Genomic DNA, 57,671 nt, shown 5'->3' with positions numbered 1-57,671 from the left:
GGCGGCTCAAAAAAGCATGGCGGCGCAGATCTCGGACCCACTCGGGCAAAGCTAGCATGGGCAGATATGGGGATAGATGCCTACGGGCTACACGATGATGACAAACCATACTCACCAAACGACAGATCGATCACCGATATAGGACCCAAACTTACCCCTGAAATGGTCGCACGCATTCAAGGATGGAATGATGGCGAATTCAGCTGGAGTTTCACAGGAAAGAAGACCGCCAAGTACAGGCAGATCGGAAACGCATTCCCTCCACCGGTGGCCAAATCATTGGGACTAGCAATCGCCGCAGCGCTGAATCATAATAGGTCACCCGAAGAGGCGTCCGAGAATAGCACGAAAAAGCGGCCTCGAAAGACAGCCTCGGCACCTAACAGGCATTCAACACCTTCGAAGTCGGACCCTGTATACGAGACCCTTCGAAAAAGCCGCACGTATATGACCGCCTCGGAAATTGCACAAGCGGCGGGATTGAGACTCGAAGACTCCGAGATTGAACGCCGAATCAAGTTGATCGACCATGATTTTATCATCCATAGAGAGGAAAGCATGGACGGCACGGTATATAAGCTTGGCAAATTCCGCGCCTTCATCGGTCAAGATGACCATTCTCGACATGAATACTTCAAGTCCAACAAGTCGAAGATTAGTTGAGATTGCACTCAGCAGGTAGTGCGGCGAGAGTTCGCCGCACTCCAGCTTTCTTACCGGGTCAACCCTCCGCGGGCAACACCCGACTGCCCGCAATTGCTATTCTTCCCGGACTCCGCGATCAGGCAGATCCGGTGCAGCGCTGCTGCACAACTCATCCGGCAGAGCCCTCCGCCATCGCCGGCCACTAATCAAGGGATCAGAGCTGCTGCCCGGCACAACCCGAACAGCTATGTAGTGTTTGCGATCAGGTATGGATACTCCGAGCTGCCTGGCAAGGTGAGCATGATATCCGCTCAGAATGATAAAGCCTTCGGACTGCAGAGCGCTCCGGGCTCCTCCGTTCTTCCGGACTCGCTTCTGATCATCCAACTGCATAGCAACGGTACGGACAGCATTGCGGTGAACCAGCTTTCCTTCAGCAGCTCGGAATAGCCTATTGACTCGCTCGGTACCATAGCGGCTGTCGAAGATGTGATCAACAACAGGCGGAGGAAGCTGAAGTAAGATGTTTCCCGGCATTGGCGAATCTTTCCATAGCCACCGAATGGCTGCACGTCCGGAAGAATTTAGAGAACTCTTCTTGTCTCGATTCGTACCTTCGCGGCGATACTCGGGTTTCACCCGGATGAGGCCGAGTGAAAAACTGGCCTCAACGTCACTGCCGGTAGCCACCAGAGCCAGCTCATCGAATACTTCCGGCGGTAACATCCATCCGCCTTCTACCTGACTCCATTTAGCGTCGATCTGATGCCCCGCGATTCGATAATCGGTCGTTTCTCCTCCGGCGAACCCGAATGCTCTTTGAGCATTTATTTCGAAGAGTGTACCGAAATGAGTCTTCTCGGTTTTCATCAATTGCGACCAGCGATATCGGCCGGTCTCCGCACCATTATAGATCATATCGTAAGTATGCCGGACGACATCAGCCCATTTGCTGCCATCGGGGTCCAGTCTCCTCAGTTCTGTCGCGACTTCGTCAAGAGCCGGGTCAGTACCGTCAGGATCGTCAAAGAGGTGAGTCACATAGACAAAGTATCCAACGCGACGCCCGCTGTAGGTGTTATGACCCGCGGCCATCGCGGATGTGTATCGGTACCTCTCTACGGTAAGTGAACGGCCCGCCGCGTGGGTTCACTCGGCGGGCCGTCCTACGAAACCTTACGCGGTCTCGGTGATCGGGCGGTCGACCCAGCTCATCAGGCCGCGCAGTTGCTTGCCGGTGACCTCGATGGGGTGTTCGGCGTTCGCCTTGCGCAGCGACTCGAGTTCCTTGTTGCCGCCTTCGACGTTGGCGACCAGGCGCTTGACGAATGTTCCGTCCTGGATGTCGCGCAGGATGTCCTTCATTCGCTCCTTGGTGCCCGCGTCGATGACCCGGGGGCCGGACAGGTATCCGCCGAACTCCGCCGTGTCGGAAACCGAGTAGTTCATTCGGGCGATGCCGCCCTCGTACATGAGGTCGACGATCAGCTTCAGTTCGTGCAGGACCTCGAAGTACGCCATCTCGGGGGCGTAGCCCGCCTCGACCATGACCTCGAAGCCGGTCTTGACCAACTCTTCGGTGCCGCCGCACAGCACGGCCTGTTCGCCGAACAGGTCGGTTTCGGTTTCTTCCTTGAAGGTGGTCTTGATGACTCCGGCGCGGGTGCCGCCGATGGCCTTGGCGTAGGACAGCGCCAGGGCCTGGCCTTGACCGGTGGGGTCCTGGTCGATGGCGATCAGGCAGGGGACGCCCTTGCCGTCGACGAACTGGCGGCGGACCAGGTGGCCGGGGCCCTTGGGGGCGACCATGCCGATGGTGACGGTCGCGGGGGGCTTGATCAGGCCGAAGTGGATGTTGAGGCCGTGGCCGAAGAACAGGGCGTCGCCGTCCTTCAGGTGCGGCTCGATGTCGCCCGAGAAGATCGACGCCTGCGCGGTGTCGGGGGCGAGCAGCATGATGACGTCGGCCCACTCGGCGACCTCGGCGGGGGTGCCGACGGTGAGACCGGCCTCCTCGGCCTTCTCGCGCGACTTCGAGCCCTCCTTGAGGCCGACGCGGACCTCGGCGCCGGAGTCACGCAGGCTCAGCGAGTGCGCGTGTCCCTGGGAGCCGTAGCCGATGACGGCGACCTTGCGACCCTGGATGATCGACAGGTCGGCATCGTCGTCGTAGAACATCTCGACTGCCACTGTGGTTGTGTCCCTTCTCTATTGGAAATTTCTCGGTTCTCCAGGCGCGGCACGGAGTCTTTGGGGGCAGGTTAGCGCGTAGCAGTTATGGACTTGGGTCCGCGTCCGACCGCCACCACGCCCGACTGCACGATTTCCCGGATCCCGTACGGCTCCATCATTCGCAGCAGCGCGTCGAGCTTGGAGCGGGTGCCGGTGGCCTCGATGGTGAGGGCGTCCGGGGAGACGTCGATCACCTTGGCGCGGAACAGGTTCACCGATTCGATGACCTGGGTGCGCACGCTGGCGTCGGCGCGCACCTTCACCAGGATCAGTTCGCGGGCCACCGAGCTGTCGGAGTCCTGCTCCACGATCTTGATGACATTGACCAGCTTGTTCAGCTGCTTGGTGACCTGCTCGAGCGGCAGGTCGTCGACCGTCACGACGATGGTCATCCGCGAGACGTCCTTGACCTCGGTGCCGCCGACCGCGAGCGACTCGATATTGAACCCGCGGCGGGAGAACAGGCTCGCCACCCGGGCCAGCACGCCCGGCTTGTCCTCGACGAGGACGCTCAGGGTGTGGGTGGTGCTCATCTACTCGGTTCCCTTCCGCTCGTGCTCCGATTTCGCCCGATCGTGCACCATGGCCTCGTGGATGACGGCGGGCTCGGCGGCCGACTCGTCGTCGTCGAACAGCGGGCGGATGCCGCGGGCGGCCATGATCTCGTCGTTGGAGGTGCCGGCGGCGACCATCGGCCACACCTGCGCGTCCTTGCCGACGATGAAGTCGATCACCACGGGACGGTCGTTGATGGACTGCGCCTCGCGGATGGCGGCCTCCACGTCCTCCTCGCGCTCCACCCGAATCCCGTGGCAGCCCAGGGCTTCCGCCAGCTTCACGAAGTCGGGGATGCGCAGGGTGTGGGTGCCCAGATCGGTGTTGGAGTAGCGCTGCTCGTAGAACAGCGTCTGCCACTGCCGGACCATGCCCAGGTTGCCGTTGTTGATCAGCGCGACCTTGATCGGCACGCCCTCCACGGCGCAGGTGGCCAGCTCCTGATTGGTCATCTGGAAGCAGCCGTCGCCGTCGACCGCCCACACCTCCTTGTCGGGTGCGCCCATCTTGGCGCCCATGGCGGCCGGGACGGCGTAGCCCATGGTGCCCAGACCACCGGAATTCAGCCAGGTGCGCGGCTTCTCGTACTTGATGAACTGCGCGGCCCACATCTGATGCTGGCCGACGCCGGCGCAGTAGATGGCGTCCGGCCCGGCGAGCTGCCCCAGCTTCTCGATGACGAACTCCGGCGACAGCGAACCGTCCGACGGCGGGGTCCAGCCCAGCGGGTAGCTCTTGCGGACGCCGTCGAGGTAGCTCCACCACTCCGAAAGATTCAGCAGCGGAGCGCCTTTCGAGGCCGGGTCGGCCTTGAGGGTCTCGATCAGCTCGGCGATCACCTCGCGGCAGTCGCCCACGATCGGGACATCGGCGTGCCGGTTCTTGCCGATCTCCGCCGGATCGATGTCGGCGTGAATCACCTTGGCGCCCGGGGCGAACGAGTCCAGCTGGCCGGTCACCCGGTCGTCGAAGCGCGCGCCCAGGGTGACGAGCAGATCCGAACGCTGCAGTGCCGCAACGGCTCCCACGGTGCCGTGCATGCCGGGCATGCCCATGTTCAGGGTGTGGCTGTCGGGGAACGCGCCGCGGGCCATCAGCGTGGTGACGACCGGGATGCCGGTCAGCTCGGCCAGTTCCAGCAGTTCCTTGGACGCCTCGGCCTTGATCACGCCGCCGCCGACGTAGAGAACCGGGGACTTGGCCTCCAGGATCATCCGGGCGGCCTCGCGGACCTGCTTGCCGTGCGGCTTGGTCACCGGGCGGTAGCCGGGCAGGCGCATCTCCGGCGGCCAGCTGAAGGTGGTCTGCGCCTGCAGCACGTCCTTGGGGATGTCGACCAGCACCGCGCCCGGGCGGCCGGTGGCGGCCAGGTGGAACGCCTCGGCGATCGTGCGCGGGATCTCGAGCGGGTCGTTGACCAGGAAGTTGTGCTTGGTGATCGGCATGGTGATGCCGGAGATGTCGGCCTCCTGGAAGGCGTCGGTGCCGATCAGGCCGCGGCCGACCTGGCCGGTGATGGCCACCAGCGGCACCGAATCCATCTGGGCGTCCGCGATGGGGGTGACCAGATTGGTCGCGCCCGGGCCGGAGGTCGCCATGCACACGCCGACCTTGCCGGTGGCCTGCGCGTACCCGGTGGCCGCGTGGCCCGCGCCCTGCTCGTGCCGGACCAGCACGTGCCGCACCCGCGTGGAATCGAAGAGCGGGTCGTAGACGGGAAGAATCGCGCCGCCCGGAATACCGAAGACCGTGTCGACACCGAGCTCCTCGAGGGTCCGGATGACCGACTGCGCGCCGGTGACCCGCTCGGGCGGGACCTGGCGACGGTTCGGGGTCGCGGCGGACGCCGCGGGTGTCGGCTGATTCGCCGAAGGCGCCGGCCTGCGGGCCGAGGGCCCGGGCCGAGTGGTGGGTGCGCTCACCGTCTGGATCCTTACTGCTTGTCGTTCTCGCTCACGGAACTTGCCTGAACATAAAAAATCCCCCGACAGCCGATGGCTGATCGAGGGTGGCGCGTCGCAGCTGCGAGCTTGACGTAGTCGACTGGTATGTCGTCAGGCTCAGCGCTGGACGCGCCGGCCGATTACGAGAAGCTCGATTCGATTCACGTGCACGACGGTATGTGCGCGAGAGTCGGTCCGTCAAATATTTTGACATTGCAGTCCCATTATGTGAGACGGGGCGGGTAGGTCTGTCTACTTACCGTGATGCGAGGATGGGGGTGTGTCATCGTCGCATCAGTCCGTGCCACCTGCTCGATCGTCCCACACGGCCAAGACGGGAGCGGAAACGGGTCGTGTGATCCGCATCCCCCGGCTCGGTCATATCGGCGTGCTCATCCTGTTGTTCTGCGTGGCGTTCCCGTTCTTCGGGTGGCCGAAGGTGCTGTGGGTGCTGTTCGTGATCCCCGCCGCGGTGGCGCTGTGGATCGAGCGCTCCCGCACCACGGCGTCGGAAACCGGGCTCGACCTGCGGACCGCCTTCGGCTCCCGGCACCTGGACTGGGCGCAGATCAAGGGCCTGCGCATCCCGAAGCGGGGATTCGTGCGCGCCCACCTCGCCGACGAGTCCGAGGTGACGCTGCCCGCGGTGAGTTACGACCGGCTGCGGGATCTGATCGCGGCGTCGAACGGGCGCATTCCGGATCTGTTCGCGGAGCCGGAGGCGGACAAGCCCGACGCCGCGGACTGAGCGGCGGCCTCGGGGAATACAACGCGGAGTGCGTAGGCTGTAAAAAGACGTCGATGACCACGTTGTGCCGACCGCGAGGAACATGAATCGCGATTTCCCACCGGCACGCTGGAGGCTCCGCATCCGGGAGTACCGTGGAATGGCCGCCGAGCACCCTCGGCGCAGGTCGCTACCAGCCCCGCGACGAGATCCTGAGGACCCATAACCCATGCCACCGCTTCGTTCCCGAACCACGACCGCCGGACGCAATGCCGCGGGCGCTCGCGCCCTCTGGCGCGCGACCGGGCTCACCGACTCCGATTTCGGCAAACCGATTGTCGCCATTGCGAACTCCTACACGCAGTTCGTGCCGGGGCACGTGCACCTGAAGAACGTCGGCGAGATCGTGGCCGAGGCCGTCCGGGCGGCGGGCGGCGTGGCGCGCGAGTTCCACACCATCGCGGTCGACGACGGCATCGCCATGGGCCACGGCGGCATGCTGTACTCGCTGCCCAGCCGCGAGATCATCGCCGATTCGGTGGAGTACATGGTCAATGCGCACACCGCCGACGCGCTGGTGTGCATCTCCAACTGCGACAAGATCACCCCGGGCATGCTGAACGCCGCGATGCGGCTCAACATCCCGACGGTGTTTGTCTCCGGTGGCCCGATGGAGGCCGGTAAGGCGGTGGTGGTCGGCGGTGTCGCACAGGCCCCGACCGATCTGATCACCGCCATCTCGGCCAGCGCCTCCAGCCAGGTCAGCGACGAGGGCCTCACCGAGGTCGAGCGCAGCGCGTGCCCGACCTGCGGTTCGTGTTCGGGCATGTTCACCGCCAACTCGATGAACTGCCTGACCGAGGCGCTGGGCCTGGCGCTGCCGGGCAACGGCTCCACCCTCGCCACCCACGCCGCGCGCCGGGCGCTGTTCGAGCGGGCCGGGACCACCGTCGTGGACATCGCCAACCGCTGGTACCGCGACGACGATGCGTCGGTGCTGCCGCGAAACGTGGCCGACGCCAAGGCATTCCGCAATGCGATGGCGCTGGACGTGGCCATGGGCGGCTCCACCAACACCGTGCTGCACACCCTCGCCGCCGCGCAGGAGGGCGAGGTCGACTTCACCCTCGACACCATCGACGAGATCTCACGCCGGGTGCCGTGCCTGGCGAAGGTCTCCCCCAACTCCGACTATCACATGGAGGACGTGCACCGGGCGGGCGGCATCCCCGCCATCCTCGGCGAGCTGCGCCGGGCGGGCCTGCTGGAGACCGACGTCACCACCGTGCACACCCGCACCCTCGACGAATGGCTCGACGCCTGGGACATCCGCTCCGGCAAGGCATCCGACGAGGCGCTGCGGCTGTTCCACGCCGCGCCGGGCGGGGTGCGCACCACGGAGCCGTTCTCCACCGACAACCGGTGGTCGTCGCTGGACACCGATGCCGAGTCCGGGTGCATCCGCGATATCGCGCACGCCTACACCGTCGAGGGCGGGCTGTGCGTGCTGCGGGGCAATATCGCCCCGGACGGCGCGATCCTCAAGACCGCCGGTATCGACGAGGACCTGTTCACCTTCGAGGGCCCGGCCGTGGTGGTCGAGTCGCAGGAGGAGGCGGTGTCGAAGATCCTCGGCAAACAGATCGAGCCCGGCGATGTGGTCGTGGTCCGCTACGAGGGTCCCTCCGGCGGGCCGGGCATGCAGGAGATGTTGCACCCCACCGCCTTCCTGAAGGGCGCGGGCCTGGGCAAGGTGTGCGCGCTGATCACCGACGGGCGCTTCTCCGGCGGCACCTCGGGCCTGTCGATCGGACACATCTCGCCCGAGGCGGCCAGCGGCGGCACCATCGGCCTGATCGAGAACGGCGACCGCATCCGCGTGGACGTGCACACCCGCGCCCTCGAATTGCTGGTCCCCGACGAGGTTCTGGCCGAGCGCCGCGCCAAAATGGAAGCGTCCGAACGCCCTTGGCAGCCCGCCCACCGAGACCGACCGGTGACCACGGCCCTGCGAGCATACGCGGCACTGGCAACCTCGGCGGACAAGGGAGCCGTCCGCCGGGTGCCGTAGTTGTGACGTTGAAAGCCGGGATCCTACAACGGATCCCGGCTTTCTCTATGTGATTCCGGCGTCGCTTACACCACCTGATCCCGGCACTTGCACCGTCGATCCCGGCGTCGCTTACACCACTGATCCCGGCACCGCTCACACCACCGATCCCGGCACCGCTCACACCACCGATCCCCGCATCGCTTACACCACTGATCCCGGCGTGCTTTTGGCCGGGATCTCGCGAGGTCCCGGCCAAAAGCACGCCGGGACCCGGGGGGGAAGTTCCCAGTTTGCGTAACGAATGGTGTTGGGGCTCAGTCGAAGATGCCGGTGAAAGGGTTGCCGCCGTGGAGGTAGATCCAGCTGACCGTGGCCGCTATCAGGGCTAGGACGAGGGCCGTCACCGAGCCCCACATCGGGCGGGTGGCCCAGCCGCGGTTGCGGTCGAAGGCCAGGCGGCCGGGGCCGGTGAGGATGAGGGTGGCGGCCAGGCCCGCGAGGATGGACTCCAATTCCACCGGCTTGTACTGGAATCCGGGCGCCATGCCCTGTTTCCACAGCCACGCGTCGGTGATGGAGGCGAGCACCGCGCCCGCCGCCAGCGGGGTGGCCAGGCCGAGCACGATGAGCGCGCCGCCGCCGACCTCCGCGACGGAGAGCATGGCGGTGGACAGTTCGCCGTGCTTCCAGCCGCCCTGCTCCAGCATCGCCCGGGTCTGGTCCAGGCCCGGACCGTGGAACCAGCCCGCCAGCTTCTGCAGGCCGTGGTAGAGGAAGGTCAGGCCGACCACCAGGCGAAGCGCGAGCAGGCCCAGATCCAGTGTGCCGCGCCGATAGTCGCCGCGGCGACGGAGCCCGCCCTCGCCCGCGGCGGGGGCGGGCGGGATGCTGGCGAACGCGTAGGCGGGGGTGACCGGTTCGGTCGGCTCCTCCGCCGGGCGGTTCGCGATCGGCTCGGTCCGCTCGCCGACGCCCGGAACCTCGGGGTCGAGACCTAATTCGTCCTCGGTGCGCGGAACATTCTCGCCCACCCCGGATTTCACCACGGGGATCTCGCCGGTCGGACTGTCGTAGGGGCTCGGCGCCGCCTGACCGGAGACGACGGGCTGCGTGCGCGGCGGCGTCGGCTCCGATGATTCGTTCGGCTTGTCGGTCACCCGGTCAGAGTAAGGCTGGTGGGCGGTCCGCGCGGGGTGCGTCAACGGCGTGTCCGAGCTACCGGGCGCGCCGCGCCAACCCCGTGCGAGCGCCTGCGACACTATTTCCGTAACGTCTGAGCCATGAGTGTGGTTGTCGCCGGACGTGTCGCGTTGGTCCTGGCCGTCACCGCCGGTCTGGTGGCCGGCTGTGCGCGCTTCGACGATTCCGCGTCCAACCCGTTCACCCCCGCTCCCACCCTCGTCCCGGAGGGGCAGCAACCGAGCAACACCCCGCCGCCGTCGACCTCGGCCGCGCCGCGCCCGTCCGGGCCGTGCATCGATCCCGATCCCGCGGTGGTGGTCTCCTGCCTGGATACGACGGGCGGCATCACGGTGCTGCCGGGCGGTCAGCAGGCGCTGGTCACCGAGCGGGTCGGCGGCCGGATCCTGAAGATCACCGCGGTCGACCCGAGCGAGGCGCCGCCGGAGCCCGTGGAGATCGCGCGGATCGGCGTGGACGCCACGGGCGACGGCGGGCTCACCGATGTCACCCTCTCGCCCTCCTATCCCGAGGACGGGCTGATCTACGCCTACATCACCACCGGGAGCGACAACCGAGTGGTGCGGATCGGCGCGGACGGTGTCCCGAAGCCGATCCTCACCGGAATTCCCAAGGGCGCCACGGGAAATCGCGGCGCGATCGATTTCGTCAACGCGAACCGGATGGTGGTGCTGACCGGCGACACCGGCAGTCCGGCCGCGGCGGCCGACCCGAATTCGCTGGCGGGCAAGCTGCTCACGGTCGACAACCCGTCGGTGAACGAGGCCACGCCGAAGGTCGTCGCCTCCGGCCTCGGCGCGGCCGGTGGTGTCTGCCCGGATCACCAGGACAGCATCTGGTTCACCGACCGCACCGCCGCCGAGGACCGGCTACAGCGGCTGGCCCCCGACGGGACCGTGACCACCGCGTGGACCTGGCCGGACCGGCCGGGCGTGGGCGGCTGCGCGGCCGCGGTCGACGGTGTGGCGGTGGCGATGACCGGGGCGAAGGCGCTCGCCTTCGCCGCACCCGATCCGACCACCCACGCCATCACCGCCGCGCCGACGATGGTGGCGCAGAACAAGTACGGGGCGCTCAATGCCGCCTCGCTCGACCAGAACGGCTTCGTCTGGGTCGACACCGTCAACAAGCAGGGTCAGCCCGGCCCGTTCGACGATCGGGTGGTGCGGATCCCGCCGCTGAAGGGTGGCTCCGGCGGCAGCCCGGACTAGCCGGAGACGCCGCAGGCGGCGAGCACCAGCTCGCGCACGCGGGCGGCGTCGGCCTGGCCGCGGGTGGCCTTCATGACGTCGCCGACGACCTTGCCCGCGGCCTGCACCTTGCCGGAGCGGATCTTGTCGGCGATGTCGGGGTTGGCCGCGAGCGCCTTGTCGACCTCGGCCTGCAGGGCGGAGTCGTCGGAGACCATGCCGAGGCCCTTGGCCTCCACGACCTGCGCCGGGTCGCCCTCACCGGCGAGGACCAGGTCGACGACCTGCTTGGCGACCTTGTTGTTGATGGTCTTGGCCTCGACCAGCGCCACCACCTCGGCCACCTGCGCCGGGGTGATGGGCAGCTCCTCGAGCGTGACCTCGCGCTCCTTGGCCTTCTCGGTCAGGTAGGCGACCCACCAGGAGCGGGCGGCGTCGACCGAGGCGCCGGCGTCGACGGTCGCGATGATCGGATCGAGGGCGCCCGCGTTGATCAGGTCGCGGAACACCTCGTCGGACAGGCTCCACTCGCCCTGGATGCGGGAGCGGCGCAGCCACGGATACTCCGGGATGGTGCCGCGCAGCTCGTCCACCCAGGCGGCGTCCGGGGCGACCGGCTCGAGGTCGGGCTCGGGGAAGTAGCGGTAATCTTCCGCGGTCTCCTTGCGCCGCCCCGCCGAGGTGGTGCCGTCGGCCTCGTGGAAGTGGCGGGTCTCCATGACGATGGTGCCGCCGGAGGCCAGCACCGCGGCCTGGCGGCGCATCTCGTAGCGGACCGCGACCTCGACGCTCTTGAGCGAGTTGACGTTCTTGGTCTCGGTGCGGGTGCCGAATTCGGTTGCGCCCCTGGGCATCAGCGAGACATTCGCGTCGCAGCGCAGCGAGCCCTGCTCCATCTTCACGTCCGAGACGCCGAGCGCCTTCAGCAGGTCGCGCAGCGCGGTGACGTAGGCACGGGCCACCTCCGGCGCGCGCTCACCCGCACCGGTGACGGGCTTGGTGACGATCTCGATGAGCGGCACGCCGGCGCGGTTGTAGTCCAGCAGCGAGTGGCTGGCGCCGTGGATGCGGCCGGTGGCGCCGCCCACGTGCACCGACTTGCCGGTGTCCTCCTCCATGTGGGCGCGCTCGATCTCGACCCGGAACGGGGTGCCGTCGTCGAGCAGCACCTCAAGGTAGCCGTTCTGCGCGATCGGCTCGTCGTACTGGCTGATCTGGTAGTTCTTCGGCTGGTCCGGGTAGAAGTAGTTCTTGCGCGCGAACCGGCCCCACGGGGTGATCGAGCAGTTGAGCGCCAGGCCGATCCGGATCGCCGCCTCGACGGCCTTCTCGTTCACCACCGGCAGCGAACCGGGCAGCCCCAGACACACCGGGCACACCTGGGTGTTCGGCTCCGCGCCGAACGCCGTCGGGCATCCGCAGAACATCTTGGTGGCGGTCCCCAGCTCGACGTGCACTTCCATGCCCAGCACCGGCTCGTACCGGTCGACGACATCGGCATAGTCCATCAGTTCCACCGTGGGTGCAGTCATGCCGACAAGTCTATGTAAACGGGTCCGGCCCTCGCCTATCCGCACCCTTTCCCGCGCTACACGGGGTGCGGATCGATACAAGGGGTGCGGATGCGCGGTAGTCATAGCCTCGAGCCTGGTCGCGGCAGTACGGTTGGTGCATGTCAGAGGCCACATTGAGCTACCACTGGTCGCGGGACGAGTTCGTGCGTGCCTGGAAGGCGAAGGTCTTCGACCACAGGGTGGAATTGATCGAGGGGGAGGTCTGGCCGGTGGTGATCGGCGATTGGCACGGGGAGATGTCGTTCCAGGTTGCCGCCGCGCTGCGGCATCCCACCGTGCGTGTGTCGGGGGCGACGCTGCCGAGCGAGGACTCGCTACCGGATCCGGACTGTTGGGTTCGCCGGATCTCGGCCGAACCTGTCGGAACGGTCGGGTCCGACCTGAGCATCTGGGATCCGGCGGATGTGCTGCTCGTCGTGGAGGTTTCCAACGAGACGGTCCTGCAGGACCTGAGCAAGAAGGCAAAACTCTACAGCCGAGCCGGATATCCCGTGTACTGGGTCGTCACCCATGAGGTGGTTTATGAGCACACCGAACCCGCGTCGACTGGATACCGCGTGCGCACCGAATATCGTCCGGGCGATCGGATTCCACTCCGTTATGCCGACACCGATCTCACCGTGAGCGAGCTGCTGGACATCAGGTAGCTCCGACATGGACGGCCCTCGCCCGCCGCACGGGCGAGGGCCGTTGTCTCCCAATAACTCTCAATCGACCGCGATGGCCTCCACGATGGGCATGCGGGCGGCCCGCAGGGACGGGGGGATCGAGCCGAGCAAGGCCAGGACGAGGGCGGCCACGGCGTAGGCCAGGAGCATCGGGCTGGGTTTGTAGGCGACGTCGATGGTCATGGCGTGGCCCAGGGCGACGGTGGCCAGGTATTGGACCGCGGCGCCGAAGGCCAGGCCGAGAGCAGCGCCGACGAGGCCGATTCCGGCCGCCTCGGTGAGGACGGTGCGCAGCAGGAAGCGGCGGCTGGTGCCCATGGCACGGAGGACGCCGAATTCGCGGCGGCGCTCCAGGACCGACAACATCAGGGTATTGAGGAGGGCGATCGTGGAGACCAGCACGACGATCCAGAGGATCGAATTGCTCAGGGCGGTGCCCTGCCGGACGCCGCCGGAGATCGCGGCCACGGCCTCGCTGCCGGGTGAGACGTGCAGCTGGGGCGGCACCGCCGCGCGGATGGCGGCGGTGACCGCGGACGGGTCCGCGCCGTGCTGGAAGTCCACCGCGAGGATCGTCTCGCCGGGGCGCTGGTACCACTCGCGCATGATGTCGATGTTCATCACCACCACACCGGCGATGGCCGAGAAGTACGGGATCACCCGCAATACCCGCACGGTGCGGGTGCCCGTCGGCGTCGGCAGCGACAGCGTCGAACCCTCGTGCACCCCTTGGGATCTGGCGATGTCGCGGGAGATCACCACGCCGGTCCCGGCCACCAGACCGGCCCGGGCCCGGTCGTCGAGGGGGGTGGGATAGGCATGGTTGTCGTCCTCGTAGCCCTGCAGCATCACCCGGCCGCCGCCCAGCGTCGCGAAGGCCATCTGCGCCGATTCCACGCCCGCCACACCGGGAACCACGCGAATCCTGTCCTTCACCTCGGGTGGCAGCAGCGGACCCGTCGGGAACTCGGTGAACGCCCCCGGGCTCACATACAGATCGGAGTTGCCGAGGCTGCGGAAGCTCGTCCCCGCCGAATCCGCGAGATTCTCCGAGGCGCTGCCCATGGCGACGACCGCGGTCACGCCGATCATCACGGTCATGGCCGTGGCCCAGACCCGGCGCGGGGCCCGCTCCACGGTGGTCGCGCCGAGTGCGCCCGGCGCGCCGAACAGCCGGGCCACCGCCGCCACCGCCCGCACGATGGGCCCGGTCGCGGCGAAGCACAGCACCACGGCCGCGGTGATCGCGAGGGAGATCGACACGATGGAATAGCGGCCGATATCGGCCTCCGCCAACAGGATCGAGGCGCCGACCAGGACCAGGCCCCCCACGATCGCGGCCCGGCGCAGCAGCGGGCTCACCGCGTCCGAGCGCGAGACGCCGACCGGCGCCAGCGCCTCGATCGGCCGCACCTTGTAGATCTGCCGGGCGGCGATCGCGGAGGCGGCGACGCTGGCGAGCACGCAGGCCGCCACGGCGACCGGCACCGCGTAGCCGGGCACGATGTATTCGGTGCGCGCCTCCACCGATTGCACGATCGCCGACGGCAGCCGGTCGATCGCGGTGCGGCCCATGACCGTTCCGAGCAGCGCTCCGGCCAGGCCGCCGATCAGGCCGAGCACGCCCGCCTCGGCGATCAGGTCGCGCACCATGGATCGGCGGCGGCCGCCGAGCGCGCGCAGCAGCGACAGCATCGGGCGGCGTTGCGCCACGGCCATACTCATCGCGTTGTAGACGAGGAACCCCGACACGATGAGCGCGGCGGCCGAGGCGACGGTGGTCGAATACCGCACCAGCATCACCGCGCCCCCGGCCTGGGCGGTGCGCAGGCTCGGGTCGGCGACCACCGCGCGGCCCGCCACCACCTGGGTGAGGGTCGAACGCAGCTGCCCCACATCGGTATTCGCGGCCGGAACGATCTGGATCGAGTCCAGCTGCCCGGTGCGGTCGAGCAGGCGCTGCGCCAGCGGGAGCTGCGTCACCACGATGTGCCCGCCGTTGAGCCGCTTCGAGGTGGCGTCGTCCAGCACGCCCGCGACGGTGACCGTGCCCGAGCCGACCCGGAACGTCTCGCCTGCCCGATGCCCCATCGCCGCGCCGACCAGCACGCCGTTCGGGACGGTCACAAGTTTCACCGCGTCGGCGCGCAGCGGGCCGTCCAGCGCGCTGCCGAGCGCGGTGACGCTCGCATCGGCCCCGACCAGCAGGGCGCGATCGGTATCCGCCCCGATCCGGGCCCGGATCATCGGCACCGCCGCCGAGACACCCGGCGTCGCCCGGATCTGTTGCAGCACCTGCTGATCGAACCCGGCATCGGTGATCCCGGTGACCTCCAGCGCCGCCTTCCCGCCGAGACTCTTCGTCAGCCGGTCCACCGACCCGGTCACCGACCCCGCCAGGCTGAACACCGACACCAGCAGCGCCGCCGACACCGCCATCACGACGAGCGACAGCAGCGTCCGCCCCCGGTGAATCAGCAGCTCCCCGATATTGAACAGCCGCAGCCGATCCCACCCGGCCGCGATCACGCGCCCACCCCGGCTCGCTCGTCACCGGCGGGCACGACATCCGACACACCGGCGCGATCGCGCGCATGCTCCCCCGCGGTGATCGAGCCGATCCGGCCGTCGCGCAGCGTGACCACGCGGTCGCAGTAGTGGGCGGCGGTCATGTCGTGGGTGACCATGACGACCGAGTTGCCGGAGGTGGTGATGTCACCGAGGAGGTCCAGGATGGCGGCGCCGGTCTTGGAGTCGAGATTGCCGGTGGGTTCGTCGGCGAGGATCAGGGGCGGGTCCATGATGAGGGCGCGGGCGACGGCCACGCGTTGCATCTGGCCGCCGGACAGCTCCGCGGGGCGGTGGTCGGCGCGGTCGCCGAGGCCGACGCGGTCCAGCAGTTCCAGCGCGCGGGGCTTGGCCCGGCGTAATCCGGTGCCGTCCAGCAGCTTCGGGACGGCGACGTTCTCCCAGGCCGACAAGGTAGGCAGCAGGTTGAAGAACTGGAACACGAAACCCACCCGGTGCCGCCGGAATTCGGACTGCCGGTCGTCATCGAGGGCGCCGATCTCCTCACCGCGGAAGGCGATCGACCCGGAGTCCGGCGAGTCCAGCGCGCCCAGCAGGTGCAGCAGCGTGCTCTTCCCCGACCCGGACGGGCCGATGATGGCGGTGAACTCACCGGCCTCGATGCGCAGGCTCACCCCATCGAGGGCGCATACCCGTTGCCCGCCCACGCGGTACTCCTTGACGACATCGGTCAGTTCCAGCATGGACTTCACCCCTCGGTCTCGTGATTGTCGTTGCGGCGCATTCGAGTACGGCCCGGTCAGCGGGCCAGCGCCCGGGTGTCCTGCCAGCGCCGCGCGTCCTGGGCGTCGAGCACCGCGCGCAGCACCGGCTGTTCGGCGGCCAACTCCAGGTAGGCGTCGGCGGCCGTGCGGCCGTGCGCGAATGCCTGGTCCACCTTCGCCCGCAGGTGGTTGTTCCATCGGTAGTGCAGGGCAGCCAGCACACCGCCGGGCCCGCCGAACAACCGATCGCACCCCGGGAGGTCGTAGAACAATCCCGGGCTGGCCGGATCCGCGGCGGCGCGGGCGAGCACCTCATGCAGGATGGCGGTCCGGGCGTGCAGATCGGCCCATGTCATGGTGTCTGCCCCTTCCGTCCGATCGCCCGGGATCTCGGTGTGACCGGGCGCTGTGGGACCCACGCTACGGACGTGCAACCGCCGTTACCTCGTGCCGAGGACCCGACTTCTGCTCCTACCCCGGTAGGAGCGCAGCCCCGGCCACGGGCGGGTGCCGGGCGGCCATTCGGGCGGCTAGCCTTGCAGATATGGAGGTGACCAGCACCATCGAGCGGCCGAACCGGTTCGGGCGGATGGTCTCGGTCGTCCATCCGAAGGCCGTGCTCACGCGGCTGCGGGACCGGTCGGTGGAATTCGCCCACGATCCGGCGGGCACGCTGCGCCGTCGCATCGAGCAGCTGTCCTATGACTATCCGCCCGGCGTGGTCTGGATCGCCGATGTCGCGGTGGTCATCACGGCGACCGCGGCGGCGGCGCAGCGACACAGCTATTTTCCGACCGGGCTGCCGTTCGTGGCGGTAGCGCTGCTGGTGATCTGCTATCCGCTGTTCTTCTTTTTCGATGTGCAGCCGCGACCGGCGGTGTTCGGCCTCGCGGCACTGGCCTCGGAGGCGCTGTTCCTCGCCCAGCCGGTCTCCCCCGACGTTTCGGTGCTGGTGCCGACGGTCATGGCGGGCATGATCGCCGCGATCGCGCCCAAGCGGATCAGCATCTTCTGGTCCGCGGCGGTCATCATCGAGTTCCTGATCTTCTATGCGATGGACCATGTGGACCGGCAGTTGCCGATCTATGTGACATCCATCGTGCTGGGTTGGATGGTCGGGCTGATGCTGCAGTTCCAGCGCCGGTTCCTGTATCAGGAGCGGGAGACCCAGGAGATCCGCACCGCCCAGGCCGCCGACGAGGAGCGCCGCCGCATCGCCCGCGAGGTGCACGATGTGATCGCGCATTCGCTGAGCGTGACGCTGCTGCACCTGACCGCCGCCCGGCACGCGCTGCAGACCGACGGCGATGTGGACGAGGCCGTCGACGCGCTCACCGACGCCGAGCGGCTGGGGCGTCAGGCGATGGCCGACATCCGGCACACGGTCGGCCTGCTGGATCAGCGCCCGGCCAGCATCACCCCGGAACCGGGTCTCGACGACATTCACGGCCTGGTCGAGGATTTCGTGCGGGCCGGGCTCGAGGTCCACTACCGGCTCACCGGTGATCCCGATGTGGTCTCGGCCAGTACGGGTTTGGCGCTGTACCGGATCAGCCAGGAGTCGCTGGCCAATGTCGCCAAGCACGCGCCGGGCGCGCGGGTCACCCTCGGCATCGCCGTGACCGCCGCCGATATCACTGTGCGCGTGGCCAATACGCTGCCCGACGGCACACCGGCGCGGCGCGGGCGCGGCATGGGGATCTCCGGGATGCGGCAGCGGGCCGAGTTGCTCGGCGGCACGCTGACCGCCGGGCCCCGCGACGACGGCTGGCAGGTGGACGTCCGTATCCCGCTGGCCGGCAAGTCGACGCTGGTCTGTCCCGCCACCGGCGCGGACGATCCGCTGCGGCTGGTGCGCGACGCCATCACGACGGTGACCCGGAAACTTCAGGAGGGCATGTGATCTCGGAATCTCCCTCGGCCGTCGATCAGGACACGGTCGGTGTGCTGGTCGTCGACGATCAGGAACTGGTGCGCGGCGGCCTGCGCCGAATCCTGCGCCGCCGGGACGGTTTCGCCGTCACCGAATGCGCGGACGGCGACGAGGTGCCCGCCGCGGTGGCCGCCCAGCGCCCGGACGTGGTGCTGATGGATCTGCGGATGAAACGCATCGGCGGCATCGACGCCACCCGCGCGCTGCGGGCCCGCGAGGACGCGCCGCCGGTGCTGGTGCTCACCACCTTCGACGACGACCAGCTGCTGTCGGGGGCGCTGCGGGCGGGGGCGGCCGGGTTCATCCTCAAGGACTCCCCCGCCGAGGATCTGATCCGCGCGGTGCGCACCGTCGCCTCGGGCGGATCCTGGCTGGATCCGTCGGTGACCGGGCGGGTGCTGTCGGCCTACCGATCGGTGCGGCCCGCGCCCATGCCGCAGCGCAACCGGCTCGACGAGCTCACCGCGCGCGAATTCGAGGTGCTGCGGCTGATCGGGCGCGGGCGGGTCAACGCCGAGATCGCGTCCGAGTTGGGTATCTCGGAGGTAACCGTAAAGAGCCACGTAGGACACGTTTTCGGGAAGCTAGGGTTACGAGATCGTGCCGCGGCCATCGTCTTCGCGTTTGACCACGGCGTGGTCGCACCCGGAGAATCGGCTCCATAGAGGGGCAGGCAACCCCGGTGGAACGCCGGGCACGGGTATCGCACCCTGCCCAGGGATGTGGAGGTTTCACCGGTGAACGCACCGCGCTCACGGGCCGGCAGCCGATTCGGCCCGTACGAGCTGCGCTCACTGCTGGGCAGGGGCGGCATGGGCGAGGTCTACGAAGCCTATGACACCAGCAAGGGGCGGGTCGTTGCGCTGAAGTTGCTGCCCGAGGAGCTGGCGCACGATCCGAGCTATCAGGAACGCTTCCGCCGCGAATCGCAGGCGACGGCGCGGCTGGCCGAGCCGCATATCATCCCGATTCACGACTGGGGTGAGATCGACGGGGTTCTCTACATCGATATGCGGCTGGTGCGCGGGCAGAATCTGCGTGCGCTGCTGCGCCGGGAGTGCCCGATGGATCCGGCGCGGGCGGTCGCGATCGTCGACCAGGTGGCGGACGCGCTGGATGCCGCGCACTCCGCCGGGCTGGTGCACCGCGACGTGAAACCGGCCAATGTGCTGGTCACCGAGGCGGATTTCGCGTACCTGGCCGACTTCGGCATCGCCCGCAGCGAGGGCGACAGCGGGATGACGCTGGTGGGCACCGCGATCGGCTCCTACATCTACATGGCGCCCGAGCGGTTCGACGTGGGCCCGGTCGACGGCCGCGCCGACGTCTACTCGCTGGGCTGCGTGCTGCACGAATGCCTCACCGGCGCAACCCCGTTCCCGGTACAGAGCGTGAGCGTGCTCATCCGCTCCCACCTGTCCGAACCCCCGCCGCGCGCCAGCCTGCACCGCCCCGACGTCCCGCCCGCCCTGGACGCGGTCATCGCCCACGCCATGGCGAAGACCCCCGCCGACCGCTACCCCACCGCCGGAGAATTCGCAGGCGCCGCCCGCGCCGCCATCGGCCTGTCCCCGAATTACCGCACCCCCCAACCAACCCCCGACACCCCCCACCCACCACCGCCGGTCAATCCCCCCTCCCGCACCGAGGCCACCACCTACCTCGCCCTGAACGCCCTCAACACGCTACGCAGCAGCAACCCACCCGTCCCGCACACGGCACCAGACGCCGAAAACGATCGCGCCACCTACGCCGAACCGGTCAGCACCAGCGAACAGAGCTACGGCACACCGGACAACGGGAGCGAACAAGAGGCGAACAGCACACCAGTCGGCGACAGCGGACGAGACGCATACGACGCACCAGTCGGCGAGAGCCGACAAGACACGTACGCCACGCCAGCCAGCGAACAGCACGCATACGGCAAGCCAGTCGGCGACAGCCGACGAGACGCATACGACGCACCAGTCGGCGAGAGCCGACAAGACACGTACGCCACGCCAGCCAGCGAGGGCCGACAGCACGCATACGGCGAGCCAGTCGGCGATAGCCGACAAGGCGCGTTCGGCACGCCAGCCAGCGGCAGCCGACAAGACACGTACGACGCACCAGCCAACGACAGCAGCACATACGGCGAGCCAGTCGGCGACAGCGGGCAAGACACCCATGGCGCACCGAGCCCCGGGAGCGGGCAAGGCGGATATGGCGCGTCGGTGAGTGAGGGCGGGCCCGAAAGCCGGAGTGCGCGAGGTGGTTACGAGGCATCCGGTGAGACCAGTGCCGATGTTGTACCCGGCGGTTACGGGGCTGGGGGTGGGCGCGATATGCCCGGGGTGCGGATGCGGGACGAGGCGACCACTTTTCAGCCGTTCGGGCCGGAGGGGCCGACTATTGCGGCGCAGATGCGGCCGCGGGGGGCGGATCCCACTCGGGTGTTTCCGGTCGAGGCGGGGCAGGAGCCTGCGCCGCGGGGGTATCCGCTCGACGAGGGTGGGGAGCCGCCTGTGGCGGGGGCGCCGACCACGGTGATGCCGACGGGGGTGGGCACCGGGCGGCCGTCTACGGCCGATTCCCCGACCACGTTCATGGCGCGCGATCGGGCGCCGTCGGATGCCGAGGATACCGATCCGCAGGCGCACGGGTTCGAGCCTCCGACCACGGGTACGCTGCGGATCATTCCGCCTGCCAAGCAGGGGGACGAGCACGACACCGGCAGCGATCTCCCGGTGATCCACCCGTCGGATCCGACACTGGTGCGGCCGGGCGAGTTTCAGTTCACCCCGCTGCCGCAGCAGTCGCCGCCACGGCCCCCGGCGCCGTGGGAACTGCCGCCGCGCACCGAATTCCTGCCGCGCTCGGATCTGCGGCAGCCCGGTGCCGAAACCGCCTACGAGGGCGACGAGTACGGCTACGAGGAGGGCGAGGGGTACGGCTACGACGAGCACTACGGCGGAAGCGACTACGCCGCCGACGAATACGACGACCGGCGGGCGAACAAGCGCTCCATCGCCGTGCCGATCGTCCTCGGCGTGCTCGGCGTCGCCCTCGCCGCGGTGGTGGCGGCGTTCGGCTGGCACGTGCTGAACAAGCCCCCGGGTACCTCCGTGGCGATATCCACCGGCTCCCCCACCACCCGCGCCGCCACCGCGAGCCCGTCCCCGTCGGCCGCGACCACGACGGGCGCGGCCACCAGCACCTCGGCCGCGGCCACCCCGCCGCCCGGCGCGACCGCGTGCCAGAGCACCGGTGCGGCACAAGGCAAGTACGCGCACGCGGCCACCGGCACCTCGGTCACGTCCTGCGGTTTCGCCGAGGCGGTGCGCGCGGCCTACGCGCAGGCCGCATCCGCCGGGTCGCAGCCCGCCACGGTGGTGGCCCTCAGCCCGGTCACCGGCCGGTCCTACACCATGACCTGCACAACCTCGGGCCGGGTGGTCACCTGTAGCGGCGGTGAGAACGCGGTGGTGTATGTCTACTGAGCGCAAGCGCCTGCGGCGCAGGGGGTTCCGCGGCGCCGCGCTGCTGTCGGCGATGCTGGCGGTGTCGGCGTGCGCCGCGCACGCCGACACCGCCGCGCCCGTCGGGGTCGTCGCCTCGCCCGGTGCCGAAACACCCCACCCCACCGCCGATCCCGTCGACGAGAGCTTCGGCGTCCCCGCCACCCTGGCCGCCGATTTCGCGAACCTGCAGCAGGATCTGCACGGCACCGTGGGACTGGCGGTGATGCGGGTCGGCGGCGACCACGCCCTCACCCTGGGCACCTGGACCACCGGCATCGCCTGGTCCACCATCAAGGTGCCGCTGGCGCTGGCCGCATTGCGCCACGACCCGGTCGGCCTCACCGATACCGCGACCGCCGCCATCACCGCCTCGGACAACGATGCGGCGCAGGCGCTCTGGGAGGCGCTGGGCGGCGGCAACCAGGCCGCCGACGCGGTCGAGGCGGTGCTGCGCGAGGCGGGCGACACCACCACCGATATCGCCCAGCGGCACAACCCCGACGGGCAGGTGTCGGTGGACGATCCGCTGGCCTTCGGCTCCACCGTGTGGACCCTGCTCGACCAGGTCCGCTTCGCCTCCCGGCTGCCCTGCCTGCACCACGCCTCCCGCGTGGTCGACCTGATGGGCCAGATCACCTCCAGCCAGAGCTGGGGCCTGGGCGCGTTCGTGGGCGCGGAATTCAAGGGCGGCTGGGGCCCCGACGACGTGACCGGCAACTACCTGGTGCGCCAGTTCGGGCTGGTCCCCACGTGGTCCGGGCAGCTGGCGGTGGCGCTTGCCGCCCAACCGGATTCGGGCCTGTACGACGACGCGACGGCCATGCTGGACAAGCTGGCCGCGCTGCTGGCCCGGCACGTGCACGAACTCGGCGGCGGCGAATGCCGCGCGTGACAGGGGATTCGGCGCATTAGCGACACTTGCGGTCACAGCATTTGACCGCACGCCCGGAACGGCACAGAATGCCTCGACTACGGGTGGAACGGTTTCCGGCCACCCCTGATGTTGGAGGTAGACGGGTGGACGCACCGCAATCGCGGCCGGACAACCGATTCCCGGCGCGCGAATTGTGCCCACTATCGGGCACTTTCGCAACGGGCGGAGAGCGCGGCGCCGGAACGGCCACGGCCGCAGCCGGTCCCGCGCACGCCGCCGGACGCCGCCGGACGATCCGGCCGGGCAAGCGGATCCGCGTACTGCTCACCGCGCTCTGCTGTGGCGCGCTGCTGCTGGTTCCGGCGTGCTCCTCGCATTCGGATCCGGGCCCGGCCGCCACCATCGCCCGGCCCAGCGCGCCGTCGGGCACCGGCGCGGTGGTGGCGCTGCCGGGCTCGCTGGCCGCCGACTTCGCCGATCTGCTGCCGTCGCTGAACGGGCACGCGGGCATGGCGATCCAGGCCGTCGGCGGCGACCGGCCGGTCACCATGGGCAACTGGACCACCGGACCCGCGTGGTCGACCATGAAGGTGCCGCTCGCCCTGGCCGTGCTCCGCACCAACGGCAATACCGGCACCTACCAGATGTCGGCCGCGATCACCGAGTCCGACAACACCGCCGCCGACGGCCTGTGGCAGTCGCTGGGCACCCCGGACGCGGCGGCGCAGGCGGTGCAGGCGGTGCTGCGCGACGGCGGCGACACCACGACCACGGTGCCCGCGACCCGGGCGCGGCCGGACTATTCGGCCTTCGGCCAGGCCGCCTGGGCGCTGGCCGATCAGGCGCGCTTCACCGCGCACCTGCCGTGCCTGCCCGGTGCGGACACCGTGACCACCCTGATGAGCAAGGTGGTCTGGGGGCAGCAGTGGGGCCTGGGCCATCTCGACAACGCCCAGTACAAGGGCGGCTGGGGGCCGGACCCGAACGGCAACTACCTGGTCCGCCAGCTCGGCCTGGTCACCACCCCGGGCGGCGAGATGGCCATCGCCCTTGCCGCCCAGGCCAATTCGGGCTCCTTCACCGAGGGCACCCAGATGCTCGACAAGATGGTCACGCTGATCGGCAAGCATTTGGGGGAATTGCCGGTGGGGCACTGCCCCGGCGCGCACTGACGGACAATCCAGACACGCCGACCAAGGCGTCGTTACCCAGGATTCATCGGGGGCGGGGCTGCGGTATCGGCGCGCGCCCGGCAAGATAGCGGGCATGCGCATCGGAGTCTTGACCGGAGGCGGGGACTGCCCAGGCTTGAACGCGGTCATCCGGGCCGTCGTTCGCACCGCGAACGGCCGCTATGGCGACGCGATCGTCGGTTTTCAGGACGGGTGGCGTGGTCTGCTCGAGGATCGCAAGATCCACATCCACAACGACGACCGCACCGACCGCCTGCTCACCAAGGGCGGCACCATGCTCGGCACCGCACGCACCAATCCGGATGTGCTGCGGGCCGGGCTCGGCCGGATCAAGCAGACGCTCGACGACAACGGCATCGACGTGCTCATCCCGATCGGCGGCGAGGGCACGCTGACCGCCGCCAGCTGGCTGTCCGACGAGGGCGTCCCCGTCGTCGGGGTGCCCAAGACCATCGACAACGACATCGACTGCACCGACGCCACATTCGGCCACGACACCGCCGTGGACATCGCCACCGACGCCATCGACCGCCTGCACACCACCGCCGAATCCCATCAGCGCGTGATGCTGGTGGAGGTCATGGGCCGGCACGCGGGCTGGATCGCGATCAACTGCGGCATCGCCTCGGGCGCGCACCTCACCCTGGTTCCCGAGGTGCCCTTCGACGTCGACGAGGTCTGCACGATGATCAAACGCCGCTTCCAGCGCGGGGATTCGCATTTCATCTGCGTGGTCGCCGAGGGCGCCAAGCCCGCCGCGGGGTCGTTCGCGCTGCGCGAGGGCGGCGTCGACGAGTACGGCCACGAGCGTTTCACCGGCGTCGCGCATCAGCTGGGCGTGGAGATCGAACGCCGCATCGGCAAGGAGGTGCGCACCACCGTGCTCGGGCACGTGCAGCGCGGCGGCAAGCCCACCGCCTACGACCGGGTGCTGGCGACCCGCTTCGGCGTGCACGCCACCGAGGCCGTGCACGACGGGCAGTTCGGCACCATGGTGGCGCTGCACGGCACCGAGATCGACCTGGTGCCCCTGTCGGAGGCCACCAAGCAGCTCAAGCTGGTACCGGCCGACCGCTATCAGGAGGCGGCCGCGTTCTTCGGCTGAGCAGCGCGCCGTATCCGGTAGCGCACCAACGCCCACAGCAAAAGCGCCTCGGCAATCGCGGTGAACACCGTGAGGAACTGGCTGAAGTAACTGGCCAGCACGTTGACCACGGTCAGCGACACCACATCGGACCAGATACCCAGGCGCACACCGAGATCCTCGTCGCCGCGCAGCCAGGCGAACGCGCCGACCGCGCAGCCGATGCCGACCGCCAGTTCGGCGGCGGCGGCGATGGCCAGCCCCACCATCGACTTCCAGCCGTGGCCGTGGGTGACGTCGAGCATGCGGTCCAGGGTGGGCCAGCGCGAATGCCACCCGGCGATCACCACCCCGGCCAGCCCCAGCCGCAGCAGTGACCAGACGGCGTGCGCGATGAGCACCGCGATCAGCGCCACACGCAGCGCGGGCAGGGGCAGCAGCCGCCGCTCCAGCCGCCGGGCGACCGGCAGCAGGCGGCCGCCCAGCGTCGGCTCGGTCTCGCAGGGCGCGGCGGTGAGGTAGTCCCGCAGCGCGGCGGCCAGCGCGCGGGACTCGGGTCCGCAGGCGTCGGGGTCGATTCCGCGCAATTCGGTCAGCAGTTCCTGCTGCCGCTGGGTGCTCAGCCGCGCGCCGACCGATCGGCCGATCTCCTCGGTCACCGCGCCGAGCGCCAGTTCCGGCGAGCGCACCCGGCGGCTCGCCGCGTAGCGGGCGGCGGCCACGGTCAGCAGGAAGGCCAGATAGATGATGGGCGCGGCCAGCGGGAAGAAGTAGTTGTTGTCGGAGGTGATGAACTTGCCGACCTCGTCGATGAACAACCCCAGACCCACACCGGACAGCAGCGCCGCCCAGATCAGTGCGGTGCGCCCGGACGACATGAGCTGCAGCATGCAGGCGATCACCAGCAGCAGGCCGCCGAACAGGGCGTGCGCGATGTGATAGGTGCTGCCGCCGATCTTGGGGTAGCCGGAGGCCATCAGATACAAGCGGGTGATCACCACGGTCAGGCCGAAGGCCACCGCCATCAGGGTCACCAGCCGCCCGGCATCGGGCCGCCACCGCATCCTCATCACGTGCACACGGGTCATGAGTGACCACGATGGCACAGCCGGGTCACAGCGGCGCGGCTTCCCACCATTCGGCGACCGCCTCGTGCGCGGAGGGCGGGGCGGTGTCGGGCGCGCCGGAACCACCCCAGAGCCGCACGTACAGCAGGGTATCGGCGCGGAGGGGATCGGAGTCGAAGGTCACGGCCAGCTGCGCGGTCTCGTAGTGCGCCGGATCGTACCGGTCGGGGATCGCCCAGCTGTGCGCGTTGTACGCGATGCCCTGCTTGTAGCCGGGCACCGCGGATTTGGCGGGCAGCGCGGCGACCGCGGCCTGCACGGCGGCGGGGCTGTCGTACACCACCACCGCGTACGCGATGGACAGGCCGGTCCCGGCGGCCTTCGGGGTGCACTCCCAAACACCCTGCCACGGACCGGATTTGAGCGGCTCGTCCTGCAGTACCGTGCCCGCCTCGCCCGGCTTCTTCCAGGCGCACGACGCGTCCTGATACGCGTAGCCGACCGTGGTGTTGGACCCCGGCGGCAGCAGCGCGGAGAAACCGCTCTGCGCCTGCGAACGCGGATCCGGTGGCGGCGCAGGCGATATCGAGGTCGGGGCCGGGGCCCGGGTGGTGGGGACCGGCGGTGGCACGACGCTGGGGCGCGGCGGCTCGGCGCGCACCGGCTTGCCCCTGTGGTGCCCCGAGCCGAGCCACAGCGTGGTACCCACCGCGACGACGGCGACCAGCACCACCGTGAGGCCCACCGCCAGCCAGATCAGGGCGTTCGACGGGCGCCGCGACATCGGTTGCGGCGCAGTGGGAACCGGCGCGAATCCGGTCCCGGTCGGATAGACCGGCGACGTGGGGGCGAGAGCCTCCGGCGGATACCTCTGCGGGGCAACCGATTCCTCTGCCGGGAGATACCCGGCGGGCGGCACCGGCACCGCGGTGGACGACACGGGCACCGGCATGGCGGGCATCCGGCCCCGGAGCGCCTGCCGCGCGGCGGCCGCGAAATCGGCACAGCTGGCGAAGCGTTCGAGCGGCCCCTTGGCCATCGCCCGCGCGAGCACGGCGTCCATGGCCGGTGTCAGTCCCGGCCGCCGCGCGCTGGCGGGCGGCACCGGCAGCTGCAGATGACCGCGGATGAGCGCGGCCGGATCGGGCGAATCGAACGGCCCGGTCCCGGTCAGCAGCCAGTACAGCGCGCACGCCAGCGAGTACTGGTCGGACCGGTGGTCCAGCGCGGTGCCGGTCATCTGCTCCGGCGACGCGTAAGCCAGTGTGGCCGTGAACATTCCGGCCTGGGTGAGGTGCGTGGAGTCCTCGCGCAGGCGGGCGATGCCGAAGTCGGTGAGAAATACCCGTTCGCCCTTGCCGCCGCCCGAGCGGGCCAGCATGATGTTGGCGGGCTTCACATCCCGGTGCAGTACGCCGCACCCGTGCGCGTAATCCAGTGCCTCGGCGACGCCCTCGATCACCTGCACCGCCCGCTCCGGCGGCAGCGAGTGCGGGTTCACGCTCGCCGCGTCCACGCCGTCGACGTACTGCATGCTGATCCACAGCTGATCGTCCTCGGTGCCGCGATCGTAGACGGCGACGATGTTCGGGTGGTCCAGCTGCGCGGCCAGGTCGGCCTCGCGCTCGAAGCGGGCGCGAATCTCGGCGTCGGTGAACAACTCCCGATTCAGCAGCTTCAATGCCGTCAGCCGGGGCAGCCGCGGGTGTCGCGCCAGGTACACCGAACCCATGCCGCCCTGACCCAGCAGCCGGTCGATGGTGAACCCGGCGAACACGTCACCGCTGCGCAACACCAAACTTCCCCTTCCGGCGACCGTATCGCGTCGCGATCCTACCCGGTCAGCCCGGTGTCACCAGCCCGGACTCGTACGCCAGCACCACCGCCTGCGCGCGGTCGCGCAGGTTCAGTTTCGAGAACACCTTGGACACATGGGTCTTGACCGTCTGCTCGGCCACGAACAGCGCCTCGGCGATCTCGACATTGGACATGCCGCGCGCGATGAGCTCGAGCACCTCGCGTTCGCGCGGGGTCAGCATGTCCAGCGCCGGTGCCGGTTTGGGGCGCGCGCGCCGCCGGGTCACGTCGGCGATGAGCCGCCGCGTCACCGTCGGCGCCAGCAGCGCCTGCCCGTCGGCCACCACCCGCACCGCGCGCACCAGTTCGTCGGCGGGGGCGTCCTTGAGCAGAAAACCGCTGGCGCCCAGGCTCAATGCCTCGTAGACGTAGTCGTCGATATCGAAGGTGGTGAGCATCAACACCCGCACCGGCGGATCGAATCCGGCGGCGAGGATGGCGCGGGCCGCGTCCAGGCCGTTCATCTCCGGCATGCGCACGTCCATGAGCACCACGTCGGGGCGCAGCCGCTTGGCCTCGGCCACCGCGATCTTGCCGTTGGGCGCGTCCCCGATGACGCTGATATCGGGCTGGGCGGCCAGCAGGGCGCCGAAGCCCTGCCGCACCATCGCCTGGTCGTCGGCGATCAGAACCGTGATGGGCACGCCGACCTCACGCGAACCGGATGATCGACGCCAGCCCGGCGATCAGGCAGTACACCGCGAACGGCAGCAGCGTGCGGCTCTGAAAGAACCGCTCCAGGAACCGCACCGCCAGCCACGCCGCCACCCCGGCCACGATCGCGCCGACCAGGGCCTGGCCGTGAATGTGCGCGCCCTGCGGTCCGGCGAGCTCCGGCAGCTTCAGCACGCCCGCCGCGAGGATGACCGGGGTGGCGAGCAGGAAGGCGAACTTGGCGGTGTCCTCGTGGTCGAGCCCGCGCAGCAGGCCGCCGACCATGGTGAGGCCGGAGCGGCTGAATCCGGCCAGCAGCGCACCGGATTGGGCCAGGCCGATGCCGAGGGCGTCCTTCACGCTCAGCGACGCCAGCCGCCGTTCGGACTCGGCGCGGGTGTCCGCCGCGACCGCGACGCCGCGGGCCTCGGCGGCGGCGCGGGCCTCGCGCTCGGCGAATGTCCGTCCGTAGTCGGCCAGCGACGGACCGTTGCGGCGGCGCAGTCCCTCACCGACGATGAGCACGACGCCGTTGAGGGTCAGGAAGACGCTGGCGAAGATCGGCGTCGCGAACATGGTGCGCAGCGGATGTTCCAGCACCAGGCCGAGCGCGCCGACCGGGATGGTGGCGAGGATGATCAGCCAGGCCAGCCGCTGCGCGGAGGTCTCGATCCGGCGGGTGCGCAGCGTGACGAGGAAGCCGACGATGATGTCGCGCCAGTCGCGCCAGTAGTAGCCGAGCAGCGCGAGCGCGGTGGCCACGTGTAGCGCGACGACGAACGCCAGGTACGGGGTGCCGTCGGCGGAGTCGCCCTCGGTGACCAGTTGCTCCCAGGAGCCGCCGATCCACGCCGGGACCAGCACCGAATGCCCGAGGCTGGAGATGGGGAACAGCTCGGTGACGCCTTGCAGGGCACCGATGACGATGGCTTGGATGTAGGTGAGCATCGTGACGAGTCTCGCATGTCCGAACCGGATTCGCCGCACCCGATCCGCCCGTCGCGGACCCGTCTAGACCGAGTCCGCCGAAATCGTCGCCGCGTCCGCCTCGGCCGCGCCCGCGGTCAGCGGAAGCGTCGCCCTGACTTCGAATCCGCCGTCCGGTCGCGGCCCGGCGGTGAGCTCGCCGCCCATGGCCTCGGCCCGCGCGCGCATGCCCGCGATGCCGGTGCCCGGGGCGCCCGGGGTGGTCGTCCCGCCGGGGCCGTTGCCGACCGCCACCTCCACGGCGGACGCGCCGACCGCCACGCTCACCCGCACCGCGGCCCCGGCGGCGTGCCGGGAGGCATTGGACAGCGACTCCTGCACGATCCGGTACAGCGCCAGGCCGACGGTGTCCGGAATCGCTTGCAGCGCACCGTCGACGGTCCACTCCACCGGCATTCCGGCCCGGCGCGCGCCGTCGAGCAGGGTCAGCAGGTCGACCGCGGCGGGCTGCGGCGCGTGCTCGGGCAGCTGCCCATCGCTGCGCAGCACGCCGAGCATGCTGCGGATCTCGTTGAGCGCCTCCCGCGCCGAGGCCCCGATCGACTCGAATTCGGCACGGGCGGCCGGGGATACGTCGGTCACCCGGTAGGGCGCGGTCTGCGCCTGCACCACCACCATCGACATGTGGTGGGCCACCACGTCGTGCAGGTCGCGGGCGATGCGGGCCTTCTCCTCGAGGATGGCGCGGCGGGCCCGCTCCAGCTCGTTCTCCTCGGCCTGTTCGACCAGGGCCTTGCGCGACAGCACCAGCCAGCGCACCAGCAGGCCGAAGATCACCAGGCCGGTCATGCCGATGGGCCAGCCCCACGGATTCCCGTTGTTGGACATGGTGGTGCCGAACAGCACCGAGGTGGATGCCCAGGCGATCACCACGATCTGCATGGGCGCGCGCACCGCGACGGCGAACAGCAGGGCGAACAGCGCCAGGATGTGCACCACCTGGAACGCCATGTGGTGGCCGGGCTGATGCGGGATCGCGAGCGCGATCAGCAGCGCCGACCCCGCCGAGATCGCCCAGCCCAGCGCCGGATTCACGCGGATCAGGGCGAAGGGGAAGGCGGCCAGGCCCGCGATGAACGGCTGCGCGGCGATCGGCACCTGATGGGTGACGTGCAGCGTGGGCCACCCCACCGCGAAGAAGACGAGAGTGACGATGCCGGTGAGTATGTCGAATTCCGTGCGGAGCCGACCCGGCTTCCGCGCCACCCGCCCCATCTTCTGCACTGCCCGAACCATGGGTACGACACTAGATAACGCCTGTTCGCCGCGTCCTCATACCCACGGGTGAGATCGCGGCCCCTACTCCGGTACGGCCTCGGCGCCGATCCTCCCCCGCCCCTGCGTGCCGGAACTCGACCCGCAGCGTGAGGCGCGGTTCGACCCGCGATTCCTAGCGTCGGACGGCATGAGCGACGCACTGGATTTTCCGGGTACCCCGTTGGCGGGCAAGACCTCTCGGCGCGTGCTGCGCCGCGGGGCCGCCGCACTGGCCGTGGCCGCGACGGTGGCGGCCACGACCGCGGCGTTCACCCCCGCGGCCTCGGCGAGCGTCACCGCCCCCGCCGAGAACGCGACGGCCCGGGACGCGGTGACGGACCTGACGGGTGCACATCCCTGGTCGGTGGCGCTGCCGGACGATTTCGCCGCGGACGCGGGCTACCGGCCCGTGATGGAGAACGGCCTGCTGGTCGACCCCGACGGCGCCTGCTCCTCCCCCCTCCCGCTCCCCCACGAGTTCGACACCGCCTGCAAGGCCCACGATCTCGGCTACGACATCCTCCGCTACGCCGACCACGCGGGCCAGCCCCTCGGCCCGTGGGCCCGCCAGGCCGTGGACGCCGCCCTGGAACAGCGCATGCACGCCGCCTGCACCACCATCTCCGACGATCTCGACAACCTCCGCTGCCAGACCCTCGCCACCATCGCCACCACCGCGGTAGACCTCAACTCCCGCCGCCAGAACTACGCACCCCCGCGCCCGGAGTACCTCTTCGGCACCCGCCTGGAGGGCGAACACCTCGCCACCCAACTCCTCGGCCTCATCGGCCCACCCGCCCTGGCCCTGTCCGCCTTCGCGGCCCTGATCCTCGCGGCGATCAAGTACCGCCGCACCATCATTTCCCGCCTACCCCAGCCGGTTTCGCAGTGATGCCCACCATTTGGTCCCGGCGCACCTCTCCCTCCACTCCGGCGCACCCCTCTTTCAGCCCCGGCGTTCCCCCCTGATCCCGGCGTTCCCATCCTTGATCCCGGCGTTCCCATCCTTGATCCCGGCGTTCCCCTCCTTGATCCCGGCGTGCTTTTGGCCGGGATCCACTCGAAAGGCGGAGATCCCGGCCAAAAGCACGCCGGGATCAAGGGAATCGGCGCGTAGCCGCGATAGGCACCCGGCCGCCAAATTTTACTGATTCAGGAGTTTCCATGAGTTCATCCATCCGCTCGACCCAGGGCACCGGGCGGTTCGACACGGTGAGATCCCGTCTGCGGCAGGGGTTTTCGCTTGCCGCCCGGCATCCGCCGCGGATCGGTACGGCGCTTGCCGTGGCTGCGGGTGGGGTGGCGTCGTTGGCGCCGGGGCTGTTGCCGCGGACGGCCGGGGCGCAGGCGATTTTGAGTGCGCTGCTGGTGGTGGTCGCGTTGGCGATTGCCGGGCTGGCGCGAATTGTGTTGCGGTGGCGTGGGATCGATGTCAATGGGCGGTGGGGTAGGTATCGGTGGTGGGTGGCCGGGGTGGGGGTGGTGGCGCTCACGGGGGCGGCGGTGCATGCGAATTACTGGCAGAACCGGTTGCGGGCGGCCATGAATTTTCCGGGCGTCGGGCCGGGGTACTGGGTGCAGTGTCTGCTCGGGGCCGTGGTCGTCGTCGCCCTCGCGATCGGCGTGGTGCGCGGATTGCGGTGGACGGTGCGGAGATTGGGGCGGATGCGCAGCGTCGGGCTCGGGGTGCTGGCGGTGCTGGCCACGCAGTTCGCCGTGGTTCCGGCGCTGGTGCAGTGGCGGGAACAGGCGTACGCGGCCGCCAATGCCGAGCTGGAACCCGATGTGGTGCAGCCGGTTTCGTACTCCCGATCGGGGAGCACGGGCTCCGCGGTGAGCTGGCCCTCGCTCGGGGCGCAGGGGCGCCGATTCGTGGCCGGACAGCCGCAGCGAGGGGTGCGGGTGTATGTCGGCCTCGAATCGGCGCCCGATCTGGATTCCCGTGTCGCCCTGGCGATCAGCGAGCTGGAGCGATCCGGTGGCCTGCGGCGGTCGAATCTGGTCGTGGTGGTGCCGACCGGCTCGGGCTGGATCGACGGCCAGGCCGCCGAGGGGCTGGACCGGCGCTTCGGCGGCGATGTGGCGCTGGTCGGGCTGCAATACTCCGAGGCGCCGAGCTGGGCGACCTTCGTCTTCGGCCGCGCCGCCGCCGAACGGTCCGCCCGCGCCCTGTTCACCGCCGTCGAACACCGGCTGGCCGCCCTGCCCGACCCGCCGCACCTGTACGTCTACGGCCAGAGCCTGGGCGCCACCGCGGGCAGCGCGATCTTCGCCGACGACGCCGACCAGCGACACCGCGTCTGCGCGGCCCTGTGGGCGGGCCCGCCCGCCAACCAGGTCCACCGCACTCGCGCCACCGTCCTGGCCAACTCCTCCGACCCGGTGGTCCGCTGGTCCCCCGAACTCCTCTGGCGCGCCCCCGATCTCACCGACACCCGCCCCGACGCCCCCCAGCCCCGATGGCTCCCGGTGATCAGCTTCCTCCAAACCTCCGCCGACCTCCTCGCCGCCCTGACCCCCGCCCCGGGCCACGGCCACCGCTACGGCATCGACCAGGGCACGGCCCTCGGCGGCTGCTGATCCCGGCCAAAACCATGCCGGGATCGACGGTTTGCACATGCGGGGATCGACGGTTTGCGCACGCGGGGATCGACGGTCTGCGCACGCGGGGATCGACGGTCTGCGCACGCGGGGATCGACGGTTTGCGCACGCGGGGATCGACGGTCTGCGCACGCGGGGATCGACGGTCTGCGCACGCGGAGATCGACGGTCTGCGCACGCGGAGATCGACGGTCTGCGCACGCGGAGATCGACGGTCTGCGCACGCGGAGATCGACGGTCTGCGCGGTCGCAGCGCGACCGCGGGCAAGAAGGTCGGCGGTCCTCAGGTCGCCGACTTCCCTTGTGCCGCTTAGGCGATCGGGCCGCGGGCGGCCTCGTAGGCCGCGCCTACCCGGTACAGGCGGTCGTCGGCCAGTGCCGGGGCCATGATCTGCAGGCCCACCGGCAGGCCGTCGTCGTTGCTCAGGCCGGACGGCACCGACATGGCCGGGTGCCCGGCCAGGTTGGTCGGCAGGGTGCACAGGTCGGACAGGTACATGGCCAGCGGATCGTCGACCTTCTCACCCAGCTTCCACGGGGTGAACGGGCTGGTGGGCGAGACCAGCACGTCGACCTGCTCGTAGGCCCGGTCGAAGTCCTGCGCGATGAGCGTGCGCACCTTCAGCGCCTGCCCGTAGTAGGCGTCGTAGTAGCCCGCCGACAGCGCGTAGGTGCCGATCATGATGCGCCGCTTGACCTCCGGGCCGAATCCGGCCTCGCGGGTCGCGGCCATCACCTGCTCGGCGCTGTGCTTACCGTCGTCGCCGACGCGCAGCCCGTAGCGCATGGCGTCGAAGCGCGCCAGGTTGGACGACACCTCGCTGGGCAGGATCAGGTAGTAGGCGGCCAGCGCGTATTCGAAGTGCGGGCAGGACACCTCGACGACATCCGCGCCCAGATCCTTCAGCGTCGCCACCGCGGCGTCGAAGGAGGAGATGACGCCCGTCTGGTAGCTGTCGGAGTGCAGCTCCTTGACGACACCGACCTTCACGCCGCGCAGATCGCCCTGCGCGCCTTGGCGTGCCGCGGCCACCACGGCCGGGACCGCGACATTGCGGGAGGTGGAGTCCCTGGGGTCGTGGCCCGCGATGACCTCGTGCAGCAGCGCGGTGTCGAGCACCGTGCGCGCGCACGGACCGCCCTGATCCAGCGAGGACGCGCAGGCGACCAAACCGAAGCGCGACACCGTGCCGTAGGTGGGTTTGGTGCCGACGGTCGCGGTCACCGCCGCGGGCTGCCGGATGGAGCCGCCGGTGTCGGTGCCGATGGCCAGCGGGGCCTGATAGGAGGCCAGCGCCGCCGCCGAGCCGCCGCCGGAGCCGCCGGGAATTCGGCTGGTATCCCACGGGTTTCGGGTCGGGCCGTAGGCGGAGTTCTCGGTGGACGAGCCCATGGCGAACTCGTCGAGGTTGGTCTTGCCGAGGATCGGGATGCCCGCCGCGCGCAGCTTGGCCGTCACCGTCGCGTCGTAGGGCGACACCCAGCCCTCGAGGATCTTCGAGCCGCAGGTGGTCGGCATGTCGGTGGTGGTGAAGATGTCCTTGAGCGCCAACGGAACTCCCGCCAGCGGCGAGGCCACGGCGCCGTCGGCGACCGACCGGTCCACCTCGGCGGCGGTGGCGAGGGCCTGCTCACCGGCGACGTGCAGGAAGGCGTTCAGCTCGCCGTCCACCTCGGCGATGCGCCCCAGGTGGGCCTCGGTGACCTCCACCGCGGACACCTCGCGGCCGTGGATCTTCTCCGCCAGCTCGGCCGCGCTCAGCTTCGTCAGGTCGGTCATTCGGCCTCTCCCAGAATCTGCGGAACCACGAACCGCTGCTCCTCGACGGCCGGCGCCCCCGAGAGCGCCTGCTCCGGGGTCAGGCACGGCTCGCTCACGTCCGGGCGGGTGACGTTGACGGTCGGATTCGGCGAGGCGGTGGCCGGGACATCGGCAGTGACCTGCGTGATGACCTGCACATGGCTCAGGATCGAATCCAGCTGACCGGCATAGCGGTCGAGCTCTTCTTCGGTCAGGGCGAGCCTGGACAACCGGGCGAGGTGTGCGACCTCGTCACGGGAGATGGCGGGCACCGCGTGATCCCCTTTCGGCAGATTCGAGCAGACGATCTCCCCGCACACGGGTGGCACAGGGACGACCGGTACAGCCTATCCCGGCCAAAAGCACGCCGGGACCATGGGGACCACATCGCGGGGCATGGAGACGACATCGCGGGACATGGAATGGAGACGACATCACGGGACATGGAGACGACATCGCGGTGCTGGGGGCAACATCACGGGACTGGGGCAACATCGCGGGGGCATAGGGGGCAATGCCTCGGGACCGCGGGGACGATATGTCGGGGCCGCGGGGGCAAGGCGTCCGGACCACGAGCGACGCTGCGCGGGGGATGGCAGGCGGGGGTGCGGGGTGGGTGGCTGTCACTCGCTGACACTGGCACCGGGCGGCGGTTCATCCGACAATGGCGAGTGGCATCGGTCACTGCGCGTGGTTCGGGACATTCTTCCCGAGGTCGCGGGTGTAAGTATTGCGAGACTCGGGTATACGTCCGAAAGTCTCGGCCGCACAGGAAAGGAAGGAACGCACGTGTCATTTCTGCTTCGCGTGCAACTTCCGGATCGCCCAGGAAGTCTCGGATCTCTCGCGCTCGCACTGGGCTCCGTCGGCGCCGACATCCTCTCGCTCGATGTCGTCGAACGCGGCGCCGGATACGCGATCGACGACATCGTGGTGGAGGTGGCGACCGGCGCGCTGCCCGACACGCTCATCACCGCGGCCGAATCCCTGGGGGACGTGCGGGTGGACTCGCTGCGCCCCTACTCCGGCGTGCTGGACACCCATCGCGAGCTGGAACTGATCGACCAGGTGGCCAGCGCCCGCGACGACCGATTACAGGTGCTGGTCGACGGCGCGCCGCGGGTGCTGCGCGTCGGCTGGAGCACGATCATCGATATGGGTCCACAGGGCGCCTTCCGGCTGGTCGGCAGCGGCAGCGCGCCCGAGACCCAGGCGGGCTCGGCGCCGTGGATGCCGCTGGAGAAACCGGCGGTCCTCGACGGCGAGGCCGCCTGGGTCCCCCAGATCTGGAAGGACATGGACACCAAACTGGCCGCCGCGCCGCTCGGCAATACCGGCAAGGTGCTGCTGCTCGGCCGCCCCGGCGGGCCGGACTTCCGCCCGTCCGAGGTGGCGCGGCTGGGGTATCTGGCGGGCATCATCGCCACGGTCCTGAACTGACCCCTAGGCCAGATCCAGCCGCATCACCGTCAGCACGGTCCCTGAGGACGCCACCCAATCCCGTTCCGGCACATGGACGAAGCCCAGCCGCTCGTACATCCGGCGGGCATCGACCATGGGCGGCATGGTGGTCAGCGCGACCGCCGCGAATCCCTCCGCGCGGGCCGTCCGAATCACCGTGCGCACCAAGGCCGTTCCGACACCGCTGCCGCGCGCCCGCTTCGCCACGGCGAGCATGCGGAACTCGATCTCGTCGGGGCCCGCGACATTCGCGTACGGCGTGCCCGGCCGCGCCACCGTCAGCGAGCCCAGCACGATCCCGCCCCGCACGGCCACCATGATCTCGGCGACGCGCGCACGGGACTCGGTATCGGAAAGCTCGGGCACATAGGGGCTTTCCGGGTGGATGTACCCGTCGCCGACGTAGACGTCGACGGTCAGCGCGCCGATCGCGGGGTACTCCTCGGGCCGGGCCGGGCGGATCTCGAAATCCTCACTCACTGCAACCACTCTCACACGATGACATCTCGACTCCGTTGCCGCTCACATGATTCCGGCGCGCGCGGCTATTCCTCCGCGTCCTCCGCGGCGGGCGTCACCGCCTCCGGACCCTCCGCGAGGAGCGTGCGGAAGCCGTCCTCGTCGAGGATGGGCACGCCCAGTTCCTCGGCCTTGGCGGCCTTGGAGCCGGGGGAATCGCCGATGACCACGAAGGCGGTCTTCTTCGAGACCGAACCGGCCGCCTTGCCGCCGCGGACGAGGATGGCCTCCTTGGCCTCGTCGCGCGAGAAGCCCTGCAGCGAGCCGGTGACCACGATGGACAGACCCTCGAGATTGCGGGCGATGGAGGCGTCGCGCTCGTCCTCCATGCTGACCCCGGCCGCCTCCCACTTCGCCACGATGGCGCGATGCCAGTCGACGGTGAACCACTCCTCGACCGCGGCGGCGATGGTCGGGCCGACGCCGTCGGCGGCGGCCAGTTCCTCGCCGGAGGCGGCCTCGATGCGCTCCATGCTGCCGAACTCCGAGGCCAGCGCCCGCGCGGCCGTCGGCCCGACGTGCCGGATGGACAGCGCCACCAGCACCCGCCACAGCGGCCGGTCCTTGGCGGACTCGAGATTCTGCAACAGCCGCTTGCCGTTGGCGGACAGGCTGCCGTCCTTGTTGGCGAACAGCGTGGTGGTGAGCAGCTTGTCCTCGTCGAGGTCGAACAGGTCGCCCTCGTCGCCGATGGCGCCGGACCTGAGCAGGTCGATCGCGGCCTCGTAGCCGAGCGCCTCGATATCGAACGCGCCGCGCCCCGCGACGTGGAAGACCCGCTCCCGCAACTGCGCCGGGCAGTGCTGCTGGTTGGGGCAGCGGATGTCGGCGTCGCCCTCCTTCTCGAAGGCGAGCGCGGTGCCGCACTCCGGGCAGTGGGTGGGCATGACGAATTCCCGCTCGGCGCCGTCACGCACGTCGACGATCGGGCCGAGCACCTCGGGAATGACGTCGCCGGCCTTGCGGATGGTGACGGTGTCGCCGATGAGCACGCCCTTGCGCTTGACCTCGGCCGCATTGTGCAGGGTGGCCATGGCGACGGTCGATCCCGCGACGGTGACCGGTTCCATCACAGCGAACGGGGTGACCCGGCCGGTGCGCCCGACATTCACCTGGATGTCGAGCAGTTTGGTGGTGGCCTCCTCGGGCGGGTACTTGTAGGCGATGGCCCAGCGCGGCGCGCGGGAGGTGGCGCCGAGGCGGCGCTGCAGCACGAACTCGTCGACCTTGATCACCTGGCCGTCGATCTCGTGCTCGATGTCGTGGCGGTGCTCGCCCCAGTAGCGGACCCGCTCGATCACCGCGTCCGCGCCCTGCACGCGCACGGTGTGCGCGGATACCGGCAGCCCCCAGGCGGCCAGCGCGCGATACGCCTCGTACTGCGAGGCGGGGGTGAAGCCCTCCATGCGGCCGAAGCCGTGGCAGATCATGCGCAGGCGGCGGCGCGCGGTGACGGCCGGGTCCTTCTGGCGCAGCGATCCGGCGGCGGTATTGCGCGGATTGGCGTAGGGCGCCTTGCCTTCCGCGACGATGGCGGCATTGAGGTTCTCGAAGTCCTCGAGCCGGAAGTAGACCTCGCCGCGCACCTCGAGCAGCGGTGGGACGGGGAATTCGGTGTGCTCGGTGAGTCGCTCCGGGATGTCGGCGATGGTGCGGGCGTTGAGGGTGACGTCCTCGCCGGTGCGGCCGTCGCCGCGGGTGGCGGCGCGGGTCAGCCGCCCGTTCTCGTACACCAGGTTGAGCGCGACGCCGTCGATCTTGACCTCGCACACGTAGTGCAGGTCCGACCCGGCCTCGGCCTCGACCCGGCTCACCCAGGTGCGCAGTTCGTCCTCGTCGAAGACGTTGTCCAGCGACAGCATGCGCTCGAGATGGTCGGCGGGGGCGAATTCCGTGGCGAAACCGCCGCCGACCTGCTGGGTGGGTGAATCCGGGGTGCGCAGGTCGGGGTGGGCCTCCTCGAGCGCGAGCAGTTGCTGGAACAGCGCGTCGAATTCGCCGTCGGAGATGACCGGTGCGTCCCGCACGTAGTAGCGGAACTGATGCTCGCGCACCTCTTCCGCCAGGCGCTGCCACTGCGTTCGTTCGTCGGCGGTGGCCGGGGGGATCTCGATACCGGGTTCGCTCACGAATGGCACATTAGCCCAGCCCACCGACAGTTCGGGGCAGTGGGAACAGCCGTCGCGGCGGGTCGGTTGGAGCTCGTATGGAACTCGATGTCGCGTTGAACTTCGCGCGGTCGCACCCCCGGTCGGTGCTGACGACGATCCGCAAGAACGGGCGGCCGCAGCTGTCGAATGTGACGCACTGGGTGGCCGACGACGGGGTGATCCGGATTTCGATCACCGCCGACCGGGCCAAGTACTTCAATCTGCGCCGGGAGCCGTGGGCGGCACTGCACATCACCCGCGACGACTTCTACGCCTACGCGGTGCTCGAGGGCGAGGCGGAACTGTCCCCGATCGCCGCCGACCCCGACGACGCCACGGTCGAGGAGCTCATCGCCTACTACCGCGCCATCAGCGGCGAACACCCCGACTGGGCCGACTACCGCGCCGCCATGGTCCGCGACCGCCGCGTCCTGGCCCGCATCAGGCCGAACCACGCCTACGGAATGCTGAATTAGGCACCGGCACTTGCCTTTTCGAGGGTAGCCCGGCAGAGCTCGCGCACCCTGCCGACCGCGGCGCGCAGACTGCCGGGTTCGCGTGTCGCCCCTTCGACGATCGCATCCACCTCGGCCAACCCGGCCCGGGTCAGCAGCGTCTTCTCATTGGTGACCCACTCCCCGCACGCCGCCAGCACGGCATGCGCGTAACACGAAGCCGCCACCGCGATCAGCCCGACACACTGACCGAGCCGCCCGTGCGCCGCATGCCCACTCGCGGCGTAGTCGAAAGTAAGCTCCGCATGCTGCCGCCACACCCCGGGAGCATTGCGCCGCAACGCCTGCGGATACTCCGGCCGCGGAAGTTCCCCGCGCAGCACCCGATTGCTCCCGAGCTCCGCCAGCACCAGATAACTCGGAATCCCCGCCAGATGAAACGCCAACGGCTCCACCCGAAACCGCCCCGCCTCCGCCTCCCGCATCTGCTCCTCGATCACCTCGAGATCCCGATAGTGCACATCCACCGCCCGCCCCTCCACGGTCAACCAGGCCCCACCATTGAAAACCCCACCACCCCACTCCCCCAGCCCCGACACATACCCCTCCCACCCCAACGCCCCCAAATCCTCGGGCCGAAAACCCCCGCGATAATAAACCGCCAAATCCCAATCACTATCCGCCCGATAATTCCCCACCGCCCGCGACCCCCCGAGCGAAACCGCCACCACCCCAGGCAACCCCGCCAACGCCTCAGCGACCCTCCCCAGGAACACCTCGTCATCCATACCCACTCCCTCCGCTCTTTCCCACTGCGAACCTCTCGGAGGCTAGGTTCTCGGAACCCGCCCCGACAACGACATTTCAGCGGAACCGCAACCGATCACACCGCCAGGGAGGGTGAGTTCGCGACAGGGTGGGCGGGAGGTTCGTATGTTCGCCAGGCGGTGGACAGGCGGTGGGCGGCTTCGCGGAGGGTGGTGGGGGTGGCTACGAAGCTGATGCGGATGTGGGTGGTGCTGGCGCCGGAGGGGTCGAGGCCGGAGCCGGGGAGGATGGCTACGCCGTGGCGGAGGGCGCGTTGGGCGAAGGAGGTGCCGTCGCCGTGCGGGAGGCGGATCCAGAGGGTTTGGCCGCCGGGGACCGGGGGGACTTTCCAGTCGGGGATGCGGGTGGTCAGTTCGGAGACCAGGGTGTCGTGGCTTTCCTTGCGCTCCTTGGTGATTCGGTCACGGAGGTGGTCGAGTTCGGGGAGCAGGCGGGCGGCGGCGAGTTGGGCGGGGATATTGCCGCCCAGGTCGTGGACCGCGCGCAGGCGGGAGAGGCGGGCGATGATCGGGATCGGTGCGCGGACCCAGCCGACACGCATTCCGCCCCAGAGGATCTTGCTCAGCGAGCCGACGGAGATCACCGATTCGTCGTAGGCGGCCAGGGACGGGGGCGGCGGCTCGGTTCCCGGGAATCCGAGGTCGGCGAGCACCTCGTCGTCGATCAGGGGGACACCGGACGCGCGGGCAGACTCGGTGAGCGCGCGGCGGGACAGCGCGGAAAGCACCGCGCCCGTGGGGTTCTGGTAGGTGGGCACGACATAGGCCAGCGCTACGGGACCTATCGTGCCGAGACCGATCGGCCCCACCTGCGGTATCGCGGCGACCTCTCGAAACGCTTCCAGCGCACCGGGATACGTCGGCGCCTCGACCAATACCCGGTCCCCGGGCCGCAACAGCGCGCGAGCGAGCAACGACAGCGCCTGCTGGCCGCCGCCGGTGACGATGATCTGCTCCGGATCGGTCGGTACCCCACGCGCCCGATACCGCTCCGCAATGGCATTGCGCAGCACAGGATGTCCGGTGGGCCGATAGCCGATATCGCCGTCGAGCGCCGCGAGCTCGGGCAGGACGGCCCCGTACGCCTGCACCACCTCGGGCGGCGGCGTCACCGGGGCCGCGCAGGCGAGCGCGATGACATCCGCGTCCGGCTCCAGCAGGTGCAGGAACGCCGGGGAGTGGGTGGTATCGCGGACCGGCGGCGCGTCGAGCCCGGCGACCCGGGTGCCGCTGCCCTGCCTGCGCACCACCCGCCCCTCCACGCTGAGCAGGTCGTAGGCGGCCACCACCGTGCTGCGCCCCACCGCGAGGGTTTTCGCCAGGGCGCGGTCCGGCGGCAGCAGCACGCCGGGCGGCAGCTCGCCGTCGTCGATCAGCATCCGTAGCCGCCCGGCCAGCAGCAGATACAGCGGTCCCCGGCCCGCCGACCAGCGGCCGAGCCGGTCGGCCAGTTCGATTGGCTCCATAATCAAACCAATTCTGCCGGATTGGCCCTGGTATCGCGAACCCGCCGCCTCGACGATGAAGCCATGGGAAAGATCTCCATCGACGACGTGACCTCGACCATCACCGGCCCGTGGCAGCCGCGGGACCTCGCGGTGGCCAACGACGCGATCGTCCGCATCGCCCGCTTCCACGGCGAATTCCCCTGGCACCACCACGACGAGGACGAACTGTTCCTGTGCTGGGAGGGCACCTTCCGGCTCGAACTGAAGGACCGCGAGCCGATCACCCTCCGGCGCGGAGACATCTTCGTCGTCCCGCGCGGGGTCGACCATCGCCCGGTCGCGGAGGAACCCGCCTACGGGCTCATGATCGAACGGCCCGACACCAAGCAGTACGGCAACTGAGACGGCCGACTATCCCTGTGCCGCTTCGGGTTCGGGCAGCGTCTCGCCGGTTTCCAAGAGCGTCTTGAGATTCGACAGAATGCCGGGCCAGCCCTGGCTGATCGCGGCCAGAACGGCGCTGCCCTCGGGGAACCCGTCGTGGGTGACGGTGAGTTTGACCGTCTCGCCGACGGGTTCGAGCTCGAAGGTCACCGTCGAGCGCGGCTCGGCGGCGAACCTCGCCCCGTCCTCGGCGCTGAACTCGAACCGCTCCGCGAAGGCCCGGTCGAAGGTGTGCCAGGTGTAGGACAGGCGGCGGTACGGGTCGGCCTCGAGGATCACCTGCTCCGGGTCCGCGCTGGTCCAGCCCTGCTGCTCCCAGATCATGGGAGAGCCGGTGCGCCAATCGGTTTCGAAGGTCGCGCCCCAGTACCGGCGGGTGAACGCCGGGTCGGTCAGGGCCTGCCACAGCCGCCGATCGGTGGTCTTGATGTAGGTCGTGTAGACGAAGTCATTGCTCATGCTCGCGCCCTCCAATGCGGTTTTGAGATCGGCGAGTGCGCGCACCCGCCCGCGGTCGTATCGGTGAATCCAGCGGTCGGCAATGGCATTGATCGGCTCGGCGTTCAGATAGTGCAGCTTCTCGCGCCCCCGGCGGCGGGTGGTCACCAGATTGGCGGCCTCCAGCACGGCCAGGTGCTTACTGACCGCCTGCCGGGTCATGTCGAGCCCGGCGCACAGTTCCCGCAGCGTCTGGCCGTTGTGCGCGTTCAGGCCGTCCAGCAGCAGGCGCCGGCTGGGATCGGCCAGCGCCTTGAACACCTCGTCCATATCCACCTCCCACCCAACGGTTCACAATTCCTACAGGCAACCATTCGGTTGCACATCGGCAGTGTAGGCAGCCGAATGGTTGCCTGTCAATCCCCGGTGTCGCGCCGGGCGGCGGCGGACGGCAGGATGACTCGGGTGTTGCGGACTTTTCAGGTGACGAATCACAGATCGCTGGCCGAACCGCAGGAACTGCGGCTGACCGGTACCCGGGCGGGCGCACTGCCCGCGCCCGTGACCGCGATCCACGGCGCGGCCGCCACCGGCAAATCGAGCCTGATCGACGCGCTCGCCCACATGCGCGACGCGGTGCTGAACTCGGTCACCGGCTGGGATCCCTACGCCGGTCCGGTGCGCACCCCGCATCTCGGATTCGCCGATCGCCCTTCGGAATTCGTCGCCACCTTCGTCGCGGAGGGGGTCCCCTACACCTACGGCTTCCGGCTCGACAACGCCGATGTCACCGCCGAGTGGTTGCACAGCCATCCGCACAATCGCAAACGCATCGTGTTCGAGCGGGAGGGCGAACAGGTCCGGATCGGGCCGATGTTCGAGCCGGTCCGCTACGGCATCGGCGCGCTGGCACCGCTGGTGCGCCCGAATGCGTTGCTGCTCAGCCTGGCCGGGCAGCTGTATGCCGAGGCGCTGGTCCCCGCCTACCGCTGGTTCTCCGCGCAGCTGGATGTGCAACGCGGACACCAGGATTCGCAGGCCATCGCGCACCGGCTGGGCGGTCACGTCTCCCGCTCCGCGGACAACGCCGCGCGCCTGCTGATGCTGCTGCGCTCGGCCGAGCTGGGCATCGAGGACATCCTGATCGCCGAGAACGATCCGATGTATGCGGACTACCTGCGCGACCTCGACGGCGAAATCGCCGCCGCCGGTAAGGAACTCGACGCCTGCCTGGCCTCGCCCGCGCACGCCGACCGGCTGGCGCAGACCCACGGCCTCACCCCGCTGGCGCTGGAGCGGGAGCTGACCAATCTCCGCGCGGCCCGCGACACCCTGTACACCCGGATGGTGGCCCGCCGCGGCGTCGGCCTCGGCCTGGTGCACGAGGGCATCGCCGCCCCCTTCGATCTCGCCGACGAGTCCACCGCGACGCTGGCCCTGCTGCGCCTGCTGCCGACCGTGCTGGACGCCCTGGACACCGGCCGCGTGCTGGCCGTCGACGATATCGACGCCCACCTCACCGGCGACACCGCCGACCGCCTGATCCAGCTGTTCCAGAACCCCGAAACCAATTCGCGCGGAGCCCAACTCGTCTTCACCACCCGCACCCGCACCCTGGTCGACCGCGGCAACGGCCGCTCCCAATCCCGCCGCACCACGGTCTGGCAACTTCGCCGCACTCCCCACGGGACCTCCGAACTCACCGCCCGGTAGCAGCCCCGTGCGAGCGCCTAGCATGGGGGTATGTTGCTGCAGCTGGTATTCGTCGTGCTCGTTGCCGGAGCCCTGGTGGGCCTGTTCGCGATGTACCGGCGCGGGCGGCAGGGCGCCCCGGCGTTCGAGGCGGAGTCGGGCACACTCCGGGTGACCGGCGTGAGCCCGCGCCCGGAACCCCAGGGCGACCAGTACGTGACCATCACCGGCATCATCTCCGGCCCGTCGGTCCCCGCCGGTGAGACGGTGTACGGCCGGTTCGCCTGGGACGTGAACCAGTGGCCCGCACCGGGCGACGACATCCCGGTGGCCTACCCGCCGGGTAAGCCCGGACAGTGGCAGCTCGCGCACCCGGGCGCCCGCCCGTACTTCGGTTCCTGACCACCGCACCACCTGATCCCAGCGCGCACATCACCTTTCGACGGCGATGCTTATCGTCTGATTCCGGCGTGGCTTATCGTCTGATTCCGGCGTGCTTTTGGCCGGAATCTCTCGGGCGGAGGCGGATCCCGGCCAAAAGCATGCCGGGATCAGACGATGCGCGCGCTGGAATGCAGGATCAGGTGATGCGCGCGCCGGGATGCAGGATCAGGTGATGCGCGCGCCGGGATGCAGCAGGGCGTTCACTCGAAGGTGAGCGACTCCGGCTCGTCCGCGAAGGCGTGAGCCACATCGTTGGCCAGGGCCAGGGCGCGCCGAGCCCACGCGAGCGGGGCACCCGCCAGGCCGCAGGCCGGGGTGACGAGGATGCGGTCGGCCAGCGTGCGGCGGGGGAAGCCCAGGCGGTCGATCAGGCGGACGGCGGGTTCGGCGACGTCGCGCCAGGTGATCGGGGCGGCGGGGGCGGTGGTGGGGATCAGGCCGAGCGCCAGGTGTTTTCCGGTGTCGAGGAGTTCGCCGATCCAGTCGAGGTCGGCGGTGGCGATGGTGGCGAGGTCGAAACCGACCGCGGCGGCGGCGCTGGCGCGCAGGAAGGCCAGGGCGGGGCGGTCGGCGCAGCTGTGCACGAGCACGGGCTCGGACTGGGCGGTAATCACGGTGTCCAGCACGGCCAGGGCCTCCGGCTCGGGCAGGGCGCGGACGGTGTCGAGCAGACTGGTGCCGCGCAGCGAGCCGTCCAGGACCGCCGTCAGCGACGGCTCGTCCAGTTGCAGCACGACTTTCGCGCCCAGCCGCTTGCCGACCTCGGCGGCGTGCCGGGCCAGGCCCTCGGCCAGCGATTCCGAAAGATCGCGCAGCGCACCGGAATCGGTGAGCACCCGGTGCCCGCCCGGCAGCTCGACCTGCGCGGCCAGCGTCAGCGGACCCGCGGCCTGCAGCTTGACCACCCGGCCGCTGTCGCCCAGACCCGCTGTCTCCCAAGCCTCTTCGAGCGCGTCCAGATCGGTGCGCAGCAGATCGCGCGCCCGCCGCGATACCGCGCCCGGCCGCGCGGCGAGCCGATAGCCCCGGGTGGTGGTGTCGAAGCGGAGATCGACCAGCAGCGCCGAGGCCCGCCCGATCAGGTCCGAACCCGTTCCGCGCGCGGGCAATTCGACCAGATGCGGCAGCCCGCCCAGCTCCCCCACCATGGTCGCCGCCGCCTCCCGCGGGTCGGTGCCCGGCCACGATCCGACGCCCGTCGCCACCCCGCCGCGCAGCACGGCCGCGCCCTCGTCAACGCTCATCGGTCACCATCCCTGTCGTCCGCACCCGGCACCGCCGTATCCATTTCCGAAACAGTCCAGCATGGCAGCCGAATCCCTTGCGCCGTACACGATTTCGCGGCACCCGCGGGATCACTCCGCGTGATCGGACACCAATTCGGCCGCGTCCGTGCGCTCCCCGCTCGTCCCGCTGATGGTGCCGCTGCCGATCACCTCGTCGCCCGCGGCGTCCGGCTGGTACAGCACCACGGCCTGGCCGCGGGCCACGCCGGTCAGTGGCTCGCGCAGTCGCACGACCAGACCGCCGTCGACCGCCTCGGCCACCGCGGGCGCGGTGCCGCCGTGCGCGCGCACCTGCGCCACGCACTCGATCGGTCCGGCCGGTGTCACGCCGGAGGTCCAGATCGCGCGGTCCGCCCGCACCGTCCACACGTGCAGATCCTCGGCGGGACCGACGCGGACCGTGCCGGAGTCGGGATCGATGCCGGTGACGTAGCGCGGTCGGCCGTCGGCCGCGGGGCCCGGCAGTCCGAGACCCTTGCGCTGGCCGATCGTGAATCCGTGCACGCCCTCGTGCTCGGCGAGCTTGCTGCCGTCGGCGTCGACGATCGCGCCCGGCCGGATACCGATCTTCGCGCCCAGGAAGGCACGGGTGTCGCCGGACGGGATGAAGCAGATGTCGTGGGAGTCGGGCTTGTTCGCCACCGCCAGGCCGCGCTCGGCGGCCTCGGCGCGGATCTGCGGCTTCGGGGTGTCGCCGACCGGGAACATGGCCCGCGACAGCTGTTCGGCGGTCAGCACCGCCAGCACGTAGGACTGATCCTTGTCGGCGTCGACGGCCCGGCGCAGCACGCCGTCCGCCAGCCGCGCGTAGTGGCCGGTGACCACCGCGTCGAAGCCCAGCGCCACCGCGCGGTCGGCCAGGGCCGAGAACTTGATCTTCTCGTTGCAGCGCAGGCACGGATTGGGCGTTTCCCCCGCGGCGTAGGAGGCGACGAAGTCGTCGATCACGTCCTCCTTGAAACGATCGGCGAAATCCCACACGTAGAACGGGATTCCGAGCACGTCCGCGGCGCGGCGGGCATCGCCGGCGTCCTCCTTGGAGCAGCAGCCGCGCGACCCGGTGCGCAGGGTGCCGGGCGTCGCCGACAGGGCCAGGTGCACCCCGACCACCTCGTGTCCGGCGTCGACCGCGCGGGCGGCCGCCACGGCGGAATCGACGCCGCCGCTCATCGCGGCCAGCACTCTCATCGCGTACCTCCCTGTGCACCGGCCAGTCCGGCGGCCTTGGCGCGCTCCACCACCGGCGGCAGCGCCACCAGCAGCGTCTCGATATCGGACCGGGTCGAGGTGTGCCCCAGCGAGAATCGCAGCGAACCGCGCGCCTGGCGCGGGTCGTGGCCCATCGCCAGCAGCACATGGCTGGGCGCGGCCACCCCCGCGGTGCACGCCGACCCGGTGGAACATTCGATGCCCGCGGCGTCCAGCAGCATCAGCAGCGAATCGCCCTCGCAGCCCGGAAAGGTGAAGTGGGCATTGCCCGGAAGCCGCCGCTCGTCGCGCGGCCCGTTCAGCACCGCGTCGGGCACCGCGGCGAGCACGCCCGCGATCAACTCGTCGCGCAGCAGCGTCAATTCGGCCGTGCGGACGGGCAATCCGGTCACGGTCTCGCGCAGCGCCGCCGCCAGGCCGACGGCCGCGGGCACGTCCGAGGTGCCCGAGCGCAGATCGCGCTCGTGCCCGCCGCCGTGCTGCAGCGGCACGCACGGCACCTGCCGGCCGAGCAGCAGCACGCCCGCGCCGTGCGGGCCGCCGACCTTGTGCCCGGCGAAGCTGGCCGCGGCCAGGCCGCTGGCGCCGAACCGGATCGGCAGCTGGGCGGCGGCCTGCACCGCATCGCTGTGCATGGGGACATCGAATTCCTGTGCCACGGCGGCCAATTCACCGATCGGCTCGATGGCGCCGACCTCGTTGTTGGCCCACATGACGGTGACCAGCGCGGTTTCGGCGGCATGGTCGGCGAGCGCGGCACGCAGCGTGCGCGGCGACACCAAGCCCTCGCCGTCGACCTCGAGCAGCGTCACCCGCGCACCCTCGTGCTTCTCCAGCCACTCGACCGCGTCGAGCACCGCATGATGCTCGACGGCGCTGACCAGAATGCGAGTGCGCCGCGGATCCGCGTCGCGTCGAGCCCAGTAGATGCCCTTGACGGCGAGATTGTCGCTCTCGGTCCCGCCGGAGGTGAAGATGACCTCCGAGGGCCGCGCCCCCAGATCGGCCGCGATCGACTCCCGCGCCTCCTCCACCAGCCGCCGAGCCGTCCGCCCCGACCCGTGCAGCGACGACGCGTTCCCCGCACTCCCCAGCACAGCCGTCATCGCCTCGATGGCGACCGGGAACATCGGGGTAGTGGCCGCGTGATCGAGGTAGACCGTCTTGGGCACCGCACCGACCGCACCCGGAAAAGCCGACTTCATGACCGATCCAGCCTATCCCATCGCTGACCTGCGCATCCTTGGGGTATCCCCCGGGCGTCTACGAAATTTCTACGATTCTGCACACCATCCACGCAACCAACCGACCGTTGCCCCATATTCCCTGGTCCTGTCAGGGCGGGTTCCGCGCGGCCGGGCGGGCCCCGAACCACAGCCCCGAGCCGCTGACGCTCCCGGTCCCGGCTAGCCGTTGCGAGGGGATGGTCGACGGCAACTCCGAGATCGATGTTGGTCGTGACGACGAAGCCGTGTGCGAACACGCCGAGGTCCTCACCGCGCATATGTGCGACGCTGGCGACGGGACGGGCGGCGAGGTGCCGGGTCTTCGCAGCGTTGCGTGCGGTGCCGACATGCCACGTACCGTGCAGGAGATGACCGTCGGCACCGCTGATCCGCGGCTCACCGTATCCTCCACCACCGACAGTCACGCCGGGCTCGAGGAGCTCACTGCCGCGGGGCGTAGGCAAGTGCGCGGCAATGTCGCATGGCGCGTTGTTCAACCGTTCAGATCTATTGGGCGACATAGTCTTCCAACGCGCATGAACTTGCGTCTGCCCGCAAAAGCCCTTGCGAAATGGTTTGCTGTCGATACTCTCGATCGAGTGAAAAACTCCAGTGAAACGGTGCTACGCCCTTGCCGCGGCCCACAGGAGTGGCCGGATCTAGTGCGGATCTGGCGCAGTGCGGTGGAAGCGACGCACCACTTCCTGACACTCGAGGACATCACCTACTACGAAAACCGCATCGTGAACGAGTACCTCGCCGCAGTCGAACTGACAGTTGCGACGGTGGAGGACGTTTCCGTTGGGTTCTCTGGAGTAGCGGAAGGAAAGCTGGAGATGCTGTTCGTCGACCACGCGCACCGCGGTCGCGGTGCGGGTTCTGCTCTGCTCCGCAGAGCGATGGCCGACATTCCCGACCTGTTGATCGATGTCAACGAACAGAACCCACAAGCGCTCGAATTCTATAGGCACCACGGCTTCGCCATACTCAATCGCTCCGAGACCGACGCCGATGGTCGCCCCTTCCCCATCCTGCACCTGGGGCGGCGAAGCTGAAACGGTCCGTCTGCACACCACGGTCATGCACTCATACACGCGCCGCAACGTTCACCCAAGCCGCCGTGCCGGTGCCCCGGCGGACGTCCGGAAATCTATGCCGCGTTTCGAGCGTTCGTCGAGTACCGACGTCCTCGCCCAAGGCGCACTGGCTCCGGATGAATGCGCTCATTTGGAGAGGGTGGCAGCCCGTTCAAGCCGGGCCGAGTCCGAGGGAGTCCACGTGAGTGTGGACTCCCTAAGCCTCTCCTAACTTCATGTCAGGCTCTTCGGCGCAATGTCATCCAGGGCTTTTGCGAACGCGCGAATCTGCCGCGTGGTGTGCGTTGGTCAAACGCTTAGATACGTTGGGCGACAGGGTCTTTCAGCGCGCGTGATATTACCGATGTGTGCGCGTTCCCGACGTGACTCTGTCCGCCACAAGGTGAGACTGCGGCCCGCGATGGAGCCGAGGGACGGGTGGCAACCTATTCCGGGATCGATTTCAGGGATTGCCCTGATGTTGAGCTGGTGCTTGATCTGATCGTATTGTGCGAGTGCGTATCTCAGAGTCTTTCCAGAAGTTGCCATCCTCCACCCGCCGGGCAGTCGCCAGCCTATATGTCGGGCTGGCCCTCACGGTGATCGCCACCGTGCTCGTCCCGATCGTCGTCGCCTACGCGACCAACAGCTACACAAATTACATCCAGAACGCCTACCCCGACTACAGCACTGCCCAGGTAGACAATTACCGCCAGACCATTGCGATCTACCTGGTCGTCAACGGAGTCCTCGGCGTCCTGGCCTGGCTGTGGATAGCGCGGCAGGCCAGACGACAGACGCGCACCGCCCCCTTCCTCGCGGTCGTCCTCTTTGTCCTGGGCGTATGCTGGGCGCTGTTCAATCTGCTCGTCAAGGACAGCACCGGTTATCCGGCGCTCACCACCCTCATGGGTGTCATCGGCCTGGTCCCCGCAATCGCAGGACTCGTCGCGGTTGTCCAGCTCTGGCGCGCCCCCACTACCAGCCGAGCGTAGCCCCTTCGGCGCCCGGCTCGTACCGACCGCCGCGCCGCCTGAGTGCGTCCACCAGGGCACACGGGCGGCGCGGCGTCATCCGGCCAAGGGGTTTGTGCCATTACAGCCTGCCGGGAGCCTGACTGCGGAGCGGCACTGCCGAGCTGGCGATACCCAGGTTGAGTGAGCTATGCCGCAGGCGCGCGGTCTACGCGTACACCGGAAGATCAACGCGCAGAGATCATTTCAGTGCCCCAACGCCCGTTCATGCCGGGAAGCGGGCGAGAACTCCGCTAATGCCCTGTACATACCAACCGGAACTCTAGGTGTTGCCCGCATCAGTTCCGCCAGCTGACTACGCAGGTACTTTGTGCGTCGCCGAATGTTACAGCGACTGTTCCGTTCTCTTGAATGGCTTCCGGCCGTTGCACCGTCAGGGTAGGGCGCAGAACATAGACGTGTCGCCTTCAGGATTGATTCACATCCGAGCCGGGCGATCTTATGAAGAAGCTCGATGCGTACAACGATTCTCGCTCATGCCATGTCGGCACTGGTGGCTCGAGTGATCCCGGCGTGCCGGTGCCGCAGCAACCGTGCAACCGTGGCTATGCCCAGCTGTGGTGGATGGAGCAACTCGGCGCACCGACCGCTTCGGTGTCACGACCACGTGGCTCCGCAACCAGGGCAGCGACTTGTGCTGGACCATGCCCGATCTCAACAACCCGCACGGCGCGTAACTGCAGCAGCACCCGTGCGACGGCGGGGCGCGCCCGATGTGGCAGGTCCAGCATGCCGACTCTCGGCTGTGCCTCGATCTGGCCGCAAGGCACCTGCCTGCGTGAACCAGCCCTACCTCCGGCTCCGGCACTTCTGAGGAGACGAGTCATGATGAAACTGCTTGCGGTCGTGGCATTGACGGCCATGACGGTCATCTGCGTCGCGCAACCCGCCGCCGCGGAACCGCTCCGCGACTGTCAGGCCGGTGTGCCAGGCGCGAGCGTAGGTCCGATCACGGTGGCGGGGAACTCGGTCTTCACCGGCTCGGTACTCGCTGATGTCCGGCCGAACGACGTGTTCCGCGTGGACTGGATCAGCGGGCAGGTGAAGATCGGCGAATGGCCGTGGGATCCGTCGTACGGCACAGCCGGTGCCGGCTGGGGCAACCTGGCCGACAACCGGTACTACCCGGTGCCCGGTGTGCCGAAATACTCCCTTGTCGGCAAAGTACGACGCCAACGGACAGGGCGGCTACCTCGGCCCCGGGGCATGCTTCCAATACCGAGGGAACGCATCCACGTTCCTGTGGTTGATGATGAACGACGACAACAGCGTTGACAACAGCGGGAGCTGGACACTCGTGCTGCACCAGTTCCGGTGAGTGCGTCATGAGACGGCGTCAGGTCCTCGGCGCCTTCGCCGGAGGAGCCCTGTTCCTGCTCACCGGATGCAAGCCGAGTTCCCCCGGCAGGAGGGCGCGCAGCGGCAAGTGGCTGAAGGCCATCGGCCACGGGGCCGGCAAGGTCGCCGAGGATATCGCCACGGACGCGCTGGTGAACACCGCGAAGGAGGCGGTGCCGCAGCCCGATCCGAACAGCCCGTACACCCAGTACCGCTGTCCCGGAACGTATCCGCACGACTGCGGTGACTACTGCTGCTACGCAGGTTCCACCTGCTGCGGCAGGACGTGCGGCACCACCTGCGGCGACGGGTGTTGTCAGGCGGGAAAGGTCTGCTGCGGAGATTACTGCTGTGCTGTCGGCAGCCGGTGCTGCGGAGACTACTGCTGCGGGTCGGATCAGACGTGCTGCGCCGGTGGGTGCTGCGATCCGGGCACCCGGTGTTGCGGCCAGGCATGCTGTTCGCCGGACGAGGTGTGCTGCGGCGGCAAATGCTGTCTACCCGGTGCGATCTGCTGCAACGGCGGATGCTGTCAATCCGGTTCGACCTGCTGCCAAGGCGGGGGTTGCTGTCCGGCCGGGGAAACATGTTGCCACGGCAAGTGCTGCGCGCCCGGGATGGGTTGCGGCCAGAACGGCCGGTGTGGCCCCCTGTGCGGCGCCGGAGCGTGCACCGACCCGAACTTCCCGATCTGCCGCAACGGAATATGTGTGCGGTCGTGACTACCGAACAAGTGAGGTTGTGTTCGTGAGCGTCATCCTGCTCATCATCCGAATCCTGCTCGTGGTGATACTCATCTGGTCCGGGTTGGCCAAGCTGGCCGACCGGATGCGATCGCGCCGGGCGATGCTGGACTTCGGAGTTCCCGCACCGCTGGCCCGGCCGTTCGCTCTGCTCCTGCCCGTGCTCGAGCTCGTCACCGCCGGGCTACTGATACCCGCCGCCTCGGCATGGTTCGGGGCGCTCGCCGCGGTGGCTCTGCTGCTGGCTTTCACCACAGCGGTCGGCTACCACGTGGCGCGCGGGCACACGCCGAGCTGCCACTGCTTCGGCCATGCCTCCACCGAACCCATCGGGCCGACCACGATCGTACGTAACCTGCTGCTCACCGGGATGGCCGCAACCATCGTCCTTGTCGGACAGCATGATGCGGGCGGCGACCTCACCGGCTGGCTGGCATCCGAGACCGCAGTGGACATCGTCCAGCTCGGCCTCACAGCCGTCGCGGTAGCCCTGCTGGCGTTCGGCTGCCGCCTCCTGATGCAGCTGCGGGACACGCTGAAGCCCGCAACCGAATCGCCCCGGATGGCCCCCGCCTTCGCGCTTCCCGACCTCACCGGCGCGACGGTGACACTCGACGATCTACTCGCCCGCGGCCAACCGGTGCTGCTCATCTTCTCCGATCCGGCATGTGGCTCGTGCGCGGCGCTCGAACCCGACATCACCCGCTGGCGACGGGAGTACCTGGACAGGTTGACCATCACCGTGATCAGTTCCGGCGCACCAGAAGCCGACGGGCAACCGGTGCTGGTACAGCGCGAGCACGAGGTATCCGACGCATTCGGGGTTCATGGCACGCCGTGCGCGGTCGTCGTGCGGCCCGACCTGACCATGTCGGCCCCCGTGTGCGGTGGCGAGGAGATCGCGAAACTGGCAGCCGACTCGGCGATCCCGTTGTCGCCCACGCCGATCGTGCCGGTCGGCGAAACCGCTCCGGACTTCACCCTGCCGGACCTGAGCGGCCGCCCGACGAGCCTCGCGGAGTTCCGCGGCCGGGCGACGCTGCTGCTGTTCTGGGATCCCGGCTGTGGTTTCTGCGCGGACATGCTTCCAGCGCTTCGGGAACGCGACGCCGCATTGGACGAGCCGACGCTCCTGGTGATCTCAACGGGTGACGACACCGAGAACCGGGCGATGGGGCTTCGCGCACCGATACTTCTCGATGACACCAATACCGTCGGAACAGGTTTCGGAATCTCCGGCACGCCGATGGCGATCCTCGTGGATTCGTCGGGCAAAATCGCTTCCGAGGTCGCAGCGGGCGCGGCCGCCGTACTCGAACTGGCCGGGTACGCCCGTGGCAGTGCCGAGGTGACACCGTCAGCCCATTGAGACCCAGCGACCAGGTGCTCCCCTCCACTGCGCCGAGTGAACCGGCGGGAGCGACGGACGTGAAACCTGTCGTAGTTCACCTGCGACGAACGCACCATAATGCCGCTGGGCGGGCAGTCCGAAGCGGCCCACGCGGCAGTCTCGAAGATCAACGGGCACAGATCATCTCGGGCAGCCGCAGTGTATCGCTGTGTTGCTTGGAGTTATCGGGTCCGAAGGAGTCGCCGATCACCTCGGCCGCATCGATGCCGTCGGTCAGAATGTGGCGATTGGGTTGACCGGGCTGCCGGACGTCCCGGCGAAGCGGACCGGCGCGACTGCGATGTGGAAGTCCCACTGGTCGAGCTCGGCAGCCGTGGTCGCGCACACCTCCAGGTCGCAGTTGTCGAGCAGCCACAGACCCATCGCGACGAGGCCCACGGTATGAACCGGCATCGCCATGTCCTCGTACCCCGACGGCTGAACATCTTGAGGGGTGTCGGCGCCGATCAGCGCGACCTCCCGCTCGTGCAGCCACGGCAGGCAGGACGCGTGCCAGCCGGCCTGCGTGAAACCGCTGGTCACACCTGCTTCGTGCCGGACGCGACCATAGCCGGTCCGCAGGAGTACCGCATCGCCGGATCGCACCCGCACCCCTTGGCGACGCTCGGCCTCCTCGAGATCGTCGGGATACACACCCTGCCCCGGTTCCAACCACGACACCTCGCGGACCTTCGCAACGTCCAGCAGGACACCACGCGTGATGATCCCGTTCGCCGCCGCCGTGACGGCCGCCCACGCCGATCCAGTCGCGGCGTCGACCAATGAGTGCGGCCGCCCGTTGTACATCGTGCCGTCCCAGAAGATGTGGCACGGCGAGTCGACGTGGGTGATGGTGTTGCCGTGGAACAGGATTCCGAGCCGCTCGTTCGAATAGCCCCAGTGCCTGTCGTTGCGGAATCCCGGCAGCGGCATGTTCTCGACTCCCGGCATATCGGCGTAGCACGGGCACGTCGTCGTCGACCGCTCCATCTCCTCCGGCACGGCAACCTCCCACCCACAGGACACGCTCCTGCCGTGGCGCACGGCCCGCGCCGCCGCCAGCCGGACCTCATCGGTGATGTGGTTCAGAGTGCCGAGTTCGTCGTCGTCGCCCCACCGTCCCCAGTTCGACAGCGTGTTGAAGTACCCGAGAACGTCGTCCTGTGTGGGCATCGGTCGACCTGCCGTCATCCCAGCCTCATCTCCTCCGATCATGCGGTTCGAGGCATCCTTTGACATGCCAAGGCCGCTGAACCGACATGACAGTAGATCAGCGGGCCGGAACTGTAAATCGCTGGCTCTGCCTGACATTCGGTGGTGCTGGTGTTCGAATCGTGTTTCACCCTGCATGGTTCGGCGGAAGTAGACCAAAGTGCCCCGAACTCGGGACGGTTCCAGAGTTCGTGGAGAACGATCGGTTGGTTCGAGACCTCGATCCCGCAGCTAGCTTCAGTTGGCAAAGTTTCCGCTCATGCCGCTGCGCGGGCGTTCAGCTGGGTGGGATGCTCTGCGCCGCAGAACATCCGGAGCCGAATTGAGTGCGTCTGACGGGTGTGCGTTTGGGCATGATGATCCCCGGCTTGGTGATCTCGCAGCGTCTGGTCTGCTCTCGTTCCGAGGCCGGGATCGGTCCCATCCGGAAGGGGTGTCGCGACGAAGACACCTCCGGGAAGCTGCTGTCGAGTCCGGAACATGCGTTGACGGACCGGGAAGGTGATCTATGCACGCGCCGGGTTCGCAGGTGCCGCGTGAGTGGACCGGCTTATTGATGTCTCGCCGGGGTTCCTGCGGGGTGGTGTGGGTCTGGCGGCCCGGCTGCGAGGATGCCCTCGCATACATCGAGCGGCAGATCAGTCGTCTCGACACTGGCGTCGGTTACTCCTTCTGCGTGGCGGACAACGACACCGACGAGGCGCTCGGAACGGCCTGCTCGGCGGTATCGCCTAGCCCGCCTCCGCGATGTGGCGTCGGAACCACGCGGTCAGGCCGGAGTCCACCGCGCGGGCCGGGGGCAGCTGCGGTGCGGGCTCGATGCCGGGCTCGTCGGCGAGCGGATGCGCCAATCCGGGGATCGACAGCAGTTCGGACCGTTCTCCCATTGCGTCCACGAGGCGCAGCGCGTCAGCGCGGAGCGCTTGGTGGTCCAGCTCGCCGCTGACGACCAGCAGTGGTGCGCGACTGGCGATGTTCTCCGCTTCGGGGATGAAGTCCAGGTTGTCGACGATCGTCTCGGACTCGGCGTCATAAGGGTAGTCGCCCGGAAACAGATCGACGACGGACCGCATCCGGATGGCGGCGTTCACGATAGCGCCAGCGAAGATCGGTATCTCGGTGGCGGTGAGGATCTGCAGTGCGACGGCTCCGCCCAGCGAGCCGCCGAGTACACCGATCGGGCCGTCGTCGACCGGCAACTGTGCGCGGATCGACTCCAGCGCGGCTGGGAACTCCTCGGTCGCCTGTCGGACGAACGGGTACAGAAAAGACATCAAGGGGTCCTTGCTGAATAACTCCACGATGGCGTCCGTGCTGCCGTCGACCATGCGCGCCCCGCACATCGGCATGCCGAGGTGGACCCGCCACGCAGGCAGGTCGTTCATTGGCAACGCGGCAGCGAACGCGGCGTCCGACCTCGGCGCGTCCAACATGTGCCAGGTGACAATCAGCGGGGCGACGCCGTCGTCGGACGGCGGCAGCGCGGTGAACGGCACGCCAGCGGCCGTCCCCGTGATCGGTGAGTTCATGCGGTCACCGTAAATCTGTGACCGCGTGCAGGGAATTGGTTTACGCCACAAGCGAAAACAGTGCGGCGCGACCGGGACTGCTCGTGCAGCCAGCCCAGCGGGTTGTCGAGCGCTGCCGTTCGGTCGGCCACGATGGAAGTTACGTCCCCCGCCCTGCGACTTCGTATGGGGTAGAGCGGTTTACGCGGCCGGGGCCGGATCCTTCGCGGGGTCGGGGACGATCTCGCGGGTCGGGCCGGTGCCGACGGCGGTGGCGTGGGCATCGATGTCGACGACCTCCGCGCCGCGCAGCGCCCGTTCGCAGCGGCGGGCCAGCTCGTGCCGGTCCGTGCCGGGCGGCTCGACGGGAAGCAGCACGACCTCGGCTACCACGCCCTTGGACCGCAGCACGCGCTTGGCCGAATCCACGAAGGTGTCCAGTCCGACGAAGCCGGGCACGGTCGACAGCTCGCCGTGACGGTCCAGGTAGCGAATCCGCACCGGCTGCACGGCCGCACCGGCGTCGACCGCGGCCTGGAACAGGGCGGGCCGCAGGCGACCGTGGGCGCGCCCGCACCAGGTGGTGCCCTCGGGAAACACCCCGACCCGCTCCCCCGCCGCCAGCCGCCCCGCAACCGCACCGACCACCCCGGGCAACTGCCGCAACCGCTCCCGTTCGATGGGAATCACCCGCATCAACCGCGCCAGCCCACCGAGAACCGGCCAGTCGACGAGATCTCCCCGCGCCACGAACCCCATCGGCGAAACCGCCGCCAGCGCAAGCACATCCGTCCACCCCACATGCCCCGCAACCACGAGCAGCCCCTCACCGGCCGCCCGCGCCGCGGTGACATCGCCCGTCGGCGCCTTCGCCTCGTCGGA

At 69.1% G+C, this 57,671-nt stretch carries 49 protein-coding genes and 1 pseudogene (2 of these 50 running past the window's edge); 22 read left to right on the top strand and 28 right to left on the bottom strand.

The window, feature by feature from the left end:
• Nucleotides 1-663 carry the 3' portion of a DNA cytosine methyltransferase gene (locus HPY32_RS32095; RefSeq protein ID WP_067578484.1) on the top strand. It extends 681 nt beyond the left edge of the window, so only the last 663 of its 1,344 coding nucleotides appear in the window; its start codon lies beyond the left edge, outside the window; the stop codon is at nucleotides 661-663.
• Nucleotides 664-759: 96 nt separating this feature from the next.
• On the opposite strand, the gene HPY32_RS32090 is transcribed toward HPY32_RS32095, so the two are convergent.
• The 4 genes from HPY32_RS32090 to HPY32_RS32075 form a co-directional block, all read right to left on the bottom strand.
• Nucleotides 760-1,686 (bottom strand): NaeI family type II restriction endonuclease, encoded by a 927-nt coding sequence (locus HPY32_RS32090; RefSeq protein ID WP_231951324.1) that lies wholly within the window; start codon nucleotides 1,684-1,686, stop codon nucleotides 760-762.
• A gap of 135 nt (nucleotides 1,687-1,821) precedes the next feature.
• The gene (gene ilvC / locus HPY32_RS32085; protein ID WP_067578482.1) at nucleotides 1,822-2,835 is read right to left on the bottom strand and encodes a ketol-acid reductoisomerase; all 1,014 of its coding nucleotides are present in this window, start codon (nucleotides 2,833-2,835) and stop codon (nucleotides 1,822-1,824) included.
• A gap of 71 nt (nucleotides 2,836-2,906) precedes the next feature.
• On the bottom strand, nucleotides 2,907-3,410 hold the full coding sequence (gene ilvN, locus HPY32_RS32080) for an acetolactate synthase small subunit (RefSeq protein WP_067578480.1): 504 nt from the start codon (nucleotides 3,408-3,410) through the stop codon (nucleotides 2,907-2,909).
• A complete protein-coding gene (locus HPY32_RS32075; RefSeq protein WP_067578478.1) occupies nucleotides 3,411-5,354 on the bottom strand; it encodes an acetolactate synthase large subunit in 1,944 nt (647 codons plus the stop codon).
• 376 nt (nucleotides 5,355-5,730) lie between these two features.
• On the opposite strand from HPY32_RS32075, the gene HPY32_RS32070 reads away from it, so the two are divergent.
• The gene (locus tag HPY32_RS32070; RefSeq protein ID WP_067578476.1) at nucleotides 5,731-6,123 is read left to right on the top strand and encodes a PH domain-containing protein; all 393 of its coding nucleotides are present in this window, start codon (nucleotides 5,731-5,733) and stop codon (nucleotides 6,121-6,123) included.
• Nucleotides 6,124-6,331: 208 nt separating this feature from the next.
• A complete protein-coding gene (gene ilvD / locus HPY32_RS32065) occupies nucleotides 6,332-8,173 on the top strand; it encodes a dihydroxy-acid dehydratase (RefSeq protein WP_067578474.1) in 1,842 nt (613 codons plus the stop codon).
• 296 nt (nucleotides 8,174-8,469) lie between these two features.
• On the opposite strand, the gene HPY32_RS32060 is transcribed toward ilvD, so the two are convergent.
• Entirely contained in the window at nucleotides 8,470-9,312 is an 843-nt protein-coding gene (locus HPY32_RS32060; RefSeq protein WP_067578472.1) for a DoxX family protein, read from the bottom strand.
• Between the two features lie 123 nt (nucleotides 9,313-9,435).
• Between HPY32_RS32060 and HPY32_RS32055 the strand changes: the two genes are divergently transcribed.
• Nucleotides 9,436-10,566 (top strand): PQQ-dependent sugar dehydrogenase, encoded by a 1,131-nt coding sequence (locus tag HPY32_RS32055; protein ID WP_067578470.1) that lies wholly within the window; start codon nucleotides 9,436-9,438, stop codon nucleotides 10,564-10,566.
• Here the strand turns inward: HPY32_RS32055 and gatB are convergent.
• Complete coding sequence (gene gatB, locus HPY32_RS32050; RefSeq protein WP_067578467.1) at nucleotides 10,563-12,077, bottom strand: Asp-tRNA(Asn)/Glu-tRNA(Gln) amidotransferase subunit GatB; 1,515 nt, start codon at nucleotides 12,075-12,077, stop codon at nucleotides 10,563-10,565. The two genes, HPY32_RS32055 and gatB, sit on opposite strands and share 4 nt — an antisense overlap.
• Before the next feature lie 140 nt (nucleotides 12,078-12,217).
• Here gatB and HPY32_RS32045 point away from each other — a divergent pair, with 140 nt between their 5' ends.
• A complete protein-coding gene (locus HPY32_RS32045; RefSeq protein WP_067578465.1) occupies nucleotides 12,218-12,766 on the top strand; it encodes a Uma2 family endonuclease in 549 nt (182 codons plus the stop codon).
• 60 nt (nucleotides 12,767-12,826) lie between these two features.
• On the opposite strand, the gene HPY32_RS32040 is transcribed toward HPY32_RS32045, so the two are convergent.
• The 3 genes from HPY32_RS32040 to HPY32_RS32030 are packed head-to-tail and all read right to left on the bottom strand — an operon-like array spanning nucleotide 12,827 to nucleotide 16,436.
• Complete coding sequence (locus tag HPY32_RS32040; RefSeq protein ID WP_067578464.1) at nucleotides 12,827-15,316, bottom strand: FtsX-like permease family protein; 2,490 nt, start codon at nucleotides 15,314-15,316, stop codon at nucleotides 12,827-12,829.
• Entirely contained in the window at nucleotides 15,313-16,059 is a 747-nt protein-coding gene (locus HPY32_RS32035; RefSeq protein ID WP_067584535.1) for an ABC transporter ATP-binding protein, read from the bottom strand. Before HPY32_RS32035 ends, HPY32_RS32040 begins: the two co-directional genes overlap by 4 nt.
• Before the next feature lie 56 nt (nucleotides 16,060-16,115).
• Nucleotides 16,116-16,436 carry a hypothetical protein gene (locus HPY32_RS32030; RefSeq protein WP_067578462.1) on the bottom strand — a complete coding sequence of 107 codons (321 nt, stop codon included), beginning with the start codon at nucleotides 16,434-16,436 and terminating at the stop codon, nucleotides 16,116-16,118.
• Nucleotides 16,437-16,624: 188 nt separating this feature from the next.
• Between HPY32_RS32030 and HPY32_RS32025 the strand changes: the two genes are divergently transcribed.
• The 6 genes from HPY32_RS32025 (at nucleotide 16,625) to HPY32_RS32000 (ending at nucleotide 24,685) form a co-directional block, all read left to right on the top strand.
• A complete protein-coding gene (locus HPY32_RS32025) occupies nucleotides 16,625-17,983 on the top strand; it encodes a sensor histidine kinase (RefSeq protein WP_067578460.1) in 1,359 nt (452 codons plus the stop codon).
• Nucleotides 17,984-18,024: 41 nt separating this feature from the next.
• Nucleotides 18,025-18,678, top strand: a complete 654-nt coding sequence (locus tag HPY32_RS32020) for a response regulator transcription factor (protein WP_067584532.1) — start codon at nucleotides 18,025-18,027, stop codon at nucleotides 18,676-18,678.
• A 72-nt stretch (nucleotides 18,679-18,750) separates the two neighbouring features.
• Entirely contained in the window at nucleotides 18,751-21,492 is a 2,742-nt protein-coding gene (locus HPY32_RS44085) for a serine/threonine-protein kinase (protein ID WP_309247560.1), read from the top strand.
• The gene (locus HPY32_RS32010; RefSeq protein ID WP_082870607.1) at nucleotides 21,482-22,405 is read left to right on the top strand and encodes a serine hydrolase; all 924 of its coding nucleotides are present in this window, start codon (nucleotides 21,482-21,484) and stop codon (nucleotides 22,403-22,405) included. The genes HPY32_RS44085 and HPY32_RS32010 overlap by 11 nt, the downstream gene beginning before the upstream one ends.
• 125 nt (nucleotides 22,406-22,530) lie before the next feature.
• Nucleotides 22,531-23,559, top strand: coding sequence for a serine hydrolase (locus tag HPY32_RS32005; protein ID WP_231951323.1), 1,029 nt, complete (start codon nucleotides 22,531-22,533; stop codon nucleotides 23,557-23,559).
• Between the two features lie 94 nt (nucleotides 23,560-23,653).
• On the top strand, nucleotides 23,654-24,685 hold the full coding sequence (locus tag HPY32_RS32000; protein WP_067578454.1) for an ATP-dependent 6-phosphofructokinase: 1,032 nt from the start codon (nucleotides 23,654-23,656) through the stop codon (nucleotides 24,683-24,685).
• Here HPY32_RS32000 and HPY32_RS31995 read toward each other — a convergent pair.
• The 5 genes from HPY32_RS31995 to HPY32_RS31975 form a co-directional block, all read right to left on the bottom strand.
• Nucleotides 24,658-25,752, bottom strand: a complete 1,095-nt coding sequence (locus HPY32_RS31995) for a hypothetical protein (protein ID WP_067578452.1) — start codon at nucleotides 25,750-25,752, stop codon at nucleotides 24,658-24,660. The genes HPY32_RS32000 and HPY32_RS31995 overlap by 28 nt on opposite strands.
• 25 nt (nucleotides 25,753-25,777) lie before the next feature.
• Nucleotides 25,778-27,526, bottom strand: a complete 1,749-nt coding sequence (locus tag HPY32_RS31990; protein WP_067578450.1) for a serine/threonine-protein kinase — start codon at nucleotides 27,524-27,526, stop codon at nucleotides 25,778-25,780.
• Between the two features lie 46 nt (nucleotides 27,527-27,572).
• Complete coding sequence (locus tag HPY32_RS31985; RefSeq protein WP_067578448.1) at nucleotides 27,573-28,232, bottom strand: response regulator; 660 nt, start codon at nucleotides 28,230-28,232, stop codon at nucleotides 27,573-27,575.
• Nucleotides 28,233-28,239: 7 nt separating this feature from the next.
• Nucleotides 28,240-29,190, bottom strand: a complete 951-nt coding sequence (locus HPY32_RS31980; RefSeq protein WP_067578446.1) for an undecaprenyl-diphosphate phosphatase — start codon at nucleotides 29,188-29,190, stop codon at nucleotides 28,240-28,242.
• Nucleotides 29,191-29,253: 63 nt separating this feature from the next.
• Entirely contained in the window at nucleotides 29,254-30,465 is a 1,212-nt protein-coding gene (locus tag HPY32_RS31975; protein WP_228786368.1) for a sensor histidine kinase, read from the bottom strand.
• A gap of 169 nt (nucleotides 30,466-30,634) precedes the next feature.
• Between HPY32_RS31975 and HPY32_RS31970 the strand changes: the two genes are divergently transcribed.
• Both HPY32_RS31970 and HPY32_RS31965 read left to right on the top strand, forming a co-directional pair.
• A complete protein-coding gene (locus HPY32_RS31970) occupies nucleotides 30,635-31,378 on the top strand; it encodes a hypothetical protein (protein WP_067578444.1) in 744 nt (247 codons plus the stop codon).
• 272 nt (nucleotides 31,379-31,650) lie between these two features.
• Nucleotides 31,651-33,066: an alpha/beta-hydrolase family protein gene (locus HPY32_RS31965; RefSeq protein ID WP_171983136.1), complete on the top strand. Its 1,416-nt coding sequence runs from the start codon at nucleotides 31,651-31,653 to the stop codon at nucleotides 33,064-33,066.
• Nucleotides 33,067-33,398: 332 nt separating this feature from the next.
• On the opposite strand, the gene gatA is transcribed toward HPY32_RS31965, so the two are convergent.
• Nucleotides 33,399-34,868 (bottom strand): Asp-tRNA(Asn)/Glu-tRNA(Gln) amidotransferase subunit GatA, encoded by a 1,470-nt coding sequence (gene gatA / locus HPY32_RS31960; protein ID WP_067578440.1) that lies wholly within the window; start codon nucleotides 34,866-34,868, stop codon nucleotides 33,399-33,401.
• Entirely contained in the window at nucleotides 34,865-35,161 is a 297-nt protein-coding gene (gene gatC / locus HPY32_RS31955) for an Asp-tRNA(Asn)/Glu-tRNA(Gln) amidotransferase subunit GatC (RefSeq protein WP_067584520.1), read from the bottom strand. The genes gatA and gatC overlap by 4 nt, the downstream gene beginning before the upstream one ends.
• A 517-nt stretch (nucleotides 35,162-35,678) precedes the next feature.
• On the opposite strand from gatC, the gene HPY32_RS31950 reads away from it, so the two are divergent.
• On the top strand, nucleotides 35,679-36,329 hold the full coding sequence (locus HPY32_RS31950) for an ACT domain-containing protein (RefSeq protein WP_067578438.1): 651 nt from the start codon (nucleotides 35,679-35,681) through the stop codon (nucleotides 36,327-36,329).
• Nucleotides 36,330-36,332: 3 nt separating this feature from the next.
• On the opposite strand, the gene HPY32_RS31945 is transcribed toward HPY32_RS31950, so the two are convergent.
• Nucleotides 36,333-36,830, bottom strand: coding sequence for a GNAT family N-acetyltransferase (locus HPY32_RS31945; protein WP_067578436.1), 498 nt, complete (start codon nucleotides 36,828-36,830; stop codon nucleotides 36,333-36,335).
• A 65-nt stretch (nucleotides 36,831-36,895) separates the two neighbouring features.
• Entirely contained in the window at nucleotides 36,896-38,998 is a 2,103-nt protein-coding gene (gene ligA / locus HPY32_RS31940) for an NAD-dependent DNA ligase LigA (protein WP_082871056.1), read from the bottom strand.
• A gap of 77 nt (nucleotides 38,999-39,075) precedes the next feature.
• Between ligA and HPY32_RS31935 the strand changes: the two genes are divergently transcribed.
• Nucleotides 39,076-39,495 carry a PPOX class F420-dependent oxidoreductase gene (locus HPY32_RS31935; protein ID WP_067578434.1) on the top strand — a complete coding sequence of 140 codons (420 nt, stop codon included), beginning with the start codon at nucleotides 39,076-39,078 and terminating at the stop codon, nucleotides 39,493-39,495.
• Here HPY32_RS31935 and HPY32_RS31930 read toward each other — a convergent pair.
• Together HPY32_RS31930 and HPY32_RS31925 are read right to left on the bottom strand one after the other, a co-directional pair.
• On the bottom strand, nucleotides 39,492-40,262 hold the full coding sequence (locus tag HPY32_RS31930; protein ID WP_171983135.1) for a nucleotidyltransferase domain-containing protein: 771 nt from the start codon (nucleotides 40,260-40,262) through the stop codon (nucleotides 39,492-39,494). The genes HPY32_RS31935 and HPY32_RS31930 overlap by 4 nt on opposite strands.
• 95 nt (nucleotides 40,263-40,357) lie before the next feature.
• Nucleotides 40,358-41,767, bottom strand: a complete 1,410-nt coding sequence (locus HPY32_RS31925; protein ID WP_067578430.1) for an aminotransferase-like domain-containing protein — start codon at nucleotides 41,765-41,767, stop codon at nucleotides 40,358-40,360.
• Nucleotides 41,768-41,830: 63 nt separating this feature from the next.
• On the opposite strand from HPY32_RS31925, the gene HPY32_RS31920 reads away from it, so the two are divergent.
• The gene (locus HPY32_RS31920) at nucleotides 41,831-42,151 is read left to right on the top strand and encodes a cupin domain-containing protein (protein ID WP_067584514.1); all 321 of its coding nucleotides are present in this window, start codon (nucleotides 41,831-41,833) and stop codon (nucleotides 42,149-42,151) included.
• 9 nt (nucleotides 42,152-42,160) lie between these two features.
• On the opposite strand, the gene HPY32_RS31915 is transcribed toward HPY32_RS31920, so the two are convergent.
• Nucleotides 42,161-42,961: an ArsR/SmtB family transcription factor gene (locus tag HPY32_RS31915; RefSeq protein WP_067578428.1), complete on the bottom strand. Its 801-nt coding sequence runs from the start codon at nucleotides 42,959-42,961 to the stop codon at nucleotides 42,161-42,163.
• Between the two features lie 153 nt (nucleotides 42,962-43,114).
• Between HPY32_RS31915 and HPY32_RS31910 the strand changes: the two genes are divergently transcribed.
• Nucleotides 43,115-44,344 carry an AAA family ATPase gene (locus tag HPY32_RS31910; RefSeq protein ID WP_231951322.1) on the top strand — a complete coding sequence of 410 codons (1,230 nt, stop codon included), beginning with the start codon at nucleotides 43,115-43,117 and terminating at the stop codon, nucleotides 44,342-44,344.
• A 30-nt stretch (nucleotides 44,345-44,374) separates the two neighbouring features.
• Complete coding sequence (locus HPY32_RS31905; RefSeq protein ID WP_082870603.1) at nucleotides 44,375-44,725, top strand: hypothetical protein; 351 nt, start codon at nucleotides 44,375-44,377, stop codon at nucleotides 44,723-44,725.
• 242 nt (nucleotides 44,726-44,967) lie between these two features.
• On the opposite strand, the gene HPY32_RS31900 is transcribed toward HPY32_RS31905, so the two are convergent.
• The 4 genes and pseudogenes from HPY32_RS31900 to HPY32_RS45060 all read right to left on the bottom strand — a co-directional run.
• Nucleotides 44,968-46,011 (bottom strand): methionine synthase, encoded by a 1,044-nt coding sequence (locus HPY32_RS31900; protein WP_067578426.1) that lies wholly within the window; start codon nucleotides 46,009-46,011, stop codon nucleotides 44,968-44,970.
• A gap of 111 nt (nucleotides 46,012-46,122) precedes the next feature.
• Nucleotides 46,123-47,241 carry a tRNA 2-thiouridine(34) synthase MnmA gene (mnmA, locus tag HPY32_RS31895; protein ID WP_067578424.1) on the bottom strand — a complete coding sequence of 373 codons (1,119 nt, stop codon included), beginning with the start codon at nucleotides 47,239-47,241 and terminating at the stop codon, nucleotides 46,123-46,125.
• Nucleotides 47,238-48,467: a cysteine desulfurase family protein gene (locus HPY32_RS31890; protein ID WP_067578423.1), complete on the bottom strand. Its 1,230-nt coding sequence runs from the start codon at nucleotides 48,465-48,467 to the stop codon at nucleotides 47,238-47,240. The genes mnmA and HPY32_RS31890 overlap by 4 nt, the downstream gene beginning before the upstream one ends.
• A gap of 245 nt (nucleotides 48,468-48,712) precedes the next feature.
• Nucleotides 48,713-48,889 (bottom strand): annotated as a pseudogene (locus HPY32_RS45060) (pyridoxamine 5'-phosphate oxidase family protein); the annotation flags it as partial.
• A gap of 198 nt (nucleotides 48,890-49,087) precedes the next feature.
• Here HPY32_RS45060 and HPY32_RS31885 point away from each other — a divergent pair.
• From HPY32_RS31885 to HPY32_RS31870, 4 genes are all read left to right on the top strand, one after another.
• Nucleotides 49,088-49,543, top strand: coding sequence for a GNAT family N-acetyltransferase (locus HPY32_RS31885; protein ID WP_067578421.1), 456 nt, complete (start codon nucleotides 49,088-49,090; stop codon nucleotides 49,541-49,543).
• 536 nt (nucleotides 49,544-50,079) lie between these two features.
• Nucleotides 50,080-50,559 carry a hypothetical protein gene (locus tag HPY32_RS31880; protein ID WP_156673884.1) on the top strand — a complete coding sequence of 160 codons (480 nt, stop codon included), beginning with the start codon at nucleotides 50,080-50,082 and terminating at the stop codon, nucleotides 50,557-50,559.
• 864 nt (nucleotides 50,560-51,423) lie between these two features.
• Nucleotides 51,424-51,873, top strand: coding sequence for a hypothetical protein (locus HPY32_RS31875; protein ID WP_171983134.1), 450 nt, complete (start codon nucleotides 51,424-51,426; stop codon nucleotides 51,871-51,873).
• Nucleotides 51,874-52,683: 810 nt separating this feature from the next.
• Nucleotides 52,684-54,048, top strand: coding sequence for a MauE/DoxX family redox-associated membrane protein (locus HPY32_RS31870; RefSeq protein WP_156673882.1), 1,365 nt, complete (start codon nucleotides 52,684-52,686; stop codon nucleotides 54,046-54,048).
• A 255-nt stretch (nucleotides 54,049-54,303) separates the two neighbouring features.
• Here the strand turns inward: HPY32_RS31870 and HPY32_RS31865 are convergent, their stop codons facing one another.
• The 3 genes from HPY32_RS31865 to HPY32_RS31855 all read right to left on the bottom strand — a co-directional run.
• Nucleotides 54,304-55,242 carry a cyclase family protein gene (locus tag HPY32_RS31865; RefSeq protein ID WP_067578414.1) on the bottom strand — a complete coding sequence of 313 codons (939 nt, stop codon included), beginning with the start codon at nucleotides 55,240-55,242 and terminating at the stop codon, nucleotides 54,304-54,306.
• Nucleotides 55,243-56,012: 770 nt separating this feature from the next.
• The gene (locus HPY32_RS31860; RefSeq protein WP_067578412.1) at nucleotides 56,013-56,810 is read right to left on the bottom strand and encodes an alpha/beta hydrolase family protein; all 798 of its coding nucleotides are present in this window, start codon (nucleotides 56,808-56,810) and stop codon (nucleotides 56,013-56,015) included.
• 180 nt (nucleotides 56,811-56,990) lie between these two features.
• Nucleotides 56,991-57,671, bottom strand: partial view of a lysophospholipid acyltransferase family protein gene (locus tag HPY32_RS31855; RefSeq protein WP_253949882.1) — the 3' portion only. The gene runs 333 nt beyond the window's last position; only the last 681 of its 1,014 coding nucleotides appear in the window; its start codon lies beyond the right edge, outside the window; it ends in the stop codon at nucleotides 56,991-56,993.

Source organism: Nocardia terpenica, from assembly GCF_013186535.1.
Classification (GTDB): domain Bacteria; phylum Actinomycetota; class Actinomycetes; order Mycobacteriales; family Mycobacteriaceae; genus Nocardia; species Nocardia terpenica.
This window is presented reverse-complemented; position numbering and strand designations above follow the sequence as displayed.

Coding starts and splice junctions, on each gene's coding strand:
- ilvN (WP_067578480.1), bottom strand. CDS start 3,410: ATGAGCACCACCCACACCCTGAGCGTCCTCGTCGAGGACAAGCCGGGC.
- ilvD (WP_067578474.1), top strand. CDS start 6,332: ATGCCACCGCTTCGTTCCCGAACCACGACCGCCGGACGCAATGCCGCG.
- HPY32_RS32055 (WP_067578470.1), top strand. CDS start 9,436: ATGAGTGTGGTTGTCGCCGGACGTGTCGCGTTGGTCCTGGCCGTCACC.
- gatB (WP_067578467.1), bottom strand. CDS start 12,077: ATGACTGCACCCACGGTGGAACTGATGGACTATGCCGATGTCGTCGAC.
- HPY32_RS32045 (WP_067578465.1), top strand. CDS start 12,218: ATGTCAGAGGCCACATTGAGCTACCACTGGTCGCGGGACGAGTTCGTG.
- HPY32_RS32035 (WP_067584535.1), bottom strand. CDS start 16,059: ATGCTGGAACTGACCGATGTCGTCAAGGAGTACCGCGTGGGCGGGCAA.
- HPY32_RS32030 (WP_067578462.1), bottom strand. CDS start 16,436: ATGACATGGGCCGATCTGCACGCCCGGACCGCCATCCTGCATGAGGTG.
- HPY32_RS32025 (WP_067578460.1), top strand. CDS start 16,625: ATGGAGGTGACCAGCACCATCGAGCGGCCGAACCGGTTCGGGCGGATG.
- HPY32_RS32010 (WP_082870607.1), top strand. CDS start 21,482: ATGTCTACTGAGCGCAAGCGCCTGCGGCGCAGGGGGTTCCGCGGCGCC.
- HPY32_RS32000 (WP_067578454.1), top strand. CDS start 23,654: ATGCGCATCGGAGTCTTGACCGGAGGCGGGGACTGCCCAGGCTTGAAC.
- HPY32_RS31995 (WP_067578452.1), bottom strand. CDS start 25,752: ATGACCCGTGTGCACGTGATGAGGATGCGGTGGCGGCCCGATGCCGGG.
- HPY32_RS31980 (WP_067578446.1), bottom strand. CDS start 29,190: ATGCTCACCTACATCCAAGCCATCGTCATCGGTGCCCTGCAAGGCGTC.
- HPY32_RS31975 (WP_228786368.1), bottom strand. CDS start 30,465: ATGGTTCGGGCAGTGCAGAAGATGGGGCGGGTGGCGCGGAAGCCGGGT.
- HPY32_RS31970 (WP_067578444.1), top strand. CDS start 30,635: ATGAGCGACGCACTGGATTTTCCGGGTACCCCGTTGGCGGGCAAGACC.
- HPY32_RS31965 (WP_171983136.1), top strand. CDS start 31,651: ATGAGTTCATCCATCCGCTCGACCCAGGGCACCGGGCGGTTCGACACG.
- gatA (WP_067578440.1), bottom strand. CDS start 34,868: ATGACCGACCTGACGAAGCTGAGCGCGGCCGAGCTGGCGGAGAAGATC.
- HPY32_RS31935 (WP_067578434.1), top strand. CDS start 39,076: ATGGAACTCGATGTCGCGTTGAACTTCGCGCGGTCGCACCCCCGGTCG.
- HPY32_RS31930 (WP_171983135.1), bottom strand. CDS start 40,262: ATGGATGACGAGGTGTTCCTGGGGAGGGTCGCTGAGGCGTTGGCGGGG.
- HPY32_RS31925 (WP_067578430.1), bottom strand. CDS start 41,767: ATGGAGCCAATCGAACTGGCCGACCGGCTCGGCCGCTGGTCGGCGGGC.
- HPY32_RS31920 (WP_067584514.1), top strand. CDS start 41,831: ATGGGAAAGATCTCCATCGACGACGTGACCTCGACCATCACCGGCCCG.
- HPY32_RS31915 (WP_067578428.1), bottom strand. CDS start 42,961: ATGGACGAGGTGTTCAAGGCGCTGGCCGATCCCAGCCGGCGCCTGCTG.
- HPY32_RS31905 (WP_082870603.1), top strand. CDS start 44,375: ATGTTGCTGCAGCTGGTATTCGTCGTGCTCGTTGCCGGAGCCCTGGTG.
- HPY32_RS31900 (WP_067578426.1), bottom strand. CDS start 46,011: ATGAGCGTTGACGAGGGCGCGGCCGTGCTGCGCGGCGGGGTGGCGACG.
- mnmA (WP_067578424.1), bottom strand. CDS start 47,241: ATGAGAGTGCTGGCCGCGATGAGCGGCGGCGTCGATTCCGCCGTGGCG.
- HPY32_RS31890 (WP_067578423.1), bottom strand. CDS start 48,467: ATGAAGTCGGCTTTTCCGGGTGCGGTCGGTGCGGTGCCCAAGACGGTC.
- HPY32_RS31875 (WP_171983134.1), top strand. CDS start 51,424: ATGATGAAACTGCTTGCGGTCGTGGCATTGACGGCCATGACGGTCATC.
- HPY32_RS31865 (WP_067578414.1), bottom strand. CDS start 55,242: ATGCCCACACAGGACGACGTTCTCGGGTACTTCAACACGCTGTCGAAC.
- HPY32_RS31860 (WP_067578412.1), bottom strand. CDS start 56,810: ATGAACTCACCGATCACGGGGACGGCCGCTGGCGTGCCGTTCACCGCG.